At 53.3% G+C, this 57,671-nt stretch carries 51 protein-coding genes, 4 tRNA genes, 1 other RNA gene and 1 riboswitch (2 of these 57 only partly in view); of the genes, 25 read left to right on the top strand and 31 right to left on the bottom strand.

Annotated features, from left to right (window positions below):
• From clpB to rluD, 3 genes are all read right to left on the bottom strand, one after another.
• Nucleotides 1-633: the 5' portion of an ATP-dependent chaperone ClpB gene (clpB, locus tag ACIDEJ_RS04275; protein WP_411986851.1), read on the bottom strand. The gene continues 1,941 nt to the left of window position 1, outside the view; the window shows 633 of its 2,574 coding nt (coding positions 1-633); it begins with the start codon at nt 631-633; its stop codon lies beyond the left edge, outside the window.
• A gap of 106 nt (nt 634-739) precedes the next feature.
• Nucleotides 740-1,456 (bottom strand): peptidoglycan editing factor PgeF, encoded by a 717-nt coding sequence (pgeF, locus tag ACIDEJ_RS04270; RefSeq protein ID WP_411986867.1) that lies wholly within the window; start codon nt 1,454-1,456, stop codon nt 740-742.
• On the bottom strand, nt 1,456-2,430 hold the full coding sequence (gene rluD, locus ACIDEJ_RS04265) for a 23S rRNA pseudouridine(1911/1915/1917) synthase RluD (protein WP_411986850.1): 975 nt from the start codon (nt 2,428-2,430) through the stop codon (nt 1,456-1,458). The genes pgeF and rluD overlap by 1 nt, the downstream gene beginning before the upstream one ends.
• 124 nt (nt 2,431-2,554) lie before the next feature.
• Between rluD and ACIDEJ_RS04260 the strand changes: the two genes are divergently transcribed.
• The 8 genes from ACIDEJ_RS04260 to ACIDEJ_RS04225 all read left to right on the top strand — a co-directional run bounded on the left by ACIDEJ_RS04260 (nt 2,555) and on the right by ACIDEJ_RS04225 (nt 6,345).
• Nucleotides 2,555-3,322, top strand: coding sequence for an outer membrane protein assembly factor BamD (locus tag ACIDEJ_RS04260; RefSeq protein ID WP_411986849.1), 768 nt, complete (start codon nt 2,555-2,557; stop codon nt 3,320-3,322).
• Between the two features lie 301 nt (nt 3,323-3,623).
• Nucleotides 3,624-3,699: transfer RNA gene (locus ACIDEJ_RS04255), tRNA-Phe, on the top strand.
• 47 nt (nt 3,700-3,746) lie between these two features.
• Nucleotides 3,747-3,833: transfer RNA gene (locus ACIDEJ_RS04250), tRNA-Leu, on the top strand.
• Nucleotides 3,834-3,875: 42 nt separating this feature from the next.
• Nucleotides 3,876-3,962 (top strand) — tRNA-Leu (locus tag ACIDEJ_RS04245).
• A 28-nt stretch (nt 3,963-3,990) separates the two neighbouring features.
• Nucleotides 3,991-4,077, top strand: a tRNA-Leu gene (locus ACIDEJ_RS04240).
• Between the two features lie 242 nt (nt 4,078-4,319).
• Nucleotides 4,320-4,880, top strand: a complete 561-nt coding sequence (locus ACIDEJ_RS04235; RefSeq protein ID WP_411986848.1) for an RNA polymerase sigma factor — start codon at nt 4,320-4,322, stop codon at nt 4,878-4,880.
• Complete coding sequence (locus ACIDEJ_RS04230) at nt 4,877-5,401, top strand: hypothetical protein (protein WP_411986847.1); 525 nt, start codon at nt 4,877-4,879, stop codon at nt 5,399-5,401. The genes ACIDEJ_RS04235 and ACIDEJ_RS04230 overlap by 4 nt, the downstream gene beginning before the upstream one ends.
• Nucleotides 5,398-6,345, top strand: a complete 948-nt coding sequence (locus tag ACIDEJ_RS04225; protein WP_411986846.1) for a DUF4097 family beta strand repeat-containing protein — start codon at nt 5,398-5,400, stop codon at nt 6,343-6,345. The genes ACIDEJ_RS04230 and ACIDEJ_RS04225 overlap by 4 nt, the downstream gene beginning before the upstream one ends.
• A gap of 5 nt (nt 6,346-6,350) precedes the next feature.
• Here ACIDEJ_RS04225 and rsuA read toward each other — a convergent pair whose 3' ends face one another.
• Nucleotides 6,351-7,052: a 16S rRNA pseudouridine(516) synthase RsuA gene (rsuA, locus tag ACIDEJ_RS04220; protein WP_411986845.1), complete on the bottom strand. Its 702-nt coding sequence runs from the start codon at nt 7,050-7,052 to the stop codon at nt 6,351-6,353.
• 286 nt (nt 7,053-7,338) lie between these two features.
• Here rsuA and ACIDEJ_RS04215 point away from each other — a divergent pair, with 286 nt between their 5' ends.
• The 6 genes from ACIDEJ_RS04215 (at nt 7,339) to ACIDEJ_RS04190 (ending at nt 15,522) form a co-directional block, all read left to right on the top strand.
• Complete coding sequence (locus ACIDEJ_RS04215; RefSeq protein WP_411986844.1) at nt 7,339-9,414, top strand: M13 family metallopeptidase; 2,076 nt, start codon at nt 7,339-7,341, stop codon at nt 9,412-9,414.
• Nucleotides 9,415-9,564: 150 nt separating this feature from the next.
• Nucleotides 9,565-10,509 (top strand): phosphate/phosphite/phosphonate ABC transporter substrate-binding protein, encoded by a 945-nt coding sequence (locus ACIDEJ_RS04210; RefSeq protein ID WP_411986843.1) that lies wholly within the window; start codon nt 9,565-9,567, stop codon nt 10,507-10,509.
• A 4-nt stretch (nt 10,510-10,513) separates the two neighbouring features.
• A complete protein-coding gene (locus ACIDEJ_RS04205; protein WP_411986842.1) occupies nt 10,514-12,475 on the top strand; it encodes a diguanylate cyclase in 1,962 nt (653 codons plus the stop codon).
• 158 nt (nt 12,476-12,633) lie between these two features.
• Nucleotides 12,634-13,038 (top strand): SMI1/KNR4 family protein, encoded by a 405-nt coding sequence (locus ACIDEJ_RS04200; RefSeq protein ID WP_411986841.1) that lies wholly within the window; start codon nt 12,634-12,636, stop codon nt 13,036-13,038.
• 40 nt (nt 13,039-13,078) lie between these two features.
• The gene (locus tag ACIDEJ_RS04195) at nt 13,079-13,579 is read left to right on the top strand and encodes a DUF4447 family protein (RefSeq protein ID WP_411986840.1); all 501 of its coding nucleotides are present in this window, start codon (nt 13,079-13,081) and stop codon (nt 13,577-13,579) included.
• Nucleotides 13,580-13,833: 254 nt separating this feature from the next.
• Nucleotides 13,834-15,522, top strand: coding sequence for an NAD-dependent malic enzyme (locus ACIDEJ_RS04190; RefSeq protein WP_411986839.1), 1,689 nt, complete (start codon nt 13,834-13,836; stop codon nt 15,520-15,522).
• Nucleotides 15,523-15,657: 135 nt separating this feature from the next.
• Here ACIDEJ_RS04190 and ACIDEJ_RS04185 read toward each other — a convergent pair whose 3' ends face one another.
• A complete protein-coding gene (locus ACIDEJ_RS04185) occupies nt 15,658-16,098 on the bottom strand; it encodes a DUF3069 domain-containing protein (RefSeq protein ID WP_411986838.1) in 441 nt (146 codons plus the stop codon).
• Between the two features lie 123 nt (nt 16,099-16,221).
• Here ACIDEJ_RS04185 and queG point away from each other — a divergent pair, with 123 nt between their 5' ends.
• Nucleotides 16,222-17,394 (top strand): tRNA epoxyqueuosine(34) reductase QueG, encoded by a 1,173-nt coding sequence (queG, locus tag ACIDEJ_RS04180; protein WP_411986837.1) that lies wholly within the window; start codon nt 16,222-16,224, stop codon nt 17,392-17,394.
• Nucleotides 17,395-17,407: 13 nt separating this feature from the next.
• Here queG and ACIDEJ_RS04175 read toward each other — a convergent pair whose 3' ends face one another.
• Together ACIDEJ_RS04175 and metE are read right to left on the bottom strand one after the other, a co-directional pair.
• The gene (locus ACIDEJ_RS04175; RefSeq protein ID WP_411986836.1) at nt 17,408-17,623 is read right to left on the bottom strand and encodes a dodecin; all 216 of its coding nucleotides are present in this window, start codon (nt 17,621-17,623) and stop codon (nt 17,408-17,410) included.
• Nucleotides 17,624-17,805: 182 nt separating this feature from the next.
• The gene (gene metE, locus ACIDEJ_RS04170) at nt 17,806-20,073 is read right to left on the bottom strand and encodes a 5-methyltetrahydropteroyltriglutamate--homocysteine S-methyltransferase (RefSeq protein ID WP_411986835.1); all 2,268 of its coding nucleotides are present in this window, start codon (nt 20,071-20,073) and stop codon (nt 17,806-17,808) included.
• Nucleotides 20,074-20,226: 153 nt separating this feature from the next.
• Here metE and ACIDEJ_RS04165 point away from each other — a divergent pair, with 153 nt between their 5' ends.
• The gene (locus ACIDEJ_RS04165; RefSeq protein WP_411986866.1) at nt 20,227-21,129 is read left to right on the top strand and encodes a LysR family transcriptional regulator; all 903 of its coding nucleotides are present in this window, start codon (nt 20,227-20,229) and stop codon (nt 21,127-21,129) included.
• Nucleotides 21,130-21,142: 13 nt separating this feature from the next.
• Here the strand turns inward: ACIDEJ_RS04165 and ACIDEJ_RS04160 are convergent, their stop codons facing one another.
• The 9 genes from ACIDEJ_RS04160 to ACIDEJ_RS04120 all read right to left on the bottom strand — a co-directional run bounded on the left by ACIDEJ_RS04160 (nt 21,143) and on the right by ACIDEJ_RS04120 (nt 32,106).
• Nucleotides 21,143-21,865 carry an HDOD domain-containing protein gene (locus ACIDEJ_RS04160; protein ID WP_411986834.1) on the bottom strand — a complete coding sequence of 241 codons (723 nt, stop codon included), beginning with the start codon at nt 21,863-21,865 and terminating at the stop codon, nt 21,143-21,145.
• 117 nt (nt 21,866-21,982) lie between these two features.
• Nucleotides 21,983-22,585 (bottom strand): GDSL-type esterase/lipase family protein, encoded by a 603-nt coding sequence (locus tag ACIDEJ_RS04155; protein WP_411986833.1) that lies wholly within the window; start codon nt 22,583-22,585, stop codon nt 21,983-21,985.
• Between the two features lie 104 nt (nt 22,586-22,689).
• Nucleotides 22,690-24,636, bottom strand: coding sequence for a TonB-dependent receptor family protein (locus ACIDEJ_RS04150; protein WP_411986832.1), 1,947 nt, complete (start codon nt 24,634-24,636; stop codon nt 22,690-22,692).
• An 86-nt stretch (nt 24,637-24,722) separates the two neighbouring features.
• Nucleotides 24,723-24,922, bottom strand: a riboswitch (cobalamin riboswitch).
• A gap of 142 nt (nt 24,923-25,064) precedes the next feature.
• Nucleotides 25,065-25,406 carry a DUF805 domain-containing protein gene (locus ACIDEJ_RS04145; RefSeq protein WP_411986831.1) on the bottom strand — a complete coding sequence of 114 codons (342 nt, stop codon included), beginning with the start codon at nt 25,404-25,406 and terminating at the stop codon, nt 25,065-25,067.
• 117 nt (nt 25,407-25,523) lie between these two features.
• The gene (locus ACIDEJ_RS04140) at nt 25,524-26,009 is read right to left on the bottom strand and encodes a DUF2059 domain-containing protein (protein WP_411986830.1); all 486 of its coding nucleotides are present in this window, start codon (nt 26,007-26,009) and stop codon (nt 25,524-25,526) included.
• Between the two features lie 151 nt (nt 26,010-26,160).
• The gene (locus tag ACIDEJ_RS04135) at nt 26,161-28,137 is read right to left on the bottom strand and encodes an amylosucrase (protein WP_411986829.1); all 1,977 of its coding nucleotides are present in this window, start codon (nt 28,135-28,137) and stop codon (nt 26,161-26,163) included.
• A gap of 22 nt (nt 28,138-28,159) precedes the next feature.
• Nucleotides 28,160-29,071 carry a carbohydrate kinase family protein gene (locus ACIDEJ_RS04130; RefSeq protein WP_411986828.1) on the bottom strand — a complete coding sequence of 304 codons (912 nt, stop codon included), beginning with the start codon at nt 29,069-29,071 and terminating at the stop codon, nt 28,160-28,162.
• Nucleotides 29,064-29,924 (bottom strand): HAD family hydrolase, encoded by an 861-nt coding sequence (locus ACIDEJ_RS04125; protein WP_411986827.1) that lies wholly within the window; start codon nt 29,922-29,924, stop codon nt 29,064-29,066. The genes ACIDEJ_RS04130 and ACIDEJ_RS04125 overlap by 8 nt, the downstream gene beginning before the upstream one ends.
• 1 nt (nt 29,925) lies before the next feature.
• Nucleotides 29,926-32,106 carry an HAD-IIB family hydrolase gene (locus ACIDEJ_RS04120; protein ID WP_411986826.1) on the bottom strand — a complete coding sequence of 727 codons (2,181 nt, stop codon included), beginning with the start codon at nt 32,104-32,106 and terminating at the stop codon, nt 29,926-29,928.
• Nucleotides 32,107-32,724: 618 nt separating this feature from the next.
• Between ACIDEJ_RS04120 and ACIDEJ_RS04115 the strand changes: the two genes are divergently transcribed.
• Together ACIDEJ_RS04115 and ACIDEJ_RS04110 are read left to right on the top strand one after the other, a co-directional pair.
• The gene (locus tag ACIDEJ_RS04115) at nt 32,725-32,991 is read left to right on the top strand and encodes a hypothetical protein (protein WP_411986825.1); all 267 of its coding nucleotides are present in this window, start codon (nt 32,725-32,727) and stop codon (nt 32,989-32,991) included.
• Between the two features lie 80 nt (nt 32,992-33,071).
• Complete coding sequence (locus ACIDEJ_RS04110; protein WP_411986824.1) at nt 33,072-34,280, top strand: BCCT family transporter; 1,209 nt, start codon at nt 33,072-33,074, stop codon at nt 34,278-34,280.
• A gap of 102 nt (nt 34,281-34,382) precedes the next feature.
• Here the strand turns inward: ACIDEJ_RS04110 and ACIDEJ_RS04105 are convergent, their stop codons facing one another.
• The gene (locus ACIDEJ_RS04105) at nt 34,383-35,300 is read right to left on the bottom strand and encodes a ketopantoate reductase family protein (RefSeq protein ID WP_411986823.1); all 918 of its coding nucleotides are present in this window, start codon (nt 35,298-35,300) and stop codon (nt 34,383-34,385) included.
• A 278-nt stretch (nt 35,301-35,578) separates the two neighbouring features.
• On the opposite strand from ACIDEJ_RS04105, the gene ACIDEJ_RS04100 reads away from it, so the two are divergent.
• The gene (locus ACIDEJ_RS04100) at nt 35,579-36,877 is read left to right on the top strand and encodes an L-cysteine desulfidase family protein (protein WP_411986822.1); all 1,299 of its coding nucleotides are present in this window, start codon (nt 35,579-35,581) and stop codon (nt 36,875-36,877) included.
• A 3-nt stretch (nt 36,878-36,880) separates the two neighbouring features.
• On the opposite strand, the gene ACIDEJ_RS04095 is transcribed toward ACIDEJ_RS04100, so the two are convergent.
• Complete coding sequence (locus ACIDEJ_RS04095; protein WP_411986821.1) at nt 36,881-37,339, bottom strand: Lrp/AsnC family transcriptional regulator; 459 nt, start codon at nt 37,337-37,339, stop codon at nt 36,881-36,883.
• Nucleotides 37,340-37,524: 185 nt separating this feature from the next.
• Between ACIDEJ_RS04095 and trxC the strand changes: the two genes are divergently transcribed.
• Both trxC and ACIDEJ_RS04085 read left to right on the top strand, forming a co-directional pair.
• Nucleotides 37,525-37,965: a thioredoxin TrxC gene (gene trxC, locus ACIDEJ_RS04090; protein ID WP_411986820.1), complete on the top strand. Its 441-nt coding sequence runs from the start codon at nt 37,525-37,527 to the stop codon at nt 37,963-37,965.
• Between the two features lie 424 nt (nt 37,966-38,389).
• Nucleotides 38,390-39,340, top strand: coding sequence for a sensor domain-containing diguanylate cyclase (locus ACIDEJ_RS04085; protein WP_411986819.1), 951 nt, complete (start codon nt 38,390-38,392; stop codon nt 39,338-39,340).
• A gap of 96 nt (nt 39,341-39,436) precedes the next feature.
• Here ACIDEJ_RS04085 and ACIDEJ_RS04080 read toward each other — a convergent pair whose 3' ends face one another.
• From ACIDEJ_RS04080 to ACIDEJ_RS04040, 9 genes are all read right to left on the bottom strand, one after another.
• Nucleotides 39,437-39,754 carry a hypothetical protein gene (locus tag ACIDEJ_RS04080; RefSeq protein ID WP_411986818.1) on the bottom strand — a complete coding sequence of 106 codons (318 nt, stop codon included), beginning with the start codon at nt 39,752-39,754 and terminating at the stop codon, nt 39,437-39,439.
• 209 nt (nt 39,755-39,963) lie between these two features.
• The gene (locus ACIDEJ_RS04075) at nt 39,964-40,548 is read right to left on the bottom strand and encodes a hypothetical protein (RefSeq protein WP_411986817.1); all 585 of its coding nucleotides are present in this window, start codon (nt 40,546-40,548) and stop codon (nt 39,964-39,966) included.
• Between the two features lie 750 nt (nt 40,549-41,298).
• Nucleotides 41,299-43,017, bottom strand: coding sequence for a P-loop NTPase fold protein (locus tag ACIDEJ_RS04070; RefSeq protein ID WP_411986816.1), 1,719 nt, complete (start codon nt 43,015-43,017; stop codon nt 41,299-41,301).
• Nucleotides 43,018-43,342: 325 nt separating this feature from the next.
• Nucleotides 43,343-46,231, bottom strand: a complete 2,889-nt coding sequence (gene gcvP / locus ACIDEJ_RS04065; protein WP_411986865.1) for an aminomethyl-transferring glycine dehydrogenase — start codon at nt 46,229-46,231, stop codon at nt 43,343-43,345.
• Nucleotides 46,232-46,337: 106 nt separating this feature from the next.
• A complete protein-coding gene (gene gcvH / locus ACIDEJ_RS04060; protein WP_411986815.1) occupies nt 46,338-46,727 on the bottom strand; it encodes a glycine cleavage system protein GcvH in 390 nt (129 codons plus the stop codon).
• Between the two features lie 24 nt (nt 46,728-46,751).
• Nucleotides 46,752-47,846 (bottom strand): glycine cleavage system aminomethyltransferase GcvT, encoded by a 1,095-nt coding sequence (gene gcvT, locus ACIDEJ_RS04055; protein ID WP_411986814.1) that lies wholly within the window; start codon nt 47,844-47,846, stop codon nt 46,752-46,754.
• A 254-nt stretch (nt 47,847-48,100) separates the two neighbouring features.
• Nucleotides 48,101-49,318, bottom strand: coding sequence for an FAD-dependent oxidoreductase (locus tag ACIDEJ_RS04050; protein ID WP_411986813.1), 1,218 nt, complete (start codon nt 49,316-49,318; stop codon nt 48,101-48,103).
• Complete coding sequence (gene ubiH, locus ACIDEJ_RS04045; RefSeq protein WP_411986812.1) at nt 49,318-50,562, bottom strand: 2-octaprenyl-6-methoxyphenyl hydroxylase; 1,245 nt, start codon at nt 50,560-50,562, stop codon at nt 49,318-49,320. The genes ACIDEJ_RS04050 and ubiH overlap by 1 nt, the downstream gene beginning before the upstream one ends.
• 34 nt (nt 50,563-50,596) lie before the next feature.
• Nucleotides 50,597-51,172 carry a UPF0149 family protein gene (locus tag ACIDEJ_RS04040; protein ID WP_411986811.1) on the bottom strand — a complete coding sequence of 192 codons (576 nt, stop codon included), beginning with the start codon at nt 51,170-51,172 and terminating at the stop codon, nt 50,597-50,599.
• Nucleotides 51,173-51,397: 225 nt separating this feature from the next.
• On the opposite strand from ACIDEJ_RS04040, the gene ACIDEJ_RS04035 reads away from it, so the two are divergent.
• The 3 genes from ACIDEJ_RS04035 (at nt 51,398) to ACIDEJ_RS04025 (ending at nt 52,606) form a co-directional block, all read left to right on the top strand.
• Nucleotides 51,398-51,706, top strand: coding sequence for a cell division protein ZapA (locus ACIDEJ_RS04035; RefSeq protein WP_411986810.1), 309 nt, complete (start codon nt 51,398-51,400; stop codon nt 51,704-51,706).
• Between the two features lie 41 nt (nt 51,707-51,747).
• A non-coding RNA gene (gene ssrS / locus ACIDEJ_RS04030) (6S RNA) lies at nt 51,748-51,931 on the top strand.
• A gap of 15 nt (nt 51,932-51,946) precedes the next feature.
• Complete coding sequence (locus ACIDEJ_RS04025; protein ID WP_411986864.1) at nt 51,947-52,606, top strand: 5-formyltetrahydrofolate cyclo-ligase; 660 nt, start codon at nt 51,947-51,949, stop codon at nt 52,604-52,606.
• Between the two features lie 56 nt (nt 52,607-52,662).
• Here ACIDEJ_RS04025 and ACIDEJ_RS04020 read toward each other — a convergent pair whose 3' ends face one another.
• Complete coding sequence (locus ACIDEJ_RS04020) at nt 52,663-53,607, bottom strand: DUF808 domain-containing protein (protein WP_411986809.1); 945 nt, start codon at nt 53,605-53,607, stop codon at nt 52,663-52,665.
• 166 nt (nt 53,608-53,773) lie between these two features.
• Between ACIDEJ_RS04020 and rpiA the strand changes: the two genes are divergently transcribed.
• Nucleotides 53,774-54,430, top strand: a complete 657-nt coding sequence (gene rpiA, locus ACIDEJ_RS04015) for a ribose-5-phosphate isomerase RpiA (RefSeq protein ID WP_411986808.1) — start codon at nt 53,774-53,776, stop codon at nt 54,428-54,430.
• 140 nt (nt 54,431-54,570) lie between these two features.
• Here rpiA and ACIDEJ_RS04010 read toward each other — a convergent pair whose 3' ends face one another.
• The 3 genes from ACIDEJ_RS04010 to dsbC form a co-directional block, all read right to left on the bottom strand.
• On the bottom strand, nt 54,571-55,122 hold the full coding sequence (locus ACIDEJ_RS04010) for a hypothetical protein (RefSeq protein ID WP_411986807.1): 552 nt from the start codon (nt 55,120-55,122) through the stop codon (nt 54,571-54,573).
• Between the two features lie 205 nt (nt 55,123-55,327).
• Complete coding sequence (gene recJ, locus ACIDEJ_RS04005) at nt 55,328-57,052, bottom strand: single-stranded-DNA-specific exonuclease RecJ (protein WP_411986806.1); 1,725 nt, start codon at nt 57,050-57,052, stop codon at nt 55,328-55,330.
• An 87-nt stretch (nt 57,053-57,139) separates the two neighbouring features.
• A protein-coding gene (dsbC, locus tag ACIDEJ_RS04000) for a bifunctional protein-disulfide isomerase/oxidoreductase DsbC (protein WP_411986805.1) crosses the window boundary here: on the bottom strand, nt 57,140-57,671 show its 3' portion. Its footprint extends 188 nt past the window's final position; only the last 532 of its 720 coding nucleotides appear in the window; its start codon lies off the right edge, out of view; the stop codon is at nt 57,140-57,142.

Here is a 57,671-nt window from a genome sequence, read left to right as displayed (position 1 = left end):
ACCCACACCGGGTTCACCAATCAGTACCGGGTTGTTTTTACTGCGCCGCTGCAATACCTGAATGGTACGGCGGATTTCATCGTCACGGCCGATAACGGGATCCAGTTTGCCCTGCTCGGCGCGCTCGGTCAGATCCACCGTGTATTTTTTCAGCGCCTGGCGCTGATCTTCCGCATTGGGATCGTCCACGTTCTGCCCGCCACGCATCTGTTCAATGGTTTTTTCCAGCAATTCTTTGGTGGCGCCCGCCTGTTTCAGGCATGAGGCCAAAGTGTCATTGCTCTCCAGCGCCGCCAGCAAGAACAGCTCGCTGGAAATGTATTTATCCTTGCGTTTCTGCGCCAGTTTGTCGCACAGGTTCAGTACGCGGATTAACGCCGGTGATAACTGAACGTCGCCCCCCGTGCCTTGAACCTGGGGTAAACGCTCCAGTTCCTGGGTCAATAAGGAACGCAAGGTGCTTACCTGAATACCGGCCTGGGTCAATAAGGGGTGAATCGACCCGGAATCCTGGTTCAGCAATGCCATCATCAAATGGATCGGCTCGATAAATTGATTATCGCGCCCCAGTGCCAACGACTGGGCATCAGAGATGGCAAGTTGGAATTTGTTGGTCATACGATCAAGCCGCATACAACCTCCTGACAACCTCAAAATAAAAAGGTAATAACTTTGTTACCTTAAACATGGGGGTGTCTGGCACCAATTCAAGCTAACGCCACAAAAAATGTGGCGAATATTAACGCTCGCGCCAGATAAGAGAGGCCATGCGACCACATTCACGATCGCGCCGATAAGAGAAGAATTGAGCGGATTGTTGATAAGTACAGGCAGAAAGCGCATAAATCAGCCGAACCCCAGCCTGCTGCAAACGCAATTTTGCCAGCCCTTGCAGGTTGGCCAGGTATTTTTCACCGTGGGCAACAAAGCAGTCTGTCGCACCGGGCGTAGAGTGCAAAAACGCGTCCCGCACCTCGCGCCCCACTTCAAATGCATCGGGGCCGATGGCAGGCCCCAAATACGCCTGAAGCACGGAGCCCGGACGGAATTTGGCAATGCCGGCTTCCAGCACCCCGCCGTTAAGCCCTCGCCAGCCCGCATGCAAGGCCGCCACCTGTGTGCCTTCATGGTCACACAATAATACCGGCAGGCAATCGGCCGTCATCACCACCGCCACAACGCCGGGGGTATCGGCAAAACTGCCATCGGCGGTGCGGCAAGCATCCTGCCCCAGATGCACCACTTGCTTGCCGTGTATCTGTTCCAGCCAGGCAGGCTCCGAGGGCAGGTGCAGCGCCTGTTGCAAGCGCTGGCGATTGGCAGCTACCGCTGCGGCATCATCTCCCACGTGGGTCCCCAAATTCAGGCTGTCAAACGGCGGCAAGCTGACACCGCCATGGCGATCCGTCATGGCAATCCTGATGTTGGGTGGCAGTGGCCAATGATGCGACACAATCACAACATGTCCTCCGGATGGGCTTCGGTATCCTTACGCAACGCCTTGGTGAGTTGCACCATGTCATCTGGTACCGGTGCCTGCCAGCTCATCACCTCACAGGTGTAAGGATGAGCCAATTCCAGACGCACCGCATGCAGCGCCTGGCGTTTGAAACCCTTGAGTGTTTCAATAAATTCGGCACTGGCCGCCTTGGGCGGACGCGGCCGGCCACCATAAACAGGATCGCCCACCAGCACATGGCCGATATACGCCATATGAACGCGAATTTGGTGAGTACGACCGGTTTCCAGGCGCAACCGCAAGCGGGTGTGGGCACGGAATTTTTCGGCCACCCGGTAATGGGTTACCGCAGGGCGACCGGAATGGATCACCGCCATATGGGTACGTTTGGTGGCATGGCGGCCGATGGGCTCATCCACCGTGCCACCGGCCGTCATGGTGCCAATGACGATCGCTTCATATTCACGGGTGATCTCACGGGCCTGCAACGAGGCAACCAGATGGGTCTGCGCTTCCACGGTTTTTGCCACCACCATCAGGCCGGTGGTGTCTTTATCCAGGCGGTGCACAATCCCGGCACGGGGCACGTGCTCAATTTCAGGGCAATGGTGCAACAAGGCATTTAGCAAAGTGCCATCACTGTTGCCCGCCCCCGGATGCACCACCAGCCCGGCCTGCTTGTTAATGATGATGATATGATCGTCTTCATAGACAATGTTCAAATCAATGGCCTGGGCTTCAGCTTTGGTTTCCTCTTCAATAGTGGCGTTAATCTCCACTATTTGTGATTCCAGCACCTTTTCCCGCGGCCGGCTGACCACCTCGTCATCGATACGTACATTGCCTGCCAAAATCCACTCTTTGATACGGGTTCGAGAGTAGTCAGGAAATAATTCTGCTACAGTCTGATCCAATCTCTGACCGGTTTGGGTTGCTGATATCTCGCTTTTTAGATTAATCTCTTGCGTCATAGGAACCGTCCCCAACTATTGGGGTCATAGAACTGTGTTAATCGGTTTAACACGGAAATTGGCCATTTTATCGTGATTTGGCGAATTTCTTAACAACAACTTTCAAAAAGAACTTGATTCAAGTATGCATAAATTTGTCAAAGGCGCTGCCGTGGCCTTTTTTTCGTTGGCCATAGCGGCCTGTAGCAGCAAACCCGACGACCATGATTTACTTGCCGGGAAGCAGACTCCGGAAGAGCTGTATTCCCAGGCGCGCACCTCCATGGAGCTCGGCAACTTTACCAAAGCGGTAAGAACCCTAGAAGCGCTGGACTCCAAATATCCGTTTGGCCCCTACAAAACCCAGGTGCAGCTGGATTTGATTTACGCGTACTACAAACAGGCTGACACCGCCAATGCGATTGCCAACGTTGACCGCTTCTTGAAACTCAACCCTACCCATCCGGATGCGGATTATGTCACCTACATGCGGGGACTGATCAACATGCAGGCCGACAGCTACATGCTGCACGACATGCTCAGCATTGATCGCACCGACAGGGATCCCCAAAGCGCCCAGGAAGCTTTCAAGGATTTCTCCCGTTTGCTGAAAATGTACCCCAGCAGCCGTTATGCCGCAGATGCCCGGCAACGGATGCAATACCTGAAAAATCGTCTCGCCAGCTACGCCATCAAGGTGGCGGAGTATTATGTAAAAATGGATGCTTGGAGTGCTGCGGCCGTGCGCGCACAAACCGTACTGGAGAGCTTTCCTGACACGCCCTACGTGGAGCAGGCACTGGAAATCATGGCAAAGTCTTACGGCAAACTGGGGCAGGATAAACTGCAACAGCACGTATTGATGGTGATGCAGGCCAATTTCCCCGAAAACGAAATGCTGCAGCAACATTAAGCCATTGCAGCAAGACACCACTGCCAAACAGCCCCATTCGGGGCTGTTTGCTTTTCTCCTTTCATGAAAATTTGCATACAAGCGATAAAATCTTGCGCCTTGCCCGGCCACAGCAACCGCGCCAGCCAAGCGGTTAACTGCCGTCATAGGCGCCATAAAGCCCGTTGTAGTGCGGTTTTCACGCAATGGCTGTGGAATATGGGATGTTGCGGATAAATCTTGTTCAAACGCACGATGTTTTGAAATATTTCGTAGAAAACTGTTGACTCAAATCGGCAAAAGCCGTTTAATGCACGCCGTCGCCCGAATAGCTCAGTCGGTAGAGCAGCGGATTGAAAATCCGCGTGTCCCTGGTTCGATTCCGGGTTCGGGCACCACCTTTATTTTAAGGTGTTCAGAATAGCAAGTGTGTAGACAGTACAGTGCAGGTGTGGTGGAATTGGTAGACACGCCAGCTTCAGGTGCTGGTGCCCTCACGGGCGTGGAAGTTCAAGTCTTCTCACCTGTACCATCTACATAAAATGGGTTATTCTGAAAATTCACTCTGTGTCATGCAGGTGTGGTGGAATTGGTAGACACGCCAGCTTCAGGTGCTGGTGCCCTCACGGGCGTGGAAGTTCAAGTCTTCTCACCTGTACCAATCCAGAGTGAATAAAGCAATATGTTGTGCAGGTGTGGTGGAATTGGTAGACACGCCAGCTTCAGGTGCTGGTGCCCTCACGGGCGTGGAAGTTCAAGTCTTCTCACCTGTACCAATATTTTATAAGCCTCGTTTATCGAGGTTTTTTTGTATCTGCTGCCCGCTAAAACATCCCCTTATCAGATGTTCTCTTCGCCATGGCATTGGTGCCGTTTGTGACTTGCCTGCCGCACTTGCGGTTATCCCCCGAGACATCTGTGCCCCCTGATGCGTAAAAATTTTTATCGCGCCTCCAAACCTTTTGCTAAGGTCGTATCGTCTTATAAGTAACGTTTATTTCGAGTGCAAGGAATTGCTGTGGATGCTAGCTGCCAGCGGGAAACACCAGTTGCCGCAACAGAAACCACCGACACGCAACTGCTCAGGCAAGCCCGCTTAGGCGACAAGCAGGCCTTTGCGGCCATTTACCGCTTGCATCACAAGCGGGTGTACGCCTTATGTTTGCGTTTGGCAGGGCAGCCATCTTTGGCAGAAGAGTTCACTCAGGATTGTTTTGTGCGCTTGTGGGAAAAACTGGATCAGTTTCGTGGCGACAGTCAATTCAGCACCTGGCTGCATAGCCTTAGCGTGAATCAGGCACTGACCAGCCTCAAGAAACACCAGCGCTTCTGGCACCGCTTCCAGCCGTTTGCCTTGGGCACGCCAGAGCCAACCTGCCAAGATGCCGCCTTGCAAGACACCTCGTTACTGGACAAAAAGATTATGCAACTGCCTGAAAGAGCCAGGATTGTGTTTGTATTGTATGCCATTGAAGGATACAGCCATGGGGAGATAGCCACATTGATGCATATTACCCAAGGCACCAGTAAAGCCCAGTACCACCGCGCAAAAATGCTGCTTAAGGAGATGTTGTCATGAATAAAACCTCTCTTGATGAAATGCTGCGCCAACTGCCCGAAGAGTTAACGCCCCAGCGGGATTTATGGCCCGGTATTGCAAGGCGGCTTGATGCTTCAGAGAAAACGCAACCTCAGGGAATTGCTCACTGGAAACAGTTTGCCATTGCCTGCAGTTTGCTCCTGCTGGGAGGAGTTGGACACCACTTGTGGTTGCAGTCGTCCCCCGCCGAGACCCCATCCCAGATGCTGGGCATGATGGCCCAGCTTCAGGCGCAACATCAGCAGCAGGTGCAATTTCTGGAGCAGCACGGCCACTACCAGCAATGGCAGCACATCGGTCTGACCGCCCCCATCAGCCAGGGGGTTGATGAACTTAGAAGCGCATCGGAGCAGATTTACCAAGCCCTGCAAAAGGCGCCTCAAGACACCCAGTTATGGCAACTGTGGCTATGGACCCAGCAGCGTGAAATAGAGCTGTTGACCCAGGGCCAGCAACTGCCGGAAACCGTTTACGCAAAGCAACAAGGAACTCATATATGAAACAGTCTTACCTGGCGCTACTGTTATTTACTGTTGCCACCTTCACCCAGCCCTGGGCACAGGCAGCCGAGCAGGTGGATAAAACCGCCGAGCTGGCTCCCGGTAGCAAGCTGGACATCCACATTCAGCGCGGAGACGTGCAAATTCATGGCTGGGATAAAGCACAGGTTGCCATCAAGGGCACGCTGGATGAGCTGAGCGAGGGATTGGTGTTTTCCCGGGACGGCAGCCGTTTTGTCATCAAGGACAAACTGCCGGACAGCTACAGCGGCCACGATGAACAAGGCTCCCGCTTGACCATTTATCTGCCCATGCAGGTGAATGCCAACATCAAGGGGGTATCGGCCAATTATTTACTGGAGCACCTTAAAGGCGAAGTGAACACCGGCAATGTCAGCGGCGATATCAACAGCCAGGGTTTGCAAGGCGAGCTCAACATCAAAACCGTTTCCGGTAACATTCGAGCCAAGGATAACAGCGGCCAAATCGAGATGGAGAGTGTTTCCGGTGATATTGATGATCAAGGCAGCAGCGGCAATATCCGTTACCGGCTGGTGAGTGGCGATCTTACCGCCGACATTCAGGCCCGCAGCGTCAGTGCCGATTTGGTATCCGGTTCGGCCACATTGCAGCTGCAACAGGCAGACAACCTGAACCTGCGCAGCGTCAGTGGCGATTTGCAGGTCACGCTGCAGTCTTTGACCACCAAAGCCCACCTGGGGAGTGTCAATGCCGATATTGACCTCATTTTCACCCAGGTGCCTGATGCGGCCTTCAACATCAAGGGTGGGCCTGGTGGCAACATCCATAACACCCTGACCGATGACAAGCCCACCATCAGCCAATACACCCGCAACCAGCGGTTGAAATTCCAAAGCGGCTCGGGCAAGGCTGATATCGACATCAACACCATCAGCGGTGACATCAGCCTGAAACAGCAGTAAATGACTCAGCGCCTGACAGACGCAATCTCCGCCTCTGTCAGGTGACGCCAGTCACCGGGGGCCAATTGCGCATCCAGCTCAATCTCCCCCACCGCTTCGCGGTGCAGCCCAATCACCTTGTTGCCTACTGCGGCAAACATACGCTTTACCTGGTGATATTTGCCCTCACTGATGGTTAGCAGCACCTCGGTTGCCGACAACACCTGCAACACCGCAGGCCGGGTCAGCTCCCGCTCGCCATGCAGCTGTACGCCGTTGGCAAACTGCAAGGCCACATCATCACCAATGGGCTCCGCCAGTTGCACCCGGTAGCGTTTATGGCAGGTTTTTTTGGGGGAAGTGACACAGTGGGACCACTGGCCGTCATCGGTCAGCAACACCAATCCGGTGGTGTCCACATCCAGCCGGCCAGCAATGTGCAAAATGTCCGCCCGGGGAATATCCAGTAACGACAAGACACAGGGATAGTCTTCATCCTGGGTGGAGCACAAAATGCCCTGAGGCTTGTGCAGCATCAGGTAACGGGTGCCTGGCAGGGTTAATGCCGCATCATCCAGCGTCACCGTCATCTGGGGCTCAACCTTGAATCCCGGGTCCTTTACCAGGCAGTTATCCACCTTCACCTCGCCACGGTGCAACGCTTTTTTCGCCAACGAACGGGTCAGCCCGGTAGCATCACAAATAAACTTGTCCAGCCGCACTTGCATATCCTCAAAACCATGTGCTTTTGGCGCCATTATCGGTGATAAGCAGGGTTTCACCAAGCCTTATCCCCGCGCCGTTTTTGGCCGAGCATTCCCGCCAATTGTAAATTTTGCTTACACATCACCGGCCATTAAGCCCGTGGTTCAGCTTGAGAGAATGCCGCCGCAGGCTTTAACATAATCAACCAAACCGCCGCAAGGCAGTTATCTGTATTGCATGCGAAACAACAGTGTCGGCATACCGGCACCCGATAACACGCGCTAAAATGCGAGAGTGAAAGGAACCCATATGAGAAAAATCCTCATGGGTGGCTTATGCGCCACTATGATTGCCGGTCTGGCCGCCTGTCAAAGCCAGGTGTCAGAACCCCAAGCCACCAAGACAGCCTCAGCAACCGCGGTTGCCAACGCCCTGAGTTCAGGGATTGATTTCAGCAACTTTGACAAGTCTGTCCGGCCTCAGGATGACTTTTACAGCTACGTTAACGGCACCTGGATAAAGAACACCCAGATCCCTGCCGACCGTACCAGCAGCGGCGCTTTCTACGATTTGCGTGAAAAATCCCGCGATGACATTAAAGCCATCATTGAAGAAGTGGCCGCCCAGCAAGGATTGAAAGCCGGTAGCGATGAGCAGAAAGTGGCAGACCTGTACCGCGCCTTCATGGATACCCAGGCGCTGAACAAACTGGGGATCACCCCGTTGCAGCCTGAGTTGGCCAAAATTGACGGCATCAGCAACAAAGCGCAGCTGATGGCTTACTTTGGCCACAGCCAGATTATCGGTGGCGGCACGCCCATGGCGTTTTATGTGGATGTTGATGCCAAGAACTCCGACCGTTACGCCACCCACATCTGGCAATACGGCTTGAGCCTGCCGGAAAAAGACTACTACTTTAACGATGCCGAGCGCTTCGTTAACATCCGTGCCGCGTTCATCAAGCACATGAGCAAGATGTTCCAGCTGGCGGGCTTCCCTCAGCCACAAAAAAGCGCTGAAGCCATCATGACGCTGGAAACCGCCATTGCCAAAGCTCACTGGGATGTGGTGGCTAGCCGCGACAGCACCAAAACCTACAACAAGTATGATGTGAAAGATCTGGCAAAACTGGCACCAGGGGTTGACTGGAACGGTTATCTCAATGCCTTGGGCGCCGCAGCCCAGCCCGATATCATCATTAACCAGCCCAGCTATGTCACCAGCCTGGCTGACATTATCAAGCACACTGACCTCAACACTTGGAAAACCTATCTGCGTTGGCATTTGCTGACCAGCTATGCCAGTGATTTGGGCCAGGAATTTGATGAAGAAAACTTTGATTTCTTTGCCAGAACCCTTAATGGTCAGGAACAGCAGCAACCCCGCTGGAAACGCGGTGTAAGCAAGGTGAATGGCCTGCTGGGCGAAGTGGTCGGTAAAGTTTACGTCAAACGCCACTTTACCCCTGAAGCCAAAGCCCGGATGGAGCAACTGGTAGAAAACCTGCGTCAGGCTTACGCGGACAGCGTGGATGAACTGGACTGGATGACCCCGGAAACCAAAGTGGCGGCAAAAGCCAAACTGGACAAATTCAATCCGAAAATTGGCTATCCCAACAAGTGGGAAGACTACAGCCAGCTCACCATCAGTGCCACCGATCTGGTAGGCAATGAAATGCGTGCTGGTAAGGTTTCCCATCAAAAAGATCTGAAAAAACTCAGTAGCCCCATTGATCGTGACGAGTGGCACATGACCCCTCAGACCGTCAACGCCTACTACAACCCGACCATGAACGAAATCGTGTTCCCGGCAGCCATTTTGCAACCGCCTTTCTTTAACATGCAGGCGGATGATGCAGTGAACTATGGTGGCATCGGTGCGGTGATTGGTCATGAAATGGGCCATGGCTTTGATGATCAGGGCGCAAAATTTGATGGCGATGGCAACATGCGTGACTGGTGGACCCAGAAAGATCTGGACGCTTTCCATGCCAAGACCAAAATGCTGATTGAACAGTTCAACAACTACTATGTATTCCCGGATTTGCATGTAAACGGCGAACTGACCCTGGGGGAAAACATCGGTGACTTGTCTGGCATCACCATCGCTTACAAAGCCTATAAAAAATCACTGCAGGGCAAGCCTGCACCCGTGATTGACGGCCTGACAGGCGATCAGCGCTTCTTCATCGGCTTCACCCAGATTTGGCGCGCCAAAGTGAAAGAGGAAGCACTGCGTAACCGCGTGGCAACCGACCCTCACTCCCCTGCCAAGTTCCGTGCCATCGGCTCGCTGGGGAACATGCCCGAGTTTTACACCACCTTTGATGTAAAACCCGGTGATGCCATGTATCTGGCACCTGCCAAACGGGTAAAAATCTGGTAAATCAGACACTCACGAAAACAGGGTACCTACGGGTACCCTGTTTTGTTTGCAGCGTGCATTTGTCACATTCCGTTATTTTACAACTACACTGTACCCATATGGCTGACCTCACTCACCTGCCACCCGGCTGGCATTCTGTTGGAGTTACCTATGTGGACAACACCCCGCAATAGCGCTTACTGGCTGCAAATTCTGCGTTGTTTCCATCCTTGCCATTCCCGCTTGGGTGATTGCACTTCCCGTCACGGTGGCGGCTGGCGCAACAGGCAAGCCCCCTGGCTGACATCGCTTATTCTCGGTCTTGCCTTGTGCTTTTTAGCCAGCGCCCAGGCTCTTGCCCAGGTTTACAAGGTGGGCGTGGTTCCCCAGTACGATGCCAGACAAATTGCCGCCACCTGGCAACCCATACTGGCACAGGTATCGGCCATCAGCGGCGTGCAACTGGTATTGCAAAGTTCCCCCTCCATTCCCCAATTCGAGCAACAGTTTGCGCAAGGGGAGTATGATATTGCCTACATGAATCCCTACCACTTCATTGTGGCCAACCGCTTGCAGGGATATCAGCCACTGGTGAAAGATGTGGGCAACCAGCTGTACGGCATTATTGTGGTGCGCAAAGACAGCCCGCTGCAAAAAGTCACCGACCTTGACGGTAAAACCATTGCCTTCCCGGCCCCCAACGCCCTAGGCGCCGCGCTTATTCCCCGGGCAGAGTTCAGCACGCTGTTTCATATTCATGTGACGCCAAAATATGTGCTGAGCCATAGCTCGGTTTACCTTAACGTGATTCTGGGGCAAACCGCTGCCGGTGGCGGCGTGCAAAAAACCTTGTCATTGCAGCCACCCGAAATTCGTGACCAGTTACGGATAATTTACGAAACCACCAAGGTGGCCGCCCATCCGGTGGTGGCACATCCTCGGGTTGCCAAAGAGGTGCAGCAGAAAATACAGCAGGCATTTTTACAGTTGGGCCGTACGGAAAAAGGGCGGCAACTGCTGGCAAAAATCCCGATGAAACAGATTGGCGCCGCCACGATGGAAGATTATGCGCCACTCAAGCAGATGGGCCTTGAATCCTTCTATATACAGGAATGATCCCATGAGCTTCCGGGTAAAAATCGTTTTACCGTTCCTGCTGCTGTTTCTGGTATTCAGCAGTTTCATGAAGCTGTTCTGGCTACCGGATCTGCTGCAACAGGAGGTAAGTGAGGAACAGGAAAATGAACAATCCTTCTTGCAACTGCTAAGCACCACCCTGACACCAGCGTTACTCACCGGCGATTTGGCGGAAATCCATGCCACCCTGAACCGCTTAATGCTCGATCACAAAGACGAATGGGGGTATCTCATTCTGGAAGATGCCCGCGGCGCCCAGCTTTACCCGTTGACCACCGTGGACATAGCGGATCCCAGCCGCTATCTGGATTTATCCCAACCCATCGAATTCAAGGGCACCCCGCTTGGGCAACTGCGGGTCGGGCAGGATCTTATCCACGTCAATGAAGAAGTGGGCGCCCACTCTACGGATTTGAAACTGATTTTCCTGCTGGTGCTACTGGTGATCATTGTCCCCAGCGTGCTGGCACTGGAGTTATGGTTAATCCGTCCACTGCGAAAATTACAAACCGGCGCCAATCAAATGGCCAAGGGGGATTTTCAGGTGCACCTGCCGGAAGCCACCTCCAAGGATGAACTCAGCGGTCTGGTAACCGCCATCACCACCATGCGCGACAAACTCCGCCAGCGCACCGATGAACTGCAACATGAGCGGGATTTTTCCAACACCATCCTCGATGCCGCCGGCAGCGTGATAGTGGTACTTAACCGCACGGGCGAGATTGTGCTATTTAACCGCGCCGGTGAAAAACTCACCGGTTACCGCCAGGCCGAATTACAAGGCAAACCGGTGTTTACGCTGCTGCCACTGCCAGCGGAACGACAACGGGCCCAGAACGTTTTTGCCTCACTGGCCGCAGCGCATTTTCCTTATGAGCACGAAAGCACCTGGCAAACCAAAAACGGGCAGCAGCTCGTCCTTTCCTGGTCCCAGGGCTGTGTGGTGGATAATGCCGGGCAGGTGGAGTTCGTGATTGCCGTCGGGGCGGATATCAGCGAGCGCAAAAAACTGGAGAAAGAGATCAAGGGCGTCATGGCAACACTGGAAGCCACCAATACCAAGCTGCAAAGTTACATCCAGGTGGTTGACCAAAACGTATTGACCTCCACCACGGATCTTGATGGACGCATCACCTCCGTCAGCCAAGCCTTTTGCCGGGTCAGCGGCTACCCGGCCAACGAGATTATCGGCCAGACCCATGCCATGTTCCGCCATCCGGATGTGCCTGAAGCCTTCTTCAAAAAGATGTGGCAAACCATCCGCACCGGACAGGTATGGAGTGGCGAGCTGAAAAACCGCGCCAAGGACGGCCATGATTATTGGGTGCAAATGGTCATTACCCCGCTGTTTTCCCCCCTGGGGCAACTGAGTGGCTATACCGCCGTACAACACGACATCAGCGCCCGCAAAGAGATTGAAACCCTCTCGACCATTGACTCCCTTACCGGCCTTTATAACCGGCGGCATTTTCACGCCGTTATCAATGATGAGCTGGGGCGCATCCGCCGGGATGGCAAAATGCTGGGGTTCATCATGTTCGATGTGGATCACTTCAAGCAATACAATGACAACTATGGCCACCAACAGGGGGATGAAGCCTTGAAAATGGTGGGGAAAACACTGATGGAATATCTGCGACGCCCCAGCGATTTTGGTTTTCGTCTTGGTGGCGAGGAATTTGGCATCGTGATTTCCGCCCACAATGTGGAAGAGGTTTTTGCCTTTGCCGAACGTTACCGGCAATGCATTGAAGCGCAGCAACTGAAACATGAGCAAAACAGTGCGGCGCCCTATTTCACCATATCCATGGGCGTGGCGGTTGCCAGCGGCATGAATGCCGAGCAGGAAATGCTGTACAAGCAGGCCGACGAAGCGCTTTATCGCGCCAAGGCCAATGGTCGCAACCGGGTGGAGCTGGCAAACATCCCCCTGACGCCCCCCTGATTGCCCAAGCAGGTTACATGGCCTCGTCTTCGCCCAAACACCACTCAGGTTAAAAACAGCCAAGGATTTCAGCGGTTGCGCTATTGTTCCCCCGCCATAAGCCGCTATACTCACGCAGCATTGCCATACCCTTTTTAGACTGCGCCGGAGAAGGCATTATGCATGACGTCATTGAACAGCTTCAGCAACTTAACCAACCGGTTCCCGTACCGTTGGAATTACCGGAATTTGACGATCTGGTGGATGTAGAAGAACAACTGTTATTACCCCTGCCGGCAGATTTAAAAGAATATCTGCTGGAAGCCAGTAACGTGGTGGTTGGCAGCCTGGAGCCGGTCACTGCCGCAGATCCCCAGTCCCATACCTATCTGCCGGAAGTGGCGGCCTATGCCTGGTCCATCGGCTTGCCCCGTTATCTGGTACCCATTTGCCAGTTGGGTGACAGTTTTTACTGCATGGATGAAGAAGGGCTGGTGTATTTCTGGGAAGACGGTTACCTGGATCAGGATGATTACTGGGAATCCTTTTGGCACTGGACAGAACAGGTTTGGCTGCTCAGCTAACTTTTTGTCGCCCTGCTCACCATCATTACGGAAACTATTTATGTCACACGACACACTCAACCCCACTGAATTTCGCGCATTACGCCTGTCACTTGGCTTGGATCAGCCCTTGGCGGCCTCCTTGCTGAAAACCACGCTTGAAGCACTGCAAGCCTGGGAAAACGGCACCCAGCCCATTGCGCCGCTGGCACAAAAACAGCTGCTGGATATTGATGAAGTGATTGAAATGCAGGTGCTTAACACTTGCGATGGCATTGAAGCCATGTTCAAAAAAGAGCCCAAGCGCCGCCTGGCTTTTGTGGTGTACCCCACCCAAGCCATTTATACCCAGTACAACCCGGAATTTCTCAGCTCGTTGCCACTCACCGAGCTGTACACCACCGCCGCATGGCGGATTAAAAAAGAGTGCAAACTGGTACTGGAGGTGGACATTTCACTGATCCCGCTGGATGTAACGGACTATAAAGCCTTTCGCGAACAGGCCGGCATCGGTGAAAACCGCAACAGCCGGGCCAAATGGGCCGCCAGCCAGCTGCATTAAGCCACAAACCCTTGCAATGGGCATCATCCGCGGCGATTTGTGACCACGGATGATACCGTTTTTCCGCCACCATTTCCGCTGACAACTGCCGCCCATTTCATCCCGGCCAGGCACTACACCTGCCAACGATTACAACAAATCGATGCTAACGCACGGTAAAACCTAACAAAGGTCACATTTCGTGCTACTCTATGGCCAATCTGGATCACACTTCTTCCAGTTAATCAAATCAGATTGCTACTCAAAGGTTCGCTATGGACGATAAAAAACGCCCGCTGTATTTGCCATTTGCGGGTCCTGCACTTCTTGAAGCGCCACTCATCAATAAAGGCAGTGCTTTCACCGAAGAGGAACGCATGTTCTTCAACCTGGACGGATTACTGCCCTATTACATTGAAACCATCGAAGAACAGGCCTCACGTGCCTACGATCAGTTTCGCAGTTTCAACAATGACCTGGATAAACACATTTATCTGAGAAATATCCAGGACACCAACGAAACCCTGTTCTACCGTCTGGTGCAAAACCACATCAGTGAAATGATGCCGGTGATTTACACCCCAACGGTTGGCCTGGCCTGTGAACGCTTTTCAAAAAACTGGCGTCGCAACCGGGGGCTGTTCCTGTCCTATCCCTATAAAGATCGTCTCGATGACATTCTCAACAACTCCACCCGCCACAAGGTGAAAGTGATTGTCATGACCGATGGCGAACGCATTTTGGGACTGGGTGATCAAGGCATTGGCGGCATGGGGATCCCCATCGGCAAGCTGTCCCTTTATACCAGTTGCGGTGGGATAAGCCCGGCCTACACCCTGCCCATTACGCTGGATGTGGGTACCGATAACCCCCACCTGCTGGAAGATCCCATGTATATGGGCTGGCGCCACAAACGCATTGGCGGTGACGAGTATTACGAGTTTGTTGAGGCAGTCATGCAGGCGATTCACCGCCGCTGGCCCGACACACTGATCCAGTTTGAGGATTTTGCCCAGAAAAACGCCATGCCGCTGCTGGAGCGTTATAAAGACAGATACTGTTGCTTTAACGATGACATTCAAGGCACGGCAGCGGTTACCGTGGGTTCGCTACTGGCGGCATGCAAAGCGGCCAACAGCAAGCTCAGCGAACAGCGCATAGCGTTTCTCGGCGCTGGCAGTGCCGGCTGTGGCATTGCCGAAGCCATCGTGGCGCAAATGGTGTCAGAAGGCATCAGCGATGAACAAGCCCGGCGACAGGTGTTCATGGTGGACCGCTGGGGATTGCTGCAAAGCAACATGCCCAATTTGTTGTCCTTCCAGCAAAAACTGGCGCAACAACGCAGCGATATTGAGCAGTGGCAGAATTTCTGCGACAACATCTCCCTGCTGGATGTGGTCAATAATGCCAAACCTACCGTGCTCATTGGCGTATCCGGCGCACCGGGGCTGTTCAGCGAAGAAATCATTCGCGCCATGCACCGCCATTGTCCGCGGCCCATCGTGTTCCCGCTGTCCAACCCCACCAGCCGGGTGGAAGCCACGCCCAAAGACATATTGCACTGGACAGACGGCCAGGCATTGGTGGCCACCGGCAGTCCGTTCGAACCTGTGGTCATCGACGGTCAGACCTATGAAATCGCCCAATGCAACAACAGTTACATCTTCCCCGGCATCGGCTTGGGCGTACTGGCAACGGGGGCCACACGGGTAAGTGACGAGATGCTGCAGGTTTCCAGCCGGGCGTTGGCAGAATGCTCTCCGCTGGCCATTGATGGTCACGGTTCGCTGCTACCCAAGCTTGAAGAGATCCACAAGGTCAGCAAACACATTGCGTTTGCTGTGGGGAAAACCGCCATTGCCCAAGGTTATGCCCTGCCCACTAGCGATGAGTTGCTGCTGCAGGCCATTGAGCAGAACTTCTGGCATCCGGAATATCGCCGTTATCACCGGACGTCGTTTTAATCCGGCCAAAAAAGCCATGCGCTCTGCATAAAACGCCTGGGAAACGGCGTGAATGCTCAAGCGCATCATCAATATCTGGTGGCATAACGCGTTGTCTGTGACAACGCGTTATTTTTTACCAGGCTTGAGAAGAGATTACCCGGTAATGCCCATCACTTGGCGCATGCTGTTGTACAGCCGCCTGTCAGTGCGGGCTTTTTTCAGCTTGCGCACACTTTCCCGTAGGGCCTCTTGCGCAATCCGGGCATAAATGCCGTTGTATTGCTGCTCATCAATGGCGTTATCCGTATCGGCTTGCTCAGCCAACTGCTGGCCAATCATGCTCAATTGCAGCCAGGCAGAGGCGATATAAAAACCGTGGAAACTGGATTGGGGCAGCAATTTACGGGCACTGGGCGGCAGGGTCTGCCAGGCTTCGGCAAACACGGCATCATTGTCTGCCAGCAGCTCTTCAAACAGGCTGTCATAGGCCGATTTCAATGCGTCAGGCAATTTGTCCAGCGGCAATACGCTGCCGCAAATATTGACCGCGGCATGGTGCGCCTGCTCACGGTACAGATGGTCAACTTCACTCATACAAACTCCGAAATTTGCAAAACCGGCGCAGTATAACATCAACCATGCCGCGGCCGCGCCGAACATTAGGCAGTTGTCGCCAGTATTGTTATGATCGGGTTTTACCACCCAGCAAGCCCTGATATGACAACGCCTGTAGAACCATTTGACCCACTATGGTTAAGCCATCTGGCCCGGGAGATTAAAACCTGGGGCCAACAACTGGGATTTGCCAAAGTGGGCATTTGCGATGTGGATTTAAGCGCCGAGGAACCCCGACTGCAGCAGTGGCTGGATAACGGTTATCATGGCGAGATGCACTACATGGCGCAGCACGGCATGATGCGCGCAAGGCCAAACGAGTTACACCCCGGCACCCTGCGCGTGATTGCCGCACGCATGGACTACCTGCCGCCCGCTGCAGGATTCGCCAGCAATCTAAGCGATCCGAACAAAGCCTATATCTCCCGCTATGCCGGTGGCCGCGATTACCACAAACTGTTACGCAACCGCCTGAAAAAACTCGGCGAGCGTATTAATCAGGCATTGGAGCAAGCCAGTTTCAGCGATTGCGGCTTCCGGCCGTTTGTGGATTCGGCCCCCATTTTGGAACGTCCGTTGGCAGAAAAGGCCGGACTCGGCTGGACCGGCAAGCACTCTTTGTTACTGAGCCAAGAAGCCGGCAGCTGGTTTTTTCTGGGAGAACTGCTGATTAACCTGCCCTTGCCGGTGGACATTCCATTAGCCGAAGGCTGTGGCCAATGCGTGGCCTGCATGACCAGTTGCCCCACAGGTGCCATTGTGGCGCCTTATACGGTGGATGCCAGGCGCTGCATCTCCTATCTCACCATTGAATTGTCAGGGGCCATTCCTGAAGCGCTACGGCCCTTGCTCGGCAACCGCATTTATGGCTGCGATGACTGTCAGTTGGTGTGTCCGGTAAACCGCCAGGCGCCGCTCACCCAGGAGACGGATTTTCATATCCGACAGCCTTTGCAACAGCCGGAACTGCTCACGTTACTGGCATGGGATGAAGCCACGTTTCTCAAACAGACGGAAGGCAGCGCCATCCGCCGCATCGGGTTTGAGCGCTGGCAGCGCAATATCGCGGTGGCGCTTGGCAACGCCCCGGCAAGCGAAGCGATAGTCAAGGCATTGCAGCAACAGTTGACCTTGGCCAGCGAACTGGTGGCCGAGCACCTGCGTTGGGCGCTGGCACAGCAGCAACAAAAACGCCAGCAGCCCGAGGCGGCAACCACCCGCAAAACCGCCAGGCTCATCAGGGGGATCCGCAAGGGGCTCCCCCGGGATGCCTGATGAGGGCGGGGATTCAATCATCTTCCGGCTCCAGCGTAAAACCGATTTTTACCGTTACCTGCCAGCGGGCGATAACCCCGGCTTCAAGCTGCCCCCGGGTTTCCACCACCTCAAACCAGCGCAGGCTGCGCAAGGACTGCGCCGCGACGGCAATGGCATTTTTCACCGCATCATCGGCGCTGATGGGCGAGGTGCCGGTGAGTTCAATAATCTTGTAAACATGATTCATCACATCCTCCTGCACATGGGCGTCATTCGTGGCCTGATTTGAGTATAGCCACAAATTGAGTGCGGTTATGGATGTAAAAATTTCCATATTTATCAAACTGATGAACTCACAAGTAGCATGTGGGCAATTGAGCCTAGGATGTTACAGGCTCAATTGCCATGGGTGCGGCAGGTATCCTTTTATTACCCCAAACGGCGGCGCAGTTCACGGGCGGCACTCACCATGTGTTGCAAGGCGGGTTCCACTTCTTCCCAACGGCGGGTTTTCAAGCCGCAATCCGGGTTGACCCACAACTGCCCCAGGGGGATGCGTTTGGCGGCCAGCGTCATCAGCGCCACCATCTCCTCCTCGCTGGGGATGTTGGGCGAGTGGATATCGTAAACACCCGGGCCGATTTCATTGGGGTAGGCAAAAGCCTCAAACACGTCCAGCAGTTCCATGTGCGAGCGCGAGGTTTCGATGGTAATCACATCCGCATCCATGGCAGCAATGGCCTCAATGGTGTCGTTGAACTCGCTGTAACACATGTGGGTATGGATTTGGGTATCATCCCTTGCCACCGAGGCACTAAGGCGGAAAGCCGCCACTGCCCAGCGCAGGTACTCGGCCCAGTCACACTGTTTCAGCGGCAACCCTTCACGAAATGCCGGCTCGTCAATCTGAATGATGCTGATCCCGGCCTGTTGCAAATCTGCCACTTCATCGCGAATGGCCAGCCCCAACTGGTAAGCGATGGTTTCCCGGGGCACGTCTTCCCGCACAAACGACCAGTGCAGAATGGTCACAGGGCCAGTGAGCATGCCTTTGACCGGTTTGTCGGTAAGGCTTTGGGCATATTCGGCCCATTCCAGCGTCATCGGCTGTGGCCGGCTCACATCGCCGTAGATCAGCGGCGGTTTGACACAGCGGGAACCGTAACTTTGTACCCAACCATAGCGGGTAAAGCCGATGCCTGTTAGCTGCTCGCCAAAATATTCCACCATGTCGTTACGCTCGGCTTCCCCGTGTACCAGCACGTCCAGCCCCAGTTTCAGCTGGCGCTCAATGGTATCTTTGGTGATCTGCTGTAACTGCCGGGTATATTCCTCATGAGAAAGCTCCCCGCCGCGCCAGCGATTACGCAGCTGGCGGATAACCGCCGTTTGGGGAAAAGAGCCGATGGTAGTGGTGGGCAGCAAGGGCAACTGCAGCCGCGCCTGTTGCAATGGCTGACGTTTGGCAAATACGTTGTGACGCTGAAAATCCTGCTCACTCAGCCCTGCCAGCCGGGCGGTAACGGCAACATCCGCAGCGGCCGCCTGCTGCTCCCGGCGACGAATGCAGCGTAAGGTTATCTCTTGCGCCTTGGCGCAGTCCGGCGTTTGCAGCAGCAGTTGCAACTCCTGCAACTCGGTGAGTTTTTGCCGGGCAAAAGCCAAGCGGGATTTCAGCGATTCGGCCAGTTCGGTTTCCACGTCCAAATCCACCGGGGTATGCAGCAGTGAGCAAGAAGGCGCCAACCACAGGCGCTCACCCAATTGCCGGGCATAAGGCGCCAACGTTTGCGCCAGTTGATCCAGCTCGGCCGCCCACACATTGCGGCCGTTAATCACCCCGGCAGACAGTACCTGCCCGGGTTGCAGGGCATTGGCAAACAGCGGCAGTTGCGCTGGTGCCGTCACCAAATCCAGATGCAGCCCGGCCACCGGCAATGCTGAAATCAACGACTGATGATGAGCCACGCTGCCATAATAACTGGCCAGCAGCAGCTTGACCTGTGCGGTTTGCAGGGTGTCATAAGCCTGCACATAAGCCTGTTGCCAAGCGCTATTCAACTCCAGCGCCAGTGCCGGTTCATCCAGCTGCACCCAGGTGACGCCAAGCGCGGCAAAGCGCGCCAGCAACTGCTGATATGCCTGCAATAACTGCGGTAACAATGTCAGTTTGTCAAAAGGTTCGCCCACGGTTTTGGCCAGATGCAAAAAGGTCACAGGCCCCAACAGTACCGGTTTTACCTGATGCCCCAGCGCCTGCGCCTCTTGCACCTCGTCAAACAGCTGTTGCCAGCAAATGGAGAAGGTTTGCCCGGCGCTGAGTTCCGGCACCAGATAGTGGTAATTGGTGTTGAAATATTTGGTCATTTCCGCTGCGGCAGCAGGCTTGCCGGTGGGCGCCCGCCCCCGAGCCACCCGAAACAGGGTATCCAGCGTCACCTCGCCCTGAAGATGGCGCGCCGGCAGCGCACCCAGGGTAGCGCTTAATGTCAGTACCTGGTCGTAATAGGCAAAATCTCCCACCGGCAGCAATTCAATGCCGGCGTCTGCCTGCCACTGCCAATGGGTGCGGCGCAATTGGGCCGCCTGCGTTAGCAACTGCGCCTGAGTTATCTCTCCGCGCCAATACTGCTCCAGGGCAAATTTCAGTTCACGGCGACGGCCGATACGGGGGAAACCCAGATTGTGTAATGTCATGCTCAAACCTCACTGATGCAAATTCATGGATGACGCCACCGGCTGGCAAAACAATCTAGGCGTCTGGACGTCTAGAAGTTTATTGTGATAATCTCTTGGCAAGCAAACGAATTGGTTTCAACACCAACATGAGCAGGATTCATAGGGATGAGCATGATAGAACTCAGGCATTTGTGGACATTGTTAGCATTGAAGGAATGCGGGAGTCTGGCGGCGGCCGCGAAAAAGCGCTTTGTTACCCAGTCTGCGTTGTCACATCAGATTAAGGAGCTGGAAAACCGCATCAACTCTTCGGTATTCATCCGCAAAAGCAAGCCGTTGTCTTTTACCGAGGAAGGTAGCCGCCTGCTGCAGTTGGCAGAAGACATTCTCCCCAAGGTGCAACAAACCGAGCATCTGCTGAAACACGGAGGCAACAGCCAGCAGGGGCCGTTACGGGTGGGCATTGAGTGCCACTCCTGCTTTCGTTGGCTGATGCCGGCCATGGAAGCCTTCCGCCAGAAATACCCCGAAGCACAACTGGACTTGTCCAGCCGTTATCTGTTTGATGCCCTAGCGGCATTGGACAATGGCGAGCTGGATTTGGTGCTCACCTCGGATCCTGTGGTCAGCCATACCATTGCCTATCAACACCTGTTTGAATTTGAAGTGAAATTGATTGTGAGTCAGGAGCATCCACTGGCCAAATTTGATTATGTACTGCCACAGCAACTGGCCAAACAGCCCATTATCAGTTATCCGGTGCCGCTGGCGCGGCTGGATTTGTTCCGCTATTTTCTGGAGCCGGCAGGCATTGCCCCGGGGGTGCAGAAAAGCTGCGATCTCACCAATGTGCTATTGCAACGTCTGGCCTGTAACGAAGGAGTTGCCGCCCTGCCCAACTGGTCCATACGGGAAGCCCACGGGCTGAGCCTCAAAGCGTTGCGACTGGGGAAAGAGGGACTGAAACGGCCGCTTCTGGGGGCATACCGCCATGATGCCGGCAACAGCGGGTTAATCCGCCACTGGCTATCACTGGTCGCGGCAGAAGCGGGCAACCAGCAAGAGGTGCACTAACCCAGGCTTCTGCTCACAAAGGATTGAGCAACAACTCCCGCTGGGCCAGAATGCGGCGCAGCACCAAACCGGAGGAGTTGGCATCACGGGTTTGCCGCAGGTTATGGGCAATCATGAACTCATGTTGCAGCTCGTCATCCAGCCCCAAAGCGTCAAAGGCGCCAAGGGTAAGGGATTTTTGCTGGGTATCAATCAGGTTTTTGATAATGCTCAGCGGGAAACACTGCTCATGTTCCGCATTCAGGTAGGCAAACGCCGTGAGCGCGATAATCTGCCCGAACACGCTGAATAACGCCAAGGTTTGCACTTCATCCGCATCAATGCTCACCCCCTGCATCTGATGCAGGCTGTCCACGGTTTCGGTGGCTATGGTTTCGGTCAGGCGCCAGTAGGCTTGCACCAGTTTGCGATAAGGCTGCGGCAGTTCATCCAGCCGTTCCTTGAGGTAGAAAGTAAAGGCGTAGCGATAGATGTTCACCTGTCCTAAACGCACCAGGGCATCTTTTAAACTGCGGTTGGGCTGTACGTTCGGGGCCATGGCACAATTACAGCGCCACAGCAGATGCGCAGCCAGCGCCGGATCCGCAGACACGATATCTATGACATTACGAATATCGCCATCGGCAATGATCGCTTTTTTCAGCGGCACCAATATGGCGCGCCGCCCAATCACCTGCTCTTCATTGGCAATAATGGCACGGACCTCTGAGAACACCTGCTGCTCAAGATCTGTCATAAAAAAATTTAACCTGTTGTTATTAAGACGCGGAGCCTGTTTTTACCATGGGATTTACCCACAAATGCCACCTGAGGGTCAAGCCTCTTGCAATGATTTTAGACAGGATATTGCGCTTCAGAAAAGCCCGGCATGCTTTAGCTTGTGGTAGATCTCATTTGCCAGTTGCTGATAGCCCGCCGCATTGAGATGGATCATATCCGATTTCAGTGACGCTGTAGATAACAGTTCGCTCAGTTCATCGTCCATCAAGAGGCTGTCGTGTTGATCTGCCAGCGCCTTGTACCAAGGGGCGGGATGCAGCCACAGCTGTTTTTGCGGCACTGAAATCAGCAATACGGGCACGGCCATGGCCTTTGCATCCAGCAACATCTGCTGCAGATTTTCACGGATCTGCACCCTTGGCACACCACGTAAAATGTCATTGCCCCCCTCCAGCAAAATCAGCACGTCAGGCTGCATCTCTTCCAGCAATAAGGGCAGCCGTTGGCGCCCCAGGGCGGTCACCTCTCCCGGCACGCCGGCATTAATCACTTCACAGCCGCACAATGTTGCCAGCCTCGCGGGATAATCTTCATTTTCCCCAGCGCCGTTACCGGCGGTGAGGCTGTCGCCAAAGGCCAGAATGCGGGCATCAGGCCCCAGATAGGGTAACGGTGGCCCGGAGCAGGCGCCAAGGGCAAACAGGCAGACGAGCAATAGTGCCATACGTGGCAACATAGGGGGCCTCCGCTGCAGCCATTGCCAATACACCATCATGGGCAGAAAAAACCGGGCAAGCAAGCCCGGTTTCACATTCATGAAGAAAAGCGGCTTAATCCGCCTTAAAAGCGATAGCTGATGCTGGCGCTTACGTTACGGCCATCCCCCACGTAATACCCATTGCCCCAGCTGCTGTAATAGCCTGAGCTGACATAGGTTTTGTCAAACAGGTTATCAATGCGCACACTGGCGAGCCAGGCATTGCGATGGTAGTTAACGGCCAGGTTCCCCAGCCAGTAGCTGTCGATACGCTCGCCTTCATTGGCATTATCGCCTTCCATGTAGCGGCTGCCCAGATACTGGGCTTCTGCATACAGCTGCCAGTTGTCAGTCACATCCACGCTGCTGAACAGGCGCCCGGAGTGTTTGGCCACCCAGGACAGGGCTTTGCCTTCATTGGCGCCCTCGGTAAATTCCGCATCCACATAGTGGTATTCGCTGCCCAGTTGCCACTGACTCAGCGGTTGCCAGTACCATGACAGGTCGGCACCGTAACGGCGGGATTCATCGGCATTCACATTGGCGCCGTTAAACATGCCGCCCACGGGCTTGGTGGCGCTCGTGTCGTATACGATTTCATCCTGCAGTGCCAAACGGTACAGATGAACCCCCAGTTGCTGCTTGGCCGGATGCCAGTCCCAGCCGGCTTCCACGGAATCGCCGGTTTGGGGTTTGAGTCCGAACACCCCGGGGGAGGTATAGGCCTGCTCATCCACCTTGGCGAAACGGAAATTCTGCTCTGCCCGCAGATACCAGCGCTGGGCATCGGTAGGGCGATAGTTAAGCCCCAGTGCCAGTGCGTGGGCGTTTTCATCCAGCACTGTGCCCCCCGGATAAACCGCAGCATCGCGCAATTCATCTTTTACCTTGGCATAACGGCCACCGGCCACATATTCCAGTGTGCGGGTCAGGGGCACAATGGCCTGGGCGTAGATGCTGGTCATGGTTTGGGTGTTGCTGCGATCGGTGCCGCTAAGGTCAAAATCCGCCTCGCCGCGATGCACATCGCCACCCAGCACCCATTTCAGGTCACCTTTGTCGGTCACATAGTTGCCAACGAATTTGGGATTGAACTCCAGCAATGAACGGCTATTCTGGCCATGGCTGCCATAGCTGATGCTGCTCACCAGTGTGTCGCTGTAGTTGATGTCGGCCACCATCTGCCAATGGCTGCCCAGCACCTGCTTGAGGTGTAGCCGCCAGGCATCGGTCATCTCATGGAGATAATCATCCGCTTGGAAAGCGGAAGCCTTGCGGGGGTTGCTGCGCAGGTCATCTTCGCTCAGGGCGCCGGGATTTTGCCGTTTGTTATCGTAGTAACTGCCTTCTACAAAAAACTCGCGCATGTCCGTCTGATATTGCAGGCGCCCCAATACCGAGCCGGTATGGTTGGCATTGTGATCGCGATAATTGTCGCTGCGGTTATAGGCCCCTGACAGGTAATAACGCCAGTTGTCACTGAGATTACCCCCAATATCCCCCTGCCCTTCAGCCCGGTTGAAACTGCCGGTGCCCAGAGTCAGATTGCCGCCTACGGCCTGAGGCGCCTTGGTGATGATGTTAATCACCCCGCCCACGGCCTGATCGCCATACAGCACCCCGGCGCTGCCGGACAGGATTTCTACCCGTTCAATTTGCTGCAGGGGAATGGCGCTGAGATTGGCGGCAGCAATGTCGGTGTTATTCAGACGGCGCCCATCCAGTAAAATCAAGGTGTTATTGGCCGCCTGACTACCACTGAATCCCCGCATGGCCAGGGTTGGCCCGGTGTTGCTGTCTGAAATCTGAATACCGCTGCGGCCCCGCAGCAGTTCAGCCAGCGAGGTGACGCCGGTTTGTTCGATTTGTGCCGCATCAATCACGGTGACATTGGCAGCAATGTCCAACGGCGTTTCTGCCTGACGGCCAATCACCACAATGGTCTCGTCAACCTGCTGGGGTTCGGCATGTGCCATATTGCTAAGCGCCGCAGCACACAGCACGGCCAGAGAAGAGAGTTTAAATCCCATTTCCTTAGACTCCTTAAGGGAACGGGGCAAAGTGCCACGGCAAGGCATGCGCCCACAACCGCATTTCGCGACATGCCCACCGAAATCAGCGAAATCCCTTCAGGGCCGGTCTCCGGACTTTGGTTATGCAGCATCACTGCGCAAGCAATGACTTTTTTAACGCTCGCGGTGGCCGCTAACGCGTCATGCTCTCACCATTTACCGTTGCGGGGGCAGTGCCGGAATTACGCCGGCTTCCCGATTATCCCGGGCACATTTGCCGGGCACCACAGAAGGTTGACTGGAATGATATTGTGTTTATACCGGCAGCGCCGGTGCGCGCATTATAGGCATCGGCGCGGCGAAATGTCTAACCGGATGGCCAACGCTTAAGCCCATGTGTGCCATAAAAAAAGGAGGCTTGGCCTCCTTTTGGAAAGTGCGTGTCCCTAGGCTTTGGGATTGCTGCCAAAACGGTTTTCGCTAGGCGTGCCATCCAGGCAATAAAACACCAGCAGCACAATCCAGCCCAGAACGGGAATAAAGCCCAGCAACTGCCACCAGCCAGAGCGATCCGTATCGTGCAGCCGACGTGCCGCCAAGGCAATGCTGGGCAATAGCAGTGCCAGCGAATAAAGCATCCCCACCCACTGGGTGCCCATCAGGTAATCAATACCGCTCACGATAATGGAAAAGATGAGGTAAAAGAGTATGAACATCCAGTACTCTTTGCGGCGGGCACGACCGGTAAAATCGGCGTAACGGCGAATGGGGTCTAAAAAGTAATTCATGGGTTGTCCCTTTGTCATCAACACCCCATTTTGGGGGCCACTTGCAAACAAAAAATAGCTTCAAACAGATAAGCGATTCAATCCGCGTTAATGCCTTATGCGGATAAATCACGCTGATTAATGTGCCTCATGCTCTTGATGCGCAGCACGTGCAGCCTTGAGTTTAGCGTCAAACTCTTTTTGCAGCTCGGTCATTCTGGGCAACAAGCTGCCCATTAACGATTGGGACACCTGCATGCTTTCCTGCATTACCTGGGGCATTTTGGCAACCATGGAACGGCCACTATCACTGGCGTAAAACGCGGCCATGTCGGCAATTTCCTTGTCGGTATAGTGTTTTACGTAGATTTCAATCAAGGGCTGCTTCATTTTGTCCCAGCTGAGCTCTTCCCGCATCACCTTGGTGTATTTATGGGCAAACTCTTCAAACAGGGGTTTTTCCTCTTCACTGATCTTAAGCTGCTGTTGCATGTTCAGCAGCATCTGCTCCATCTGTCCATACACGGAATTTAGCGTCGCATCCATGTTCATGCCCAGCAATAACTGCTCTACCTGAGCCCGGCGTGCCCCCTCATCCCCGGCCTGGGCCAAAGGTGCCAACACGAGTGACGTCCCTAATAACATCGCGATAAAACTTTTTTTCATTTGCATTGCGTTATTGCCTCCGTGGCATCATTTACTTTTTCGCAATCTAACACACTTTTGTTAACAGCGTCACATAATTGTTTGTGATATTTACCAATGAGTTACATCACTATTGGGTTGTACCGTGGTAAGGGTTCAGCACCAACCAGTAAAACCGAAAACCGCTAAGCACCAGCTGATTGGAAAAAATGGACGGCGGCTGGGCGCTCCATAAATCCTCCAGCATGGCTGGGTCCACGTATGCCCGCTGACGCAAAATATCCACATCGATGCGTTGCGGATCTGCCGACAGATTGGCAATCACCACCACCTTGTCGGAGGGATTGGCATAGTTGTAACGCACATAGCCAAATACCGCATCGTTATCCAGTTCCAGCAGCTCCCGGTTATTGAAATCGGCAAAGGCTTCGGTTTGCTTGCGCAGCCGGATAAGCCGCTGCATGTCACTGAAAATCAGCTGCTCGACAGTCCCCGGCTGATGCCGACGCTGCATGTTGCGCCAGTCCAGCGCCGGGCGGTGTAACCAGCGGCTGTCACTGGACTTGTCCGTATCACGCTCGTAGTTGTAGTCATTAAGGGTGCCCACTTCATCGCCATAGTACAGCAACGGAATGCCGCCGAATGACATGATCAGGCTATGCAGCAGGATGATGTGTTTGTGACTGTTGCGGATAAGTTGCTGATCGCCCGATTCGAGCCCTGCCTGCAGTCCCACCAGTGATGCCAGCGAGCCGGAAATCCGCGCATCGCCGGTTTTCTCGTTTTTGCCAAACGGCCGCCCTCTGGCAGAGCTGTTACTGAACTCCCCGGTAAAGTATTCCACCAGAAACCGGCGGTGCAGCGCCGGATCATAGCCCACCCGGGCAATGTCCCCGTCATCAAAGCCAAAGCCGATATCATCATGGCAGCGCAGATAGTTAAGCCAGGTGGCGCGCTCCAGTTTCATGGGCAGGTTTTTCAGCCCCTGATTTAACAATCTGGCATTTTTGGTGGCAACGGTTTCCCATAACAGGGCCATGAAAGTGGCGTTATAAGCGATGTCGCACTCTTTGGCCACCACCGCGTCCTCACCGAAATACTTGATGATTTCCGAAGGTGACACAATGGCCTCGGCAATGAACAGCAACCCCGGAGCCACCACCTGACAACAATCCTTGAACAGCTGCAACACTTTATGGGCTTCGGTTTCATTCTGACAGGCCGTGCCGATTTTTTTCCATAAAAATGCCACCGCATCCAGACGTAAAATGTCCACCCCGTGATTGGCCCAGTAAAGGATCACATCCAGCATTTCAATGAACACCTCGGGATTGGTGTAATTCAAATCCCACTGGTAACGGTGAAAGACGGTCATGACCCATTTTTGCGCCGCCTCGTTCCAGCTGAAATTGCCCGCATCCGTTTCCGGGAAAATTTCCGGCATGGTCTGCTCGAACATGTCAGGAATGGTGCGGTCGTCAAACATGTAAAAGTAGTTCTGGTAATGGGGGTCACCGGCCATGGCCTTTTGGGCCCAAAGATGCTCCTCTGAGGTGTGGTTGACCACAATATCCAGTGCTATCAGGGAATCTTGCCGATGCAGCCCCTCGATGATTTGCTGCAACTGCCGGTTGCTGCCAAGACGTGCATCCACTTTGCGAAAATTGCTGACCGCATAACCGCCGTCACTTTTTCCCAGCGGACATTCACAAATGGGCAGGATGTGTACCAGGTTAACGCCCAGTTCGGCAAAATAGTCCACCTTGTCAGCCAGATCACTGAGGTTATGGGCAAAGCCGTTGGCATAAAGTGCCATGCCCACCCAACGCTGGTGCAAAAACCAGTTGTGATCCGCCTCCCGCTGGCGATCCACCTGTTTCAGTGCTGTGCTGCGCTCGGTGTAATTGCGGGTCATCACCGCCACCAATCGCCCCAATTGCTGCTCAAAATCCCGGCGATTGCCATACAATCGCTGAAACAGCGCGTGGATGCCGTAAAAGTTCGCCCCAAGACGGCTGTAAAAAAAACGCAAATCCTTGGGTTCAATGGCAGGTTTCAGCTCATCCAGAATGCGGTTAAGCAGGCTATGAGAAACCTCTTCGTACATAATGTGGCCCCTCGCCAGGCGACTAAATCAGTCCCCAAAGGCATTTGAAATCACGGTAGATGGCCGGATTGTCTGACAGCGCTCCGGCTTGCCCCACAATGAATCCGGCAAATTGTTGCGCCCGCTCAAGGGTGGTGTGCCAGTCCCACTGGTGCAACATGCCCAGTAATAATATGGCGGTAAACGCATCGCCGGCGCCCACGGTGTCCACCACTTGCGTAGCCTGTGGCGGCAATGCCGGCATGACCAGCTCGCCGGTTTCATCCACCAGAAATGCCCCATCCGCCCCCAAGGTGACAACAAGATGGGTGATGTTGTGACTTAACCGGAAATAACCGGCGGCTTGCTCCAGCTCGCTGCGTTCGGCAAAGGGCAGTTGCACCCCGGCCAACTGTGCCAGCTCCTGCTGGTTGAGCTTGACGCAGTAAGCGCCGTGCAGCATGGGCAGCAGCCACTGGGCATCCCACCAGGGCGGACGTAAATTCACATCTATCAGGGTTTTCTGGCCTGCGAGGGCATGCAGGCTTTCCAGTGCCTCGCGGCTGGCAGGACAGCGTGCCGCCAGTGATCCGTGATAAAAGAAATGCTCACCGCTGACAGGCGGCAACTGTGCCTGGCAGATGTGATCGTAAGCGGCGTTCAGCACAATGTCGTAGCTGGGCTCCCCCTGCGCCAACGTGACCTGCACCATGCCGGTAGCATGGTGTTTGTCTTGCTGAATGAGTGCGGTGTCCATGCCCCATTGCTGCATTTGCTGCAAAACGTGCTGGCCCGGCGCGTCATCCCCCACGGCAGAAATCATCCGGGGTGAAGCGCCAAAAGCCTGCAGGTGCCAAGCCACATTAAAGGGCGCGCCGCCCAGCATGGGGTCACGCTCAGGAAAGCAGTCGTATAGCACTTCCCCGAAAACATATACGGGTAACAATTCATTCATCACATGATCCCTCTGCCAGCATCCGGGCTTTCAACCCGGGGAAAAAATGCAGCAACCCTTCCACAATACCTGCGCTGTAATTGCCGTTGAGTGCCAGTGCTGCCATCCCTTTGGCCAGATACAAACGCCCGTGGTTCCCCTGCTGATGGCTGCCGGCAAGCGCGCTTTTCACCACTGCCGGGGTGGCATTTTTCACCAGCACCGTGCGGTAAGGGCTTATGAGCACGTCCAGATCATTGCCGCTGTCGCCACTGAAAAACACCCGTGAAGCCGCCAACCCCAACTGCTGCACCAGAAAATCTATCGCCGGGCGCTTGCCGGCCCGGGCGGGCAAAATGTCCACCAGCCCCATATCGCGGGTTTCATCAATGCTGCTGACAATCTGCCATTGCAGCGCCAAGGTGGCCAAACGCCGGCGCAACAGGGCAATGTCGGCGTGCATGTTGCCAGAGGGCACACACTGGTAGCTGAGCTTGTAGGGTTGCTGTTGCGCCGCCGGCTGCAGTTGTAAATGGGGCAAGGCCCCCAACGCCTGAGCCAGGCGCTGACTGTTAAAATGCGGCCAGTCTGCCGCCATGTGCCGCTGCCATCCGGGCAGGGGGTGATAGCCGTTGGCCTCGCGCCGGTAAATCATGCTGCCCACGTCAGTCACCATGAAATCCGGCCAGGGCAGTTGGTACTGGCTAATGGCCTGCTGAACCAGCGACAAATTGCGACCGCTGACATAGGCCAACTGTATCCCGGGGGTTGCCACCACACGGGCAAAAAAAAGCCGGGCAAGCGGCGACTCGGGTTGCGGCCCGTTGGGGAGCAAGGTGCGATCCAAATCGGTACACAGCAATAATGCGTCCATCTTATTTTTTCACCCCGGCATCCGGCGTTTCATCCAGAAAATGGTAGTGCTCAATCGCCTCCAAAATGCCCCGCGCATTGGGCTGGGTGGCAAAAAACACATGTTGCCCGTCTGCCGGGGTTTCCAGCGCTTCATGACGACGGTTATGCACCACCACCGACAGCGTGTTGCCGGTGATCATGTCTTCATCGGTTCCCGCACCGGCGGCCACCAGCACCCGCTCCAGGGGAATGCCCCAAATTTGCGCCACATAGCGCAGCGCCAACCCTTTTGAGACCCGCGCCGGGGTGATATCCAGATTTTGTCCGGCAGAGACGAACACATTGACGCTTTGCTCTTCTTGCCGCAGCAACGACACGATTTTTTCTTTGGTCAAAACGCCTTGCTGCGCGGGACTGATATGATAGGAAAGTTTGAATTTACTCTGCTCGGAATCTTCCTGCATGGTCAGTCCGTCGATGCGCCGTAAAATGCGGCGCAGGGCTCTGGGGTTCCAGTCATGATCCACGTGATCTTCCCAGTCGGTACTGATTTCCAGCTCCCGGCCGTAATGGATTTGCGAGCCTAAACTGGAAATGAGGATATCGGGTTTGGGGATCCGGTATTTTTTCAGCAACTTGAGCACGGTATCAAGCCTTCTTGCCGTGGCAATGCCAAAGGCCACCTCTTTGCGCCGCTCCCGCAACAGCTGGCAAAACTCCTGCAATCCGGTAGGGTTGCTGAGCAGGGTTTTATCCAGATCAGACACGATGAGGCGATCGGCAAAACGCGAAGCCCGCATGATGGCCGGGGAAAACTGTTGGGGCTTATACGCTGCCACCAGCGGTTTTATCTGTTTCAGATAACTGCGGGCATGGGCATCCCAGGAATATTTCAGTGCCACATTCTTGATGCCGTTGGCCGAGAATTTGCGCCATAACTCGCCATCCAGCAGCAAGCGCTTCATGGCGTCGGTAAGGTCGCTGGCACTCAGAGGGTCCACCAACAGGCCGGCTTCACAGTTTTCCACAATATCCTGCGGCCCGCCGTTTTCAGTGGCAATGAAAGGCAAGCCGGTGGCGGCAGACTCCAACAGTGTCAAGCCAAAGGGTTCGGTAAGCGCCGGATTGATGAAAATCCCGCAGGCGCGGGCAGCCATGCGGTAAATGGCCGGCACCTCACCGGGCAGGTGTTTTTTCGGCAATGCCACCTTGCCGTAAAGATCATAATAATCCAGCAGTACCAGCAGCTCGGTCAGCACTTCCTGCGCGCCATCATCCATGGCACGAATATCATCCCGGTTGCCCGCCACAATGACCAGATTGGCCATGGCCTGCAGCTCGGGAGACTCGCCGTAAGCCTGCACCAAGGTGGCAATGTTTTTCCGGGGATCCGGCCGGGATAACGCCAGGATCATCGGTTTTTCCGGTTCATCCAGGAAGCGGCGAATGGCACTGGCCACCTGGGTTTGCGGCTCACCCAGTTGCGGTGGATGGAACATGCTCAAATCGGTGCCCGGCGCAATGACGCGCATGCTCTCAGGGCAATAGTAATCGTACAGTTCGTACTGGGATTCAATCTCTTGGCGGGTGCTGGTGATCACCAGATTGGCATTGGCCAATACCTGTTCTTCCGCCTCAATGCGGCGCCGTATGTTGTATTTGAGCTCCACTTCCGGCGAGGTCATGCCACCGGCCATCAGGCGTTTGCGCTTGTCCCGGCCAAGGGAGTGGCCGGTATGCACGAGCGGAATGCCGGAAAGGTGGCTCAACTGGGTGGCCACATACCCCGCATCGGCGTAGTGGCTGTGGATAAGGTCAGGCATACGCTGCTGTTGCTGAAAAAACTCCAGCAGGTTGTCGGCAAAGGTATCGAGGTATTCCCACAGTTTCTCTTTGGCAATGTACTGTCTGGGACCGCAATCAATGCGCACGATTTGCGCCCCGGCCTCTGCCAATGCTTCTTGGGGGGCCGCATAACAACGCTGCAGCTGCTCGTCCTCTATGCGGCGGGTGATCAAGTCCACCCGAGCGACACCAGGCTGTCTTGCCAGCGCATTGGCCAAGTCCACCACGTATTTGGTCTGGCCACCGGTGTCGGCATCACGCCCCAGTTCCAAATCCTGTCCCCGGATTAATCCATGGATGCTGATAAGCGCGATATAGAGACCATCTGCGGACGACTGCTTCAAATTTTGCTGCATGGTTATCCTCTCCGTAGGATTGGCCGGCGGTCATGGGCTACCCATTGGCCAACACCGGCAGCGGGGGGCGGCGCCAGCCATCGCCTTGATGCAAAAATCCCATCTGTTGCGCCCACCGGCATGATGCGCCAATGCGGTGCCAAACGGCCACGATGACCATTAAACCCTCATAAATTGCTGGTTTTTTACCCTAACATAAACGAAATGCAACACCAAATGAGCGGCACACTGCGCCTGGTGTGCCTAAGCAAACTTGGCGGCATTGACAACCCATCCAGCCATATGTGACTTTGATCACAAAACTAAAGGGTGTAAACTGTTGGAATTTAAAAACAACATGATTTGCCAGATCCCCTGACGCGTTAATCCCGTCGCCAAGACTCCAGCAAACCCTCTGCTCACCTTCGTGTTTTCTTAAAAAATAAGGCATCAACATGCCCCGCTACAACGTACAACAGCAAGAACGGCCCGGCGCATTCCGGCGCCACGTCATGTCTGCCACTCGGCAATGGCACATGGCATTCACACCGCGTCACCACGTATGCAGGCAGCTCACCGCCAGCATCGGCAATATGTTTTTGTGGCCGATTACGTCCGCAAACACGGTAAATTAGCGCCGTGACGTTACTGACTCCCCTTTTGTTGCTGACGGCACTGACGCATTTTTTCAGTTTCCCTCAGCCACTTCATCAGCGTGCAGATACGGCACGGCTGCTCCCGTTCTACCCTCTTTCTCTCCGTTTTACCCAAGCACTAAACGCCAACAAACGTTTACCTCCCTCGTTTGTTTTTCCCACCTTCATCTATGGCAAGTTGCTGATGGCACTTTACGTGCGGCTTGATATCAGCGCAGCGCTCGAACGTCTCAAATCACCACCGCTATAGCGTGGTAACAGCGACTTTGACCATATCAATTGCGACAGGCGATGCATGCTGTCGCGTCCATTACTGATAGGAGAACCCTTGTGTTAATTTGGTTAAGTGCAGGCATTTGCCTGGCACTTTTTGCGATTATTTTCATTTTATGGAAATGGGGCAATTTGCAGATGATCGGCGTAACGCCGGTAAAAACCTTAACTTTCATTGCGATTTTGTTTACGTCAGGGCTGGATGTGGGGCTTATCATGTTCCCGCTCACCGAGTTTAATCGCTATGCCACCCAACCCGATTACAGCTTTACCAATCCGTTGGCCATCGAGTTCGGGTTCTGGGGTTTCCTAATCTGGGCCTTTTATTTTTTAACCTGCTTTTACTTTTGCATCATTGAACCCAAGGTGAAGTTTTTTGAAATCCCGCTGGTCAAGCTTATCAACAACATTGTGATCATCGGCACCTGTGCCTTTACCGCTTTTTTGCTGCTAAAAAACCTGCCGTGGTATTTGCCGTCATTAGGGGATGGCGAAACCATAGCGCCGGTGTATTACTTGATTGTATTTGCCACCATTGCCTTTGCGGTGTACAGCAGCACCGAGCTGAAATACGTGCGCATTCTGAGCCTGTCATCCACCGGCCTGTTTCTGGCATTGATTGCTTTCATGTGGGGCAGCGCTTTTTTATGGGGCGACAGCAAAATCAGTGAATATTTTGCCGAAGCCTCGCTGATTGAAGGGTACTTTGAAAACATTCAGCATTTTCTTTTTCCAATCAACGATTACCATGCGGTTTATCTTTTCTGGTGGTTTTCCTGGAGCATCATGATTGGCCAGTTTACCGCCCGCTTTGCCGGTGGCTTGAAAACCTGGCAGCTGTTGTGTGCCATGCTGGTATTTCCATCCATCCCCATTGCGCTGTGGTTTGGCGTGCTGTGGCATTACCACCAGGCCAACATTGCCACTACGGGCATCCATAACATCCTGATGGTGGTGGTGGGCATCACCTTTGTGATTAACTCCCTGGACTCGCTGATCCGCTTGTATACCGACAACCTGAAGCTGTCTTGCCGGCGTTTGGGCAGTACCCGGTATTTTGTGCTGAACCTGTTCAGCCTATGTGCCCTGACCCTATTTTTTAAAATCAACTTCATTCAAATTCAATGGGTTGGCTCAATCGTGATTGCCCTGTTCTATTGCTGTCTGGGCTATATCCTGTACAAGAAATTCAAGCCCGTGTGCAACATTGTGAGTTCACCGCTGGAAAATGAACTGAACTTTGACAAGTTCAATCTCAGCCATTAATCCTGTTGCCACAAACATAAACGGCTTTTTTTGCGCATCGGTAGCGGAGCTCATGGCGGTCACTACCGATGCGGTAAAAAAGCCCGTGTGTCAGGCACGGCATTAATTACCGTTCACAAACGGCGTCAGCTCCGTCACGATGCGGCTGTTGGCCGCCGTGGCGATGCCCAACGCGCGTCCCATGTCCACCACGGCGCCGCTCAGCCAGGGTAATTCCAACCGGTGCCCACGCTCCAGATCGGTTTTCATGGATGAAGGCATGTTCGCTGGCAAGGTGTCGGTAAAGGCCAGCAGTTTTTCGGCAAAGTTGTCCCGTAGCTTGATCCCCTTGGCACGGGCCACCGCGACTACCTCTTCCATGGTTTGCAGTAACAAGCGGCGTTTTTCAGCATCATTGCGAATGGGGCCGATGGTGGTGCGAAACAGCGAGGTGTTGCCGGAAAGCCCCACCAGAAATACAAATTTTTCCCAGATAAGACGAGTTATGTCATCGCTCAGCTCATGCTCAATTCCGGCCTGCTGGCAAGCATCACGGAATTTTTCCGCCCGGGGGGAGATATGGCCGTCATATTCACCAAAGGCCAGTTTCTGCAAACTGCCGCCATGATGGATGACACCGGGCGAGGCAATGGATGCTGCAATGTAGCTCACGCCCCCCATCACGTTGGCCGCGGGCAAATATTCCCGCAAGATATCGTCTTTCTGCACGCTGTTTTGCAGCGACAATACCCCCACATCCCCAGATACCACAGGCTGCAACTGGGCGGCCACCCCGGCGGTATCCCACAGTTTCACCGCCACGATGAAAAGCGTCGCATCCGCGGCCTTGGCCACACTGTCCACCGCCTTGACCTGCGGCAGGTAAAGGGCGCCCAACGGGCTGTTCACCTGTAATCCCTGTTGCTGCATTGCCTGTAAATGGGCACCACGGGCAACAAAGGTCACATCACATCCGGCCGCGGCCAGCCTGGCACCAAAATATCCGCCGACGCCACCGGCGCCAATGACTGTGATTTTCATGGGGGTTCCTTATTAAGCAAAGAGGGTGAATCACCGTATCAGCCCTTCACTTTATCACCTGTTTTAGGGCCAGGCCATAAAGCCCACCCGCCTTACATGTTTACGCCATAAAGCAATTTGTTTTACCTAACCAAAATCATGAGTGATTAATTTTTAAAAATACCAATAACAAGAGAAAAATATGCCAATTATTTACGGTTTTATCAGTAAAATGACAAAGTTATTCTCTGCGCTTGCGCTTATCTTGAAAGCCATCACCACTGACAGGCAATGGCAACATGCGTAAAAAACTCTGGACACTGTTTATTGACACCGTAAAAGCTGAAGTGATCCCGGCGCTGGGATGCACCGAACCGGTTTCTGTGGGGCTGGCGGCCGCCATCGCCCGGGACACATTACAACAACTGCCAGAGGCCATTGAGGTGGAGGTATCCCCCAACCTGCTGAAAAACGCCATGGGGGTAAAGGTGCCCGGCACCAATATGTCGGGGCTGGCCATAGCCGCTGCCACAGGTGCCATTGCCGGAGATGCCAACGCCGGGCTGCAGGTGTTTCACCCGCTGCAGGCAGCCCATGTGCAGCAGGCATGCGCATTGATTGATAACGGCCAGGTAAAAATCGCCGTGGCGGATACCCAACAGCCACTACTGGCCAAAGTCACCCTGCGGGCCAAGGGCCGTTGGGTTCGAGTGACCATTGCCGATGAACACACCAAGGTGGTGGCGCTGGAAGAAAACGGCATTACCCGCCTTTTGCCAGCCGCTGCGCCGCATGATGCACCATCACAAGGCCCACTTTCCCCGTTGCCCGCAACCACCTCGGTGCAGGAGATTTATGAATTTGCCACTACCGTGCCGCTGGCACGGCTGGCGTTTATCGAACAGGCCAAACAGCTTAATGACGCACTGGCACAAGCGGGGCTTAATCACCCATACGGCCTCCAAATTGGGGCGACTTTGCAACGCAATGTGGCGCGCGGACTTATCAGCGGCGGCTTGCTCACCGACGTGATAAGCCGCTCCGCTGCGGCATCTGACGCCCGCATGGGCGGTGCCATGTTACCAGCCATGAGCAACTCGGGCTCCGGCAATCAAGGCATTGCGGCCACCATGCCGGTAGTGGTGGCTGCCGAATACCTTAACGCCTCCCGCGAGCAGTTATTGCGGGCGCTAATGCTGTCGCACCTGCTGGCCATTTACATCAAGCAGCAGCAACACAAGCTGTCGGCACTGTGCGCCGTTACCACCGCAGCCATGGGGGCAGCCGCCGCCATTACCTACCTTTTGGGGGGCAGTGGCCGGCAAGTGGGTTATGCCATTAGCAGCATGGTGGGCGATGTGGCAGGGGTGATTTGTGATGGTGCCAAAAACGCCTGCGCCATGAAAGTTTCCTCCGCCGCCGGCGCTGCCGTAAAGGCCGCGTTGCTGGCCATTGAAAATATTCATGTTACCGGTGAGGAAGGCATTGTGGCCAACGATGCGGAAAGCTCCATTCGCAACCTGTCGGCGCTGGCCAACGATGCCATGCGCCATACGGATGAGCAGATTCTCAATATCATGGTGCAAAAAAAGCGTTGATGCCTACAACGGCATGGCGGTGGTGTACTTGAGCGACTCCATGGCAAATGTGGAGGTGACATTGGAAAGCCCGGCAATGGAGTTGACCAGTTTTTTATAAAAACTATCAAAGCTTTGCATGTCGGCTACCAGCACTTTCATCATGTAATCGTACTCACCTGCCATGCGGTAAAATTCCATCACCTCCGGATATTCACTTACCGCCTGCACAAAGCGCACATACCATTCGTGGGAATGATCGTTGATTTTCACCATCACGAAAGCCGTCAGCTCCAACCCGACATTTTCCGGATTCAGCAGCACTACCCGCTTGTTGATGACGCCGGCGTCCTCCAGCCGTTTCAGGCGTTTCCAGCATGGCGTGGTGGTTAGGTTCACCGCCTCCGCCAGCGCATTGAGCGACAAGGTGGCATCCTGCTGCAATAATCTCAGCAAGGTTTTATCGGTTTTATCCAGCTCCATGGCATGGTTTCTCACAAGTTACGATAACATGACAACAACATAGCAAAAATTACTGGAATTAAAGCAAAATATTATCCATACAAGCCATAAAGGGAATTTTTTTATAGGCATGGATTTTCCCTCTTGAAAATACATGCAAAAAATCTCATATAGAGAATGTATCACCAACGGATTTTGAGGGGATCATGACTCAGACAACAAGCATTCAACTGGTTTGCCCGCACTGCGGCGCCATCAATCGCATTCCTGACAGCAAAATGACGGCCAGGCCATTATGTGGCAAATGCCACCAGGCATTGATGAATGACCATCCCATACAGGCCAACGACACCAACTTTCAGCGGCTGATTGAGAAAAACACCCTGCCGGTAATCGTGGACTTTTGGGCCCCCTGGTGTGGCCCCTGCCGCCAATTTGCCCCTGTTTTCAGTGAGGTGGCATCAACACTTGGCACCCGGGCAGTCTTTATCAAACTGGATACCCAGGAAAATCAGCTCACGGCCAGCCGCCTGCAAATCCGCTCCATTCCCACACTGGCGGTATTTCGTCAGGGGCAGGAAGTGGCGCGCATCTCCGGCGCGTTACCCAAAGGGCAATTCATCCAGTGGTTGCAGCAATATCTGTAATCGCCTGCCAGACAGCATGAATCATCACCAACGGCACCGGCACACAGGTGCCGTGTTGTCCGCTCGTTACACCGGGTACTGCCCCGTGCCAGTATTAATCACGGCTTTTATTGACAAATTGGGGTAATGAAACTAGATTCGCCACCTGTAAAAGGACTTTTCACTCGCACAGGGCCATGAGCAGATGCTGGATACGCTATTGATGACGTTAGGGACACGCCCGATGAAAGGGATGATGCAATCCATGGCCCGCTCAAGATTACTCAGCGCCATGGTGCTGACAGGCATGGCATTGACGGCATGCTCCCTCCTGTTTCTGTACCACTTGACACCACACCCTTAACACAAGGCTTATGGCCGCCTGAGCACCCGTTATCCCTCGCGACGGGAAATGTCGCACCTTACCAAATAGTGTCACTTTTTTATGGATGAAAATCAGCAAACACTTGAGCAACTGCTTCTGGAAAACCGACGCTTGCGACGGGAAAATGCCCGACTGGAAGAGAAACTTAATGCTGCACTTGATGGCACCGGATTATGTTTGTGGGAACAGCATGTGCCCACCGGCAAACTGACCATTTTCAATATGGAATGGGGCCAGATGCTGGGATTCAACCCCCAAGAGCTTGATGCCAGCGTTGATATCTGGAAAAGCAAATTACACCCGGATGACGCCCAACAGGTCATTACCGCACTGGAAGATCACTTAAGCGGCAAAACCAGCTCCTATGAAGTGGTGCACCGCATGCTGCACAAAAACGGCAGCCACAGCTGGGTATGCGACAGAGGGCGCGTGGTGGAGTTTGACGCTCACGGCAAGCCGCTGCGAATGATGGGCACCCATGTGGACATCACCCAGGAAAAACGCTATGAACTGGAACTGGCGCAGCTGGCCAGTAGCGACCCGCTTACCGGCTTACTCAACCGCACCAAGCTTGAACAAGAGTTCGCGGCCCTCAATCAATGCCGGCAAGCCGCCGCCGTTATCTTTATCGATTTGGATGATTTTAAAGCCATCAATGACAAGTTTGGACACCGCACCGGCGATAAACTCCTCATCAAAGTGGCCTCTTGGCTTAAACAGCTAGCACCGGCTAATGCAGCCGTAGCCCGTATTGGCGGTGATGAATTCGTGCTGCTATTGCCACAGGCATGCCGCAACACCCTGCTGGACTTCACGGAAGTCCTGCTGGCACGGGCCAAAACGCCCATTGCTGTTGAGCAGGGCGCCGCACACATTGGCTTTAGCATTGGCGTATGCCAGTTCACCACCCCGTTCAACGATTTTGATGCCCTCTACAATCTGGCAGATCAGGCCATGTACCAAATCAAGAAAAACGGCAAGCACGGCGTGGCTTTCATGCAGGCCAATTGATAAAAGCATCACCGCAGGGAACCATAAGTCGTGCACTTACTATCTGAATTCGGGCCCCTAAAATGATAAAAAATTACCACTAAAAATATTCTATACCTACCAAAAACACCATGGCACCACCGACCAAAACAGCAGGCTTCGCAGCGGCAGTGCGTATAATAATTTACGGGGTTCACGTAGCCATATGGCCCGTTTTGGCAACATCAACCGATGAGGATCAAATATCATTAAAAAATGCAAAAAACGCTGAAAAGCCGGATGCAAAAACATGTATTTTGCATAGGATGAATAGAGGGTAAAAAGGCCAAATACGCCCAAGATTTCCGTCAATGCAATAAATTCAAGCGCCATAGGGAACCATGTCGGCCCACTTAGCAGTAACAATCCACATAACAGCCATTTTTTCTTGCTCACAATATATCCTTATATTGTTATCACTACCAATATTCTTGATAACCTACGAAGATTTTTATTAATGAATAACTCCCTATTCAAAAATCAATCCAGTCACCTGAAAATGCTAACATAAAAACACAACAAACATCATACATTATGGTTTTCTGATTAGCATTTCTATCGATTATTGCTGACAAAACCTAATAGAGTTTTTATTAGCAGCATTATTACCAGCCCATATTATATTTAAGACCTGGTTCAAATGAAAATCTTGGTTCAATTACAACTAACTCTTCAACACCAATTTTCTTACCCAAACGGACAGTATATGTCTTAGGAGATTCAACATCTTTCTCTGACAATCTGCTAGCTGCATTTATTAACTCTTCATTTTTTACCCAGTCACTAACCTGACTTGGTGAAATATTTAAAGAAACATACCAAGCACCACTAAGGGTAGAAGGTATATTTGCATCTTCTTTTTCTACTTTTACAGAGTTAATTTTATAGCTATCTGTGTAACAAAAACCATTCATAGATGGGTCATATGCTTCCTTTCCTAAAGCCGTAAGTGTATAACTGTCATCTGTCTTTTCAAGAAGCCCCGCATTAACAAAAATCTTAATGATGTTTTGATTGTTTTTTATATATCTCAGATTTATAGGTATTTCTTTAAACAGAACTGAAGATGCACAGCCCTTTTTCTCTGTATATATTGTCAATGCATTTTTTATTTCTTCCTCAGAAGGCTGATCTTTACTACAACCAGTGAGAACAAGTACACACGCTGTCACAATACCAACTTTTCTCATTATATTGTTACTCCTTTTTGTATTTCTAACGCTCATAACGCAATGGCACAGTTTTCCATGTCTGTTGCCGTAGCTTGTTTTGTAAGTAACAAATTACGTAGGAAGATGGGCTATTTGACTTCCTTGTATCTGAACTCTCCATATTCCGCCGACATCGTGAATATTTGCTCTTCACCCGGGGCTGACTGGCGGTAGCTGCGTGCAAACTCGCTTCACCTGCAACGCTTCAAGCGTACCTGAAAAATCCAATTTCGCCAGACGGATTTGTGATCTCAAAATAAGCCGTAATAATACACAGAAATTTATCTATACCCTATTGAAATAAAATAATAAAAAACATTAATGCGTATGTGTATTTACCACATTAAACCAGTAAAAACATGCATTACTAACCGACCGTGTTACAAAGAAGTTATCAGATTTACTTCAAATACACCACCTAGAAAAACGCAAAGCATTTTTGCAGTCTTGCTTGATATCAGCAAACGTCAAATAACGCTATGTAAACAAACGTAATTAAAGGGTTGTTAACAAGCCATGAAAAAGCGAACCCATGGGTTCGCTTTTTCAAATGAGGCAGGAGAATGCTCAGTTAATCCTCATTCTTGAGAGCATGGAATGAAGTTGGTTAACATGCCCTCTATAATTTCAGGAATTCTGAATAAAATGCAACAATAGAAGTTGGTTAATTTTGACCATTTCTGCAATTTTACATAAGGTGAATTAATTAATCGGAGTTGGTTAACGTTCTTAGCTATCTAGCTTTGAGACAGCCATTTCAAGATTTGATAGCAAAACGTTCAAACATCCTTTTCGTCGTCCTTTTGATTCTCTGTCATGCATGGCTTTTACTACCACTTTTAGATAATGCATAATCTCCAACTCATCTGACAAAAAATCTTTGATATTTGAAGCTTTATATCTATTATTTAAGAAATCATTAAAGAGCAAAACATCTTCATTAGCCCAAGAACTAATGCAACCTTCTATTTCATTAGAAGAGAATTGATTAAAAAATGGTTCATATCTATATTTTTTGAATACAATAAGATCGACATTCTTCCATCCAAGCCTCATCTGCTCTAGGAGACTAAAAACCTCTTCTTTCTCCGAATTTTTCTTAGTTTTTTCCAAATACTCTAAAAATTTAGGATAAACTAAATTATCTTTCTCATCAATTCTATATGATATATACCTATCACTAGAATCATTATAAAAGACTTTTGACTGAACCAATTCATCAAATCCGTCCTCAATATTCTTATATGAGTCAGCTAGATATCCTTTAGATTGTAAGTAATGATAATAATAAGCTCTTTCAAACCATTGCCTTACCGGAACTTCAACATCATTAAAAATATAATCACTCAAGCAGTTAACATAGGTAGTAAATTCCTCATCTTTGATTTCAAAGTAATTGTTATACATAAGAATATCAATGGGTGAGTCCCTTTTTACCAATCTGCCAAAGTAACTGTCGTCAGGCTCCCAAAAATCACCACCTGCACAGAAACTCACAAGCTTTTCTGACAAGAAATGTCCAACATTAATTAATTCATCATATTGCTCAACCTTTGATGAATCATCCCTAGGCATTGGATATTCCCGCGTTGAAAACTTGATTATTTTTTGTTCATCAAAGCCTTTATTATAATGAAAATGAGATACTGTAATAATAGCCTCACAAATTTTAATCATGCTTTTATCCAAATCAATGTTTTCAATATTTTTTAGGATTCCATGCAACTGATCAATTTTTTTTGAACATCGCTTAAGTATTCTTAAATTACTTACCCCTAAGCTTATAATTGTTTTTGTTATATGCTCTCTGTAGATATCCATCCAATGATAACCAGAGAAAGAAATATCTATCAAATCCTCAGAGCTTTTCTTGAGCTTAACTGTTCCACTAAACGCTTTTTCTTTTAAATCACTATTTATATTTGTCTCTTTTATATTGATAACAAATATAAACTTAAGATTCCCAGTAATGGCTAACTGAAGGGCTTCACCAACAATAAGATCAGGCAGCCCATTAACATTTACTCTATCTAAGTCATCGATAATAATAAATCTATCTCCAAGCCTAGACATTAGAGAATCCTTAAAAATTCCTGTCGCATTTCCAAGTAAAGAAGAGATCAATCCTCCATTTTCACCGCCAAAATTCTTTAGTAAAGTTCCTGCTATCTCTCCTATAGATTTCCCGTCTTCAGAGCTGACCCCTTTTTTTACATAACATGCCGAAAGGAGCCTATCCCTAAAGTCAGAAACATCAGAAAGACCGGTAACGGATAGATAAGTTGTTTTGTGATTTAGTGATTTTATATCTGGAATTACAATATTATTGATAAAATGTGTTTTCCCCACTCCCCATGCTCCATCGAGCATTACGAGCTTAGGAAATGCATCATCAGATAGTAGCGCTAAAATATGCTTAGTTACCTCATTGATTTCTCTTTCTTCCATATTTTCACTCCTTGAAATATTCCTATTAAAAAATGACGAAAATAAACGCATGTTAAGAACCACTCTATTAAACATTTCATTAAAAATACGTTTTTTTTCTTTTGTTATCAATAGGTAATAAGGCAGAGCAGTGGTTAGTCAAGCAGTAAATCAATGATTATTAGAAGTAAAAATCAGATTATTTTTTAGGTGCATAAAAAAAGCGAATCATCAGATTCGCCCTTTTAAATGAGGTTAAGGTAGTCAATTAACCAACTTAATTGAAATAACCATCTTCATTAAATCGTTAACCAACTTCATTCCATGCCCTCAATTCTTGTCCCCATCACTCATATTCCGACATGGGAACGCAGGCGCAGAACAGGTTACGGTCGCCGTATACATCGTCGATGCGGTTCACGGTGGGCCAGAACTTGTTGGCCTTGACGTCATCGCTAGGGAACACGGCCTGTTCACGGCTGTAAGGCCGTGCGTCAAATGCCGGATCCATGATGTCGGCCATGGTGTGAGGCGCGTTATGCAGCGGGTTGTTGTCTGCAGGCCATTCACCGGCTTCCACTTTGGCAATCTCTTCACGAATGGCAATCATGGCATCAATAAAGCGGTCAAGCTCCGCTTTGGACTCGGACTCGGTGGGTTCCACCATCAATGTACCGGCCACCGGGAAACTCATGGTGGGGGCGTGGAAACCATAGTCGTTCAAGCGTTTGGCAATATCCAGTTCGGTCACGCCGGAGCTTTCTTTTAACGGCCGCAGGTCAATCAGGCATTCGTGGGCAATCAGGCCATTACGCCCCCGATACAATACCGGGTAGTGACCACTGAGTTGCCTGGCCACATAGTTGGCGTTAAGCATGGCATTTTGGGTGGACTCTCGCAGCCCTTTGGCACCCAGCAGTTTGATATACATCCAGCTGATGGGCAAAATGCTGGCGCTGCCGTAAGGGGCGGATGACAAGGCGCCGTTATCGTCGCTGGCTTTGCCGGGTTTTATCAGGGTGTGGCCAGACACAAAGGGCGCCAGATGGGCTTTTACGCCAATGGGCCCCATGCCGGGGCCGCCACCGCCGTGGGGGATGGCAAAGGTTTTATGCAGGTTAAGGTGCGATACGTCACCACCAATAAAGCCAGGGGTGGTCACGCCCACTTGAGCGTTCATGTTGGCGCCATCAAGATATACCTGCCCGCCATGCTGATGTATCACGCGGCAAATCTCTTCCACGTGTTCTTCATAAACGCCGTGGGTAGAGGGATAAGTGATCATTACGCAAGCCAGATTGTCGGCCATTTCGGCCGCTTTGGCGCGTAAATCCTGCAGATCCACGTTGCCTTGCTTATCACAGGCCACCACCACGATTTTCATCCCGGCCATGTGAGCAGAGGCGGGGTTGGTACCGTGAGCAGACTGGGGGATCAGGCAGATGTTGCGGTGGCTGTCGCCACGGGACTGATGGTATCGGCGAATGGCCAACAGGCCGGCGTATTCCCCTTGGGCGCCGGAGTTGGGCTGCAGGCACATGGCATCGTATCCGGTGATTTCCGCCAGCCATTGTGACAGTTCATCAAACAGCTGGGCATACCCCTGCGCCTGTTCCAGCGGACAAAACGGATGCAACTCGGCAAATTCCGGCCAGGTAATGGGCAGCATTTCCGTGGTCGCGTTCAGCTTCATGGTGCAGGACCCCAGTGAAATCATCGAGTGATTCAGCGCCAAGTCCTTGCTTTCCAGCCGCTTGATATACCGCAGCATGTCAGTTTCGCTGTGATAGCGATTAAATGTGGGGTGAGTGAGGATGGCATCGTCACGCAGCAGCGCGGCGGGAATCGACTCGCTGCCATTGCTCACGATGGCGGCATCGAGCGTGGCCACGTCCAACCCATGGCCGCTGCCCAGAATGATGTCAAACAGGGCGGCCAAGTCTTCACGGGTGGTCACTTCATCAAGGCTCACGCCCAAGGTGCCGGCAGCATCAATGCGCAGGTTGGTTTCTGCGGCCAGCGCCCGTGCCAGCAAGGCATCCCGATTGCTCACCTTGAAGGTAAGGGTGTCAAACCAGCTGTTGTTGACCAGCTCCACGCCTTTGGCTGCCAGCCCCATGGCCAGAATGTCGGTGAGGCGATGGATGCGCTCGGCAATGGTTTTCAGCCCCTTGGGGCCGTGGTATACCGCATAAAACGAGGCCATGTTGGCCAGCAAGATTTGGGCGGTACAGATGTTGGAGTTGGCCTTGTCGCGGCGGATATGCTGCTCGCGGGTTTGCATGGCCAGACGCAAGGCACTGTTGCCCCGGGTATCTTTGGACACGCCGATAATCCGGCCGGGCATGGAGCGTTTGTATTGATCCCGTGTGGCAAAAAAGGCGGCATGAGGGCCACCGTACCCCATGGGCACGCCAAAGCGCTGGCTGCTGCCCAGCACCACATCGGCGCCCAGGCTGCCGGGGGATTTGAGCAATACTAGCGACATGATGTCGGCGGCAACCACCACAATCGCTTTTTTGTCGTGCAGGCTGGCGTACAACTGGCGCTGATCGTTCAGCTCGCCATTGGTGCTGCCGTACTGAAACAGCGCTCCGAACAGCTCATGGTTGGTGGCTTCTGCCGCAGGGCCCACCACGACCTCAAACCCGAAGCATTCAGCGCGGGTTTTTACCACATCCAGCGTTTGCGGAAAGACGTCATCTGCCACAAAGAAGATATTGGCCTGTTTGGCCTTGGATACCCGCTTGGCCAATGCCATGGCTTCGGCAGCGGCGGTGCCTTCATCCAGCAAGGAGGCGGAGGCCAGCTCCAGCCCGCATAAATCAATGGTCAGTTGCTGGAAGTTAAGCACGGCTTCCAGGCGGCCTTGGGCAATTTCAGGCTGATAAGGCGTGTAAGCGGTATACCAGCCGGGATTTTCCAGCACGTTGCGCTGGATAACCGTGGGCACTTGCGTGCCGTAATAGCCCATGCCGATATAGCTTTTGAAGATTTTGTTCTTGCTGGCAACGTTTTTCAGGTAGGCCAGGCCTTCGGCTTCGCCACAGGGTTCACCTACGGCCAAGTCCCGGTTCAGACGAATGGTTTCCGGTACAATCTGGGCGGTAAGATCATCAAGAGAGTCGGCCCCGAGGGTTTGCAGCATCTGCTGTTGTTGCTGTGTATCGGAACCGATGTGGCGTCGCAGGAAAAGTTCACGCTGCTCTAACTGTGTGAGGGTTTGCTGGGTCATGATTAACATTGTTTCCATGTTCGCCGGTATGCTGCCGTAGGGTAGGCGCGGTACCAGTCTTGTTGTACTGAAACAAAGCCCCGCAGGGCTTTGTTTTCAACGGGGATTACTCCTCGTCGACAACTGCCTGATAACCCTCTGCATCCAGCAGATTGTCCAGTTCAGACAGATCGGAAGGCATGATGCGGAAGAACCAGCCATCACCATAGGCGTCGCTGTTCACCAGCTCAGGGCTGTCTTCCAGCGCATCGTTGATGGCAAGCACTTCGCCGGACAATGGCGCATAGATGTCGGATGCCGCTTTCACGGATTCGGCCACTGCGCAGTCATCACCGCTGCTTAGCTCGGTGCCGACTTCCGGCAGTTCCACAAACACCATGTCACCCAGCAGTTCCTGGGCATGTTCGGTGATGCCGACGGTGTAGCTGCCGTCGTTTTCCTTGCGGATCCATTCGTGTGAAGAGGTATACTTCAGTTCGCTTGGAATGTTGCTCATTGTTCGTTGTTCCTTTCCCGTGTTTCAGAATGCTTGTTTACCGTTGCGTACAAAGCTTGGGGCAATCACTTTAACAGCCACCCGTTTTTTACGCATGTCGACTTCTGCCGTATTGCCAATGGTGTTTGGCACCCTGGCCATGGCAATAGAATAGCCCAATGTGGGTGAGAAAGTACCGCTGGTGATCACGCCCTGTTGCTCGTTGCCAGCCGCATCAAGGAAGTACACATTCATGCCATGGCGCAGCACTCCTTTTTGCTCCATCACCAGGCCCACCAGCTTTTCCGTGCCCTGCGCCTTAATGGCGCAAAGGGCTTCGCGGCCAATGAAATTGCGCTCGGCAGGTTCCCAGGCAATGGTCCAGCCCATGTTGGCTGCCAGCGGGTTAACGCTTTCGTCCATGTCCTGACCATAGAGGTTCATGCCGGCTTCCAGGCGCAGGGTATCCCGGGCACCAAGACCACAGGGCACAACGCCAGCCTCAAGTAATTGCTGCCACAAAGCTTCGGCTTCTGATACGGGCACCATGATTTCGTAGCCAGCCTCACCGGTATACCCGGTGGTTGCCACAAACAGGCTGCCGGCCTGGGTGCCAAAAAAGGGTTTCATACCGGCAATGGCAGCATTTTGCTCATCGCTGAACACGCTGGCGGCCTTGGCTTTGGCATTGGGGCCCTGCACCGCAATCATGGCCAGCTCCGGGCGTTCGGTAATGCTGACATCGAATGCCTTGGCTTGGGTGGTAATCCATGCCAGATCTTTTTCCCGGGTGGCCGAATTCACCACCACGCGGTAATGGGTGTCGTCCAGATAATAGGTGATCAGATCGTCAATCACGCCAGCGTTCTGGTTCAGCATGGCGCTGTAAAGGGCTTTGCCGGGCGTGGTCAGTTTGGCCACATCGTTGGCCAGTAACTGACGCAGGAATGCGCAAGCATCATGGCCGCTCACATCCACAACGGTCATGTGGGATACGTCAAACATGCCGGCGTCCTGACGCACGGCGTGGTGTTCTTCAATCTGGGAGCCGTAGTTAAGGGGCATGTCCCAGCCGTGAAAGTCCACCATCTTGGCGTGGGATTCCAAGTGTTTGTTAAAGAGTACGGTTTTATTAGCCATTGTTATCCCTTCTGTTGGTGGCTACAGGCATCAGCTACTGCCAATATCTGTTTGAAGTGCCCGAAAAGTATACATGGTGTAACAAATATGTATAAATGGTAAATTTCTAATGCGAAATTTTATGGATTAGTTTTTCTAATGTGTTGCATGAACAGGAACGCTCGGTGGCACAACCGTGATGCGATAAATAAAAACGCCCGAAAAATCTGATTTTCCGGGCGTTTTGTTAAGTTCGGTTTAATATTGGTGCGGCGTCAGCCGTCGGCACGGCAAAGGGGTGGCAGGTTGAATTTCTGTCCCATTGCCTGTTGCATGAACACTGTTTTCACGGGAGCCGCATTATTGACCAGGTTCAGCCCCATATCCCGCAGGGCTTTTTTCAGGGGGTTGGCACCGCTGAAGAGCTGTTTCAACCCTTCCATGGCGGCCACCATCTGCAGGGCATCGGCTTTGCGCCAACGCTCCAGCGCCCGTAAATGTTCATAGGCACCAATGTCTTTGCCATCGTCAAACAACCCGGCCACCACCTCAATAATGGCCGCCGCATCCAAAAAGCCCAGGTTCACGCCCTGCCCTGCCAGCGGATGAATGGTATGGGCCGCATCCCCGGCCAGCAGCAGCCGGTGGCGGGCAAAATGCCGGGCATAGCGCATTCTCAGGGCAAAACTCTGACGCTCACTCACCAGTTCGCATAGCCCGAGCTTGCCGTCAAAAGCCGCGGTGAGTTTACGGCTGAACTGCTCCGGTGGCAGTGCCAGCAGTTCTGTCACCTGCGTGGGTGGCAGTGACCAGACAATGGAGCACAGGTGTTCATCGTATAAGGGCAAAAATGCCAGTGGGCCATCTGCGGCAAAGACCTGCCGGGCACACTCGCCATGGCTGAGCTGGGTGCGGATGGTAGCCACAATGGCGTGATGATCATAATCCCAGAAGGTCAGTGGGATTTTGCACTGTTGCCGTACCCAGGAGTTGGCGCCGTCTGCGGCAATCACCAAGGCGGCAGCCAGACTGTCGCCATTGTCCAGCATCAGCCAGGCTTCCCGCTCGCCAAAGGCCAGGCGCTGCACCCGAGTGTTTTCCAGCAGGGTGAGGGCGTCATGTTCCGCTGCCCGCTGTGCCAGTGCGTAGTGAATGGCGTCGTTTTCAATAATCGCGCCCAGCGAGTGGGCACTGAGCTGCTCCGCATCAAACTGGATGCTGCCCATGCCGTCTTTGTCCCACACTTCCATTTTGCTGTAAGGGGCAATGCGGGATGAGGGAATATTGCCCCAGGCTCCCAAGCGCTCCAGCAGGCAGCGGCTGGCTTCATTCACGGCGCTGACCCGCAGTTTTGGCTCGCCCGTTACCGGCGCTGCCGCTGCGGCATCCACCACCAATACCGACAAACCGCGCTCGGCCAGCCCGCAAGCGGTTGCCAGCCCCACCATACCGCCACCCACAATGGCCACATCATAGCTTTGCGATTTAAACATCAGCCTCTCCTTGCAAATGCGATACAGGCTTCACGGCCGTGCCAGCCCATGGCCCGGCGCGCCACCGGCACTTTTAGTGGCGGTAACCATGAGAGCAAACGCAATCCAAGATTACGCCCGGCCACCAACGGCCAGTATTGGTTGGAAAATCCCCGCACCAGACATTCGATGCTGCTTATGGTGTCATGGCGATCGCCATGGCGACATTGCAGATAGTCATGAATCACCTGCGCTGAGCCCACATCACCGCCTTGTTGCAGCACGGATGTAAGCACTTGCAGCAACCCGCTCACATCCCGCAGCCCCAGGTTGAAGCCTTGTCCGGCAATGGGATGCAGGGTCTGGGCGGCATTGCCCACATAAATGGTGCGATGATATGCCGGCCGCGCCATGTAACTGAGTGTCAGCGGATAGCTGTGGCGCTGTCCAACAGCGGTAAACTGCCCCGCCCGGTAGCCAAACGCCTGTTGCAGCGCCTGCAGGAAATCTTCATCACTGAGCGCCAGATGCGCGGCAATCGCCTGCTCGTCCATGGCCCATACCAGCGACAACCTTGCCTGCCCCTGACAATCGGCCATGGGCAGCAGGGCAATGGGGCCATGTTCGGTAAAGCGCTCCCACGCCATGCCCTGATGAGGCCGGTTGCTGGCCACATTGGCAATGATGGCGCCCTGTTCAAAGGTCGTCACCGCTTGTGGCTGCTGTTGCAACTGGCGCACTTTGGAGTTGGCGCCATCGGCAGCCACCAGCAAACGGCAATGGAGCTGGCGGCCGTCGCTTAAGGTCAGTGTATGACGCTGTTGCTCGCTGTGAATGGCGGCAAGTTCCAGCGGGCAGTACACGGCTACCGATGTTTTTGCCAGAGCGGCAAACAGCGCCTGGCCGACTTGTTCAAGCTCAACCACCGCGCCCAGCGTAGGCAGATGCAGGCTCGATGCATTGATTTCGGTCATGCCGAAATGGCCACGGTCAGACACATGAATATCGTGAATGGGGCTGCCAAGATGCGACAGCAACGGCCAAATGCCCATGCGCTGCAAGGCGTAACGGGAGCCATGGGCAATGGCAATGGCCCGGGCGTCAAAGCCCGACTGCCCCTGCCCGGCTGCATGGGCTTCAATCAGGGCTATCTTCAGCGGCCGTTGTAGTTGTTTACTCAGCTGATAAAGTGCCAGCGCCAGTGACGCGCCCACCATGGCGCCGCCCACAATGGCAATATCAACTTCAGTGGATTGCGGATTCATTGATCCCTCACCGGGCTGCAAGCAGCCATCAGTATTAATGCAATATGCCAGGTTCTTGGGGTTCTGCCTCTGTTTGCGGATGCAAGACAAATTCGGAGTAGCACAAAATGGCAGACAAGCGGACAAACTCCAGCAACTCCTGGAATGCCTGCTCACATTCGTCATCTTCGGTCACGTTAAGATCCACCTGGGTGATCTCCGCCAAATCCTTGATGACCTCCTGCACATCGGCAGAAGCCTGATTGAGCCGGGGCTGGGCAATGGCAATGCCGGTAAGGAAACTCTGGGCCCACAGCGACAGGGCTTCAAGGCGCACCGCCAGGGCTTCTTCCTCTTCGGGAAGCAATAGCGCGAAACCGAATTCTGCATCCTGCAGCCGGTTCACCGTGTCCTGGGCCAGTTCCTGGATCAATCCGGCCAGTTCCTGAGGCAAGGCTTGTCCGTCGTTCATCAATTCAAGCAACGGTTTGTGCCAGTCTTGCGACTGTACCGCCCCGCCACAAATAATGCCCACCAGCGCACCGTGCACCTCTACCGGATGCTGCCCGATGTCGGCACTGTCCAGCGCGGCCTGGAGATTGTCAATTCGTAATGAAGGAGGAGTTGCCATAACCAGATTGTCCAATAGAAAAATTCTTTGTCATGCTATCAGAACTGCACCCCAGCACCAAGGCCAGCAAGGGAAACTGCGGGGATTGCCCGGATTTTTTACAACTGCTCAGGGAATGGGCAAACACACGGTTGCAATGGCAAACTGTGCCCGGGTAACTTGCACTTTACAGGCGGGGCTTATATAGTCCGCCACAAGAGCCTGGTAAAAGGAAAAACGTGCAAGATGAGTAACTGTGCTGTGGAAATCACCCTGATGGGCCGCACATACTCTATCGCCTGTCCTTCAGGTCAGGAGCCGGCCCTGCAGGCGGTGGCCCGTAAACTGGATCAGCAACTGGCCCAGATAAAAGCACGCACCCCCAGCCTGAGTCGTGAAGACATGGTATTGATGGCAGCCCTCAATATCGGCCATGAGCTCTATGAAGAACAACATAAAAATCAGGATTATATGTCGCAAATGGACAAACGCATCCACTTGCTGCAACGCACGCTGGAACAAGCACTGGTTGAGCGCAGCGCCAGAGAAGACTAAACTGATAACAAGGGCAAACGCCCAGCAAGATTTCCCAGATTTGCTCCCTGGGGTGTACGATAGTCGGTAATGTCCCTGTGCCGATATTTTTGAAACAAAGGGCTACTTTCTTACTGACATTGCGCATGCTCGGCTCGGACCGAGAAGCCTTAGGAGGTAACCAGCAGCCCGCCTTGAACTTTAGGTTCAAGGGCTTACACCGACACCGGCATCACCGGGGAGCATCCCAATTTGACCACCATGACCGCATTACCCGCCACCAGTCCCCGTCATCACGCCGCGCACCACCCACAGTGGTCGGCCCGGGATAACGCTTGCTTGTTACTCAGGCGGGACATTCGCAAACAGCGCCGGGAGTTGTCGGCCGCATTTCAACAACAGGCCGCCAGCAGCGCCAAAGGGCAACTGCTGCAGTTGCTGGATGAGCAAGCCAATGCCGGACAGCCTGTCAGCACCATGGGGCTGTATTTCAGTTGTGATGGCGAGCTCGATACCAGCCCCTTGTTTGATGCCCTATGGCAGCGGGGAATACAGACCTGCCTGCCAGTGCTACACCCTTTCACGCCCGGCAATTTGCTGTTTTTGCACTACCATGCCAACACCCCGATGCGCAGCAACCGCTTTGGCATTGCCGAGCCGCAGCTGGACGTTAGCCGCATAGTGCCAACGGCAACCCTGGATTTGCTGTTAACGCCGTTGGTGGCTTTTGATGAACGCGGCAATCGCATGGGCATGGGTGGCGGTTATTATGATCGCACCCTGGGTTGGCTCCCGGGCCATGCGCTGGCGGTGGGTTACGCTCACGACTGCCAGCAAGCCCCGGCCTTGCCCCTTGCCCCCTGGGATAAACCGCTGCCATTGATCATCACCCCCACCCGGATATGGGATAACCGCCCATAAGTTTGCGCACGGCTCAAGCGGACGACATCCCGCTCACACCAGCCACGCCTTCCCCATTAACGGCCAAAGGCCGCGCGCAGGCGCCCAATCCCCGTCAAGAGCAACAGCACTACGCCACCGGCCAGCATGCCGGTTAACAGTTGCAGCAACAAAGGCAGCAGGCCATGCAGCAGCGCCCCCACATGGGCCAGCGACAATGCGGCTTCGGCCACATCATGCTGCCATCCGGCCAGCGGGGAAATGCCATGAATCAAAATGCCACCGCCCACCAGAAACATGGCGAGGGTTCCCACAACGGTGAGCAATTTCATCAACTTGGGAGCGGCCGTCACCAGCATCATGCCCACACGCCGCAAGATGCCATGCCACGCCGACTGCCCCTTGCGGCGACTCAGGTACAACCCCATGTCATCCAGTTTCACAATGCCCGCCACCAAGCCGTACACCCCTGCGGTCATCACCAAGGCGATAATGACCAGCGTGGACACTTGGGTGACAAAAGCCTTGTGAGCCACAATGCCCAGGGTCAGGACGATGATTTCGGCCGACAACACAAAGTCGGTACGAATGGCGCCTTTGACTTTTTGCGCTTCCCAGGCCCGCAAGTCCTCAGGCTCAATGCCCCCAATGCCCTCGGTGGCTGCCGCCACAGGCGTGGGGTGCTTATGGGTCAGTTTATGCCAGACTTTTTCAAACCCTTCGTAACACAAAAAAAGCCCGCCCAGCATTAACAGCGGCAGAATGAGCCAGGGCACCACCGCACTGATCAGCAGCGCCAGCGGCACCAAAATCACCTTGTTGCGCAGCGAACCTTTAGCCACGGCCCACACCACCGGCAATTCGCGTTCGGCGCGCACACCGGCGACCTGTTGGGCATTAAGGGCCAAATCATCGCCCAGTACGCCGGCCGTTTTTTTCGCCGCCACTTTACTCATTACCGCCACATCATCAAGAATCGAGGCGATATCATCCAGCAACATCAGCAGACTTGCTCCAGCCATCAACAGCTCCCGGTGGTCATTGGTTTTTCTGGTGTGTGAAAACATGTTACCCAAGCCCAAGCACCTGCGCAGTAAATATCGATTTTTATGGGGCAAAGCTGCCACAAACACAGGCATGAGCGGTTATAATGACCGCAACTTCTCCCCTTTCTACTGGATGATGAAAATGACGCAAGATGAACTGAAAAAGGCTGTCGGCTGGGCGGCACTCAAATATGTGGAACCTGACACCATTGTGGGCGTAGGCACCGGCTCAACGGTGAACCACTTCATTGATGCACTGGCCACCATGAAAGCCGAAATCGAAGGCGCGGTTTCCAGCTCCGAAGCCTCCGCCGCCCGCCTGAAAGCCGCTGGCATTCCGGTATTTGATCTCAATACGGTTGACGCCCTGTCGGTGTATGTGGACGGCGCCGATGAAATCAATGCCCATAAAGCGATGATCAAAGGCGGCGGTGCGGCACTGACCCGGGAAAAAATCGTGGCGGCCGTGGCGAAAAAGTTCGTTTGCATTGTGGATGAAAGCAAACAGGTGGACATTTTGGGCGAATTTCCGCTACCGGTTGAAGTGATCCCCATGGCCCGCTCTTATGTGGCCCGCGAGCTGGTAAAACTGGGGGGTGACCCGGTATACCGTGAAGGGGTGGTTACCGATAACGGCAATGTGATCCTGGATGTCTATAACCTGAGAATCCTCGACCCTCACGCACTGGAGCAGCAGATTAACAATATTGTCGGGGTGGTTACCGTAGGCTTGTTTGCCGCCAGAGGCGCCGATACCGTACTGGTAGGCACCCAAAATGGCGTGGTGACACTGGCCTGATGCCGGTGTGAGCCACACCTAACGGCCTTTACCCAAAGATAAAGCCGCTGCGGATGCCAGCGGCTTTTGTTTGGAGCCAATGCTTGCTGTCTTTGACTACCCGCATCAACACGGCTTGGCGGGTTACAACCTCAGACGGCTTAGCGCAGGGTTTGCAAACGGGCATTGCCCCCGGTCCATTGGGGGGTGCTCATGTCCATTTCACGTTCATCAATCATGGTGATGTAACCGTTATCCGGGTTCAGCATCAGTTTTACCGTGTATTTGAACGGACGGGGCTGGGTATGCTCGTCAAACACAATGTCAACATCACAGATGTATTGGCTGCCTTTAAGCACTTCTTGCTGCAATTTCAGAAAGTTTTGTTGTGCCAGTGGCGACAGCTGATACTGATATTGGGATCTCACCTTGGTGGTGAAAATCCAGCTGCGGCGGATGGGTAAAATCTCCTTTGACAACAGCTCCAGCGGAAAGGACAGATGCTGCACGCCCTCTGCGGTATTGAGCTGGGCGCTCAAGGTCACGTCCTTGAGTTTGACAAAATCATCCACCACCAAGCTGGCCCGAATTTGCGTGGGATCCAATGCGGCGAAATCCTGTTCATCAAAGGTGGCGAAATGGGTCAGGGTAGATAATGGCGCAGAGGAACAGCCTCCGAGCAGCAAGGCAAAACACACAACTAAATACTTCATTCGACTTTTATCTCCTCGCAACAACCCTTCAGCGGGTTGCGCGGTCAACTGCCCCCAAAGACAATACACAGAATTTTATCGGTGTTGTAAAGATACCAACAAATTATTTACGTCTTTTGTATACAATAAGAGCTGAATGATTAAAAAATGTGGTCTGTGTTCGATTATTCCCCGGCAAAGTTTTACTTTTTTGATCCGCTTAACCTTAGCAAGGCTCCAACTGCTCCACCATCAGCTGCAAATTGGTATGCCCGCGAAACTCATTGACGTCCAGTTTGTATAACAGGCGCACGTAATTGATGCTGGCATCCGGCCAGATGCCAAGATCCACATTAAAGGCGATGGCATCAGCCATCACGCTGCCATCTTCGGTTTCCAGTACCAGTTTCAGATGTTTTTCTCCCACAAGGCGCTGCTGCAGTATGTGAAACACCCCATCAAACATCGGCTCGGGGAATGCCTGGCCCCAGGGGCCTGAATCCCGCAGTAACTGAGCGGTGTCCAGCGTAAATGCCGCAGGGGGAAGTTCGCCGTCAGACCACAGCTCGCCTTGCAAGTCTGCCTCGGCCAACAGCTCACGCACCGTGCTGTCAAAAGCGCTGGCAAACTCGTCAAACGCCTCTTTTACCAACGTCAGGCCAGCGGCCATGGCATGGCCGCCAAACTTGCGGATCATCCCCGGATGACGGCTGTTAATCAGCTCCAGCAGATCCCGCATGTGCAGGCCGTTAATGGAGCGGGCCGACCCCTTGATTTCATGCTCGGCGCTTTCGGCAAAGGCAATCACCGGGCGGTGATAGCGGTCTTTAATCCGCGAGGCCAAAATGCCAATCACCCCTTGGTGCCAGTCCGGCTGATAGAGGGAGATGCCCCACGGAAGCTGCTGCTCGGTAAAATCCAGCGTCTGCAAAAACTTGAGGGCTTCTTGCTGCATGCCGGCTTCCAGCTCCCGGCGCTCGCTGTTAAGGCCATCAAGCTCCGCTGCCATGCGCCGGGCCTGATACAGGTCATCGCACAACAAGGTGGCAACCCCCAGCGCCATGTCATCCAGACGGCCAGCCGCATTCAGCCTGGGGCCCACGGCAAAGCCGAAATCCGACGCCACCAAACGGCCAGGGTCACGCCGTGCCACTTCCAGCAGTGCGGTAATGCCCGGGCGGCATTGGCCGGCCCGCACCCGCTTGATGCCGGCTTCCACCATGATGCGGTTATTGGTATCCAGCGCCACCACGTCTGCCACCGTGCCCAAAGCCACCAAATCCAGCAACTGCCCCAAATTGGGCACTGCCAGCCCGTGGGCGGCAAAATAATTCCGTTGGCGCAGCTCTGCCCGCAAGGCGCTCATCAGGTAAAAAGCGACCCCTACCCCGGCGATGGATTTGGAGGCAAAGCCACACCCGGCCTGATTGGGATTGACAATGGCATCGGCTGCCGGCAACTGCTGCCCCGGCAAATGGTGATCGGTAATGATGACATCCATGCCCGCCGCTTTCGCCGCCGCAACGCCGTCGATGGAGGAGATGCCATTATCCACGGTGATCAGCAGCTGCGCCCCCCGCTCACGGGCAACCGCCACGATTTCCGGACTCAGGCCATAGCCGTAATCAAAACGATTGGGGATTAAAAAGTCACAATTTGCCGCACCCATCATCCCCAGCGCCAACAAGCAGACACTGGTGGAGGTGGCACCATCCGCATCAAAATCCCCCACAATGATGATCCGCCGACGCTGCTGCAAGGCGTCAGCCAGCAAACGGGCGGCATCGTTCAAGCCCAGCATGGTATCCGGTCGCAATAAACGGCCGAGCACCAGCTCGCAGTCATCGGCGCACAGGCCGCGGCTGGCATAAATCTGTTTCAGAAGTGGGGGTAAATGGGCGGGTAAATGGCTGTCATCCACTTTAGGACGACGTACGATTTTCTTGATCACAAGGACGTCACTGCCTAAAAAATTCTGCTGGCAAGATAACAAAAAGGCGAGCCCTTTGCTCGCCTTTTTAAGCGTGAACCTGCCTGACTAGTGTGCTTGCAGGCTTTGCAGTAACTGCTCTGGCGGCACATAACCCGGGATCATGGTGCCATCTTCCAGGATCATGGACGGCGTGCCATTAATCCCCATTTGGGAGCCGATTTTGTACTGCCCGGCAATATCCGCATCGCATTTGGCCAGCGCAATGTTTTTGCCGGCCTTGGCATCATCCATGGCTTTTTTCGGATCTTTGGAACACCACACGGCTTCCATTTCATCGGCTACCACTGATGGCACGCCCTGACGGGGGTAAGCCAGATAGCGGATGGTAATGCCCAAATCATTGTACTGCTGCATCTGGTTGTGCAACTTGCGGCAATAACCGCAGGTCACATCGGTAAACACGGTCACCACGTATTTTTCGTTTTTGGCTTTATATACCAGCATTTGGTCTTCAAACGGCTTGATCAGTGCCAAACGCGGACCGGCCATGGCCACTTCCGTGAGGTTTTTCATGCCGTTTTCCAGATCATAAATGTTCCCGTGAAGCAGCTTGCTGCCGTTTTCGGTAACGTACACA

Origin of the sequence: Shewanella mytili (assembly GCF_046765975.1) — a bacterium.
Lineage (GTDB): Bacteria > Pseudomonadota > Gammaproteobacteria > Enterobacterales > Shewanellaceae > Shewanella > Shewanella mytili.
The sequence above is the reverse complement of the archived record's forward strand: the minus strand, read 5'-3'. Positions and strand labels throughout refer to the sequence as shown.

Excerpts from the sequence above, each read along its gene's own strand:
- ubiH (WP_411986812.1), bottom strand. The coding sequence starts at position 50,562 with ATGAATCCGCAATCCACTGAAGTTGATATTGCCATTGTGGGCGGCGCC.
- ACIDEJ_RS04205 (WP_411986842.1), top strand. The coding sequence starts at position 10,514 with ATGAGCTTCCGGGTAAAAATCGTTTTACCGTTCCTGCTGCTGTTTCTG.
- rpiA (WP_411986808.1), top strand. The coding sequence starts at position 53,774 with ATGACGCAAGATGAACTGAAAAAGGCTGTCGGCTGGGCGGCACTCAAA.
- ACIDEJ_RS04210 (WP_411986843.1), top strand. The coding sequence starts at position 9,565 with ATGTGGACAACACCCCGCAATAGCGCTTACTGGCTGCAAATTCTGCGT.
- ACIDEJ_RS04095 (WP_411986821.1), bottom strand. The coding sequence starts at position 37,339 with ATGGAGCTGGATAAAACCGATAAAACCTTGCTGAGATTATTGCAGCAG.
- gcvP (WP_411986865.1), bottom strand. The coding sequence starts at position 46,231 with ATGACCCAGCAAACCCTCACACAGTTAGAGCAGCGTGAACTTTTCCTG.
- ACIDEJ_RS04260 (WP_411986849.1), top strand. The coding sequence starts at position 2,555 with ATGCATAAATTTGTCAAAGGCGCTGCCGTGGCCTTTTTTTCGTTGGCC.
- ACIDEJ_RS04040 (WP_411986811.1), bottom strand. The coding sequence starts at position 51,172 with ATGGCAACTCCTCCTTCATTACGAATTGACAATCTCCAGGCCGCGCTG.
- ACIDEJ_RS04130 (WP_411986828.1), bottom strand. The coding sequence starts at position 29,071 with ATGAATGAATTGTTACCCGTATATGTTTTCGGGGAAGTGCTATACGAC.
- ACIDEJ_RS04185 (WP_411986838.1), bottom strand. The coding sequence starts at position 16,098 with ATGAGTGAAGTTGACCATCTGTACCGTGAGCAGGCGCACCATGCCGCG.
- rsuA (WP_411986845.1), bottom strand. The coding sequence starts at position 7,052 with ATGCAAGTGCGGCTGGACAAGTTTATTTGTGATGCTACCGGGCTGACC.
- ACIDEJ_RS04150 (WP_411986832.1), bottom strand. The coding sequence starts at position 24,636 with ATGGGATTTAAACTCTCTTCTCTGGCCGTGCTGTGTGCTGCGGCGCTT.
- ACIDEJ_RS04100 (WP_411986822.1), top strand. The coding sequence starts at position 35,579 with ATGCGTAAAAAACTCTGGACACTGTTTATTGACACCGTAAAAGCTGAA.
- ACIDEJ_RS04075 (WP_411986817.1), bottom strand. The coding sequence starts at position 40,548 with ATGAGAAAAGTTGGTATTGTGACAGCGTGTGTACTTGTTCTCACTGGT.
- ACIDEJ_RS04190 (WP_411986839.1), top strand. The coding sequence starts at position 13,834 with ATGGACGATAAAAAACGCCCGCTGTATTTGCCATTTGCGGGTCCTGCA.
- ACIDEJ_RS04215 (WP_411986844.1), top strand. The coding sequence starts at position 7,339 with ATGAGAAAAATCCTCATGGGTGGCTTATGCGCCACTATGATTGCCGGT.
- gcvT (WP_411986814.1), bottom strand. The coding sequence starts at position 47,846 with ATGGCTAATAAAACCGTACTCTTTAACAAACACTTGGAATCCCACGCC.
- ACIDEJ_RS04085 (WP_411986819.1), top strand. The coding sequence starts at position 38,390 with ATGGATGAAAATCAGCAAACACTTGAGCAACTGCTTCTGGAAAACCGA.
- trxC (WP_411986820.1), top strand. The coding sequence starts at position 37,525 with ATGACTCAGACAACAAGCATTCAACTGGTTTGCCCGCACTGCGGCGCC.
- ACIDEJ_RS04230 (WP_411986847.1), top strand. The coding sequence starts at position 4,877 with ATGAATAAAACCTCTCTTGATGAAATGCTGCGCCAACTGCCCGAAGAG.
- ACIDEJ_RS04165 (WP_411986866.1), top strand. The coding sequence starts at position 20,227 with ATGATAGAACTCAGGCATTTGTGGACATTGTTAGCATTGAAGGAATGC.
- ACIDEJ_RS04025 (WP_411986864.1), top strand. The coding sequence starts at position 51,947 with ATGACCGCATTACCCGCCACCAGTCCCCGTCATCACGCCGCGCACCAC.
- ACIDEJ_RS04050 (WP_411986813.1), bottom strand. The coding sequence starts at position 49,318 with ATGTTTAAATCGCAAAGCTATGATGTGGCCATTGTGGGTGGCGGTATG.
- queG (WP_411986837.1), top strand. The coding sequence starts at position 16,222 with ATGACAACGCCTGTAGAACCATTTGACCCACTATGGTTAAGCCATCTG.
- rluD (WP_411986850.1), bottom strand. The coding sequence starts at position 2,430 with ATGACGCAAGAGATTAATCTAAAAAGCGAGATATCAGCAACCCAAACC.
- ACIDEJ_RS04125 (WP_411986827.1), bottom strand. The coding sequence starts at position 29,924 with ATGGACGCATTATTGCTGTGTACCGATTTGGATCGCACCTTGCTCCCC.
- metE (WP_411986835.1), bottom strand. The coding sequence starts at position 20,073 with ATGACATTACACAATCTGGGTTTCCCCCGTATCGGCCGTCGCCGTGAA.
- ACIDEJ_RS04135 (WP_411986829.1), bottom strand. The coding sequence starts at position 28,137 with ATGTACGAAGAGGTTTCTCATAGCCTGCTTAACCGCATTCTGGATGAG.
- ACIDEJ_RS04070 (WP_411986816.1), bottom strand. The coding sequence starts at position 43,017 with ATGGAAGAAAGAGAAATCAATGAGGTAACTAAGCATATTTTAGCGCTA.
- ACIDEJ_RS04175 (WP_411986836.1), bottom strand. The coding sequence starts at position 17,623 with ATGAATCATGTTTACAAGATTATTGAACTCACCGGCACCTCGCCCATC.
- ACIDEJ_RS04200 (WP_411986841.1), top strand. The coding sequence starts at position 12,634 with ATGCATGACGTCATTGAACAGCTTCAGCAACTTAACCAACCGGTTCCC.
- ACIDEJ_RS04120 (WP_411986826.1), bottom strand. The coding sequence starts at position 32,106 with ATGCAGCAAAATTTGAAGCAGTCGTCCGCAGATGGTCTCTATATCGCG.
- gcvH (WP_411986815.1), bottom strand. The coding sequence starts at position 46,727 with ATGAGCAACATTCCAAGCGAACTGAAGTATACCTCTTCACACGAATGG.
- ACIDEJ_RS04020 (WP_411986809.1), bottom strand. The coding sequence starts at position 53,607 with ATGGCTGGAGCAAGTCTGCTGATGTTGCTGGATGATATCGCCTCGATT.
- ACIDEJ_RS04225 (WP_411986846.1), top strand. The coding sequence starts at position 5,398 with ATGAAACAGTCTTACCTGGCGCTACTGTTATTTACTGTTGCCACCTTC.
- ACIDEJ_RS04195 (WP_411986840.1), top strand. The coding sequence starts at position 13,079 with ATGTCACACGACACACTCAACCCCACTGAATTTCGCGCATTACGCCTG.
- ACIDEJ_RS04160 (WP_411986834.1), bottom strand. The coding sequence starts at position 21,865 with ATGACAGATCTTGAGCAGCAGGTGTTCTCAGAGGTCCGTGCCATTATT.
- ACIDEJ_RS04010 (WP_411986807.1), bottom strand. The coding sequence starts at position 55,122 with ATGAAGTATTTAGTTGTGTGTTTTGCCTTGCTGCTCGGAGGCTGTTCC.
- ACIDEJ_RS04035 (WP_411986810.1), top strand. The coding sequence starts at position 51,398 with ATGAGTAACTGTGCTGTGGAAATCACCCTGATGGGCCGCACATACTCT.
- ACIDEJ_RS04155 (WP_411986833.1), bottom strand. The coding sequence starts at position 22,585 with ATGTTGCCACGTATGGCACTATTGCTCGTCTGCCTGTTTGCCCTTGGC.
- ACIDEJ_RS04145 (WP_411986831.1), bottom strand. The coding sequence starts at position 25,406 with ATGAATTACTTTTTAGACCCCATTCGCCGTTACGCCGATTTTACCGGT.
- ACIDEJ_RS04105 (WP_411986823.1), bottom strand. The coding sequence starts at position 35,300 with ATGAAAATCACAGTCATTGGCGCCGGTGGCGTCGGCGGATATTTTGGT.